This window comes from Pseudomonas sp. TE21394 (genome assembly GCF_054057835.1).
Genome location: NZ_JBSRZR010000001.1, coordinates 3,359,625 through 3,417,295, shown reverse-complemented (window position 1 = coordinate 3,417,295; position 57,671 = coordinate 3,359,625). Strand labels below are relative to the sequence as shown.

At 64.8% G+C, this 57,671-nt stretch carries 35 protein-coding genes (2 of these 35 cut by a window edge); 15 read left to right on the top strand and 20 right to left on the bottom strand.

From position 1 onward, the window contains the following. Both ACVWZT_RS15685 and ACVWZT_RS15680 read left to right on the top strand, forming a co-directional pair. Positions 1 to 255, top strand: the 3' portion of a protein-coding gene (locus ACVWZT_RS15685; protein WP_457470187.1) for an alpha/beta hydrolase. Its footprint begins 690 nt before the window's first position; 255 of the gene's 945 nt are visible here — the last part of the coding sequence; the start codon falls outside the window, past its left edge; its stop codon occupies positions 253 to 255. 34 nt (positions 256 to 289) lie between these two features. Next, positions 290 to 760 (top strand): MaoC family dehydratase, encoded by a 471-nt coding sequence (locus ACVWZT_RS15680; RefSeq protein ID WP_296232364.1) that lies wholly within the window; start codon positions 290 to 292, stop codon positions 758 to 760. A 126-nt stretch (positions 761 to 886) separates the two neighbouring features. Here the strand turns inward: ACVWZT_RS15680 and ACVWZT_RS15675 are convergent, their stop codons facing one another. The 6 genes from ACVWZT_RS15675 to ACVWZT_RS15650 all read right to left on the bottom strand — a co-directional run bounded on the left by ACVWZT_RS15675 (position 887) and on the right by ACVWZT_RS15650 (position 4,673). After that, positions 887 to 2,125 (bottom strand): RNA polymerase sigma factor, encoded by a 1,239-nt coding sequence (locus ACVWZT_RS15675; protein ID WP_457470186.1) that lies wholly within the window; start codon positions 2,123 to 2,125, stop codon positions 887 to 889. Next, positions 2,125 to 2,610 carry an SRPBCC family protein gene (locus tag ACVWZT_RS15670; RefSeq protein ID WP_296232361.1) on the bottom strand — a complete coding sequence of 162 codons (486 nt, stop codon included), beginning with the start codon at positions 2,608 to 2,610 and terminating at the stop codon, positions 2,125 to 2,127. The genes ACVWZT_RS15675 and ACVWZT_RS15670 overlap by 1 nt, the downstream gene beginning before the upstream one ends. Positions 2,611 to 2,629: 19 nt before the next feature. After that, complete coding sequence (locus tag ACVWZT_RS15665) at positions 2,630 to 2,974, bottom strand: YciI family protein (RefSeq protein WP_289131035.1); 345 nt, start codon at positions 2,972 to 2,974, stop codon at positions 2,630 to 2,632. A gap of 44 nt (positions 2,975 to 3,018) precedes the next feature. Further along, entirely contained in the window at positions 3,019 to 3,444 is a 426-nt protein-coding gene (locus ACVWZT_RS15660; protein ID WP_457470184.1) for a YybH family protein, read from the bottom strand. A 133-nt stretch (positions 3,445 to 3,577) separates the two neighbouring features. After that, positions 3,578 to 4,204, bottom strand: a complete 627-nt coding sequence (locus ACVWZT_RS15655; RefSeq protein WP_296232355.1) for a LysE family translocator — start codon at positions 4,202 to 4,204, stop codon at positions 3,578 to 3,580. Positions 4,205 to 4,415: 211 nt separating this feature from the next. Beyond that, positions 4,416 to 4,673 (bottom strand): DUF2790 domain-containing protein, encoded by a 258-nt coding sequence (locus tag ACVWZT_RS15650; RefSeq protein ID WP_296232354.1) that lies wholly within the window; start codon positions 4,671 to 4,673, stop codon positions 4,416 to 4,418. Between the two features lie 353 nt (positions 4,674 to 5,026). Between ACVWZT_RS15650 and ACVWZT_RS15645 the strand changes: the two genes are divergently transcribed. Next, the gene (locus tag ACVWZT_RS15645; protein WP_457472081.1) at positions 5,027 to 5,395 is read left to right on the top strand and encodes a GNAT family N-acetyltransferase; all 369 of its coding nucleotides are present in this window, start codon (positions 5,027 to 5,029) and stop codon (positions 5,393 to 5,395) included. Here the strand turns inward: ACVWZT_RS15645 and def are convergent. From def to ACVWZT_RS15630, 3 genes are all read right to left on the bottom strand, one after another. Continuing rightward, positions 5,350 to 5,886, bottom strand: coding sequence for a peptide deformylase (gene def, locus ACVWZT_RS15640; RefSeq protein WP_457470181.1), 537 nt, complete (start codon positions 5,884 to 5,886; stop codon positions 5,350 to 5,352). The two genes, ACVWZT_RS15645 and def, sit on opposite strands and share 46 nt — an antisense overlap. Beyond that, a complete protein-coding gene (locus ACVWZT_RS15635; protein WP_296232350.1) occupies positions 5,883 to 6,842 on the bottom strand; it encodes a YihY/virulence factor BrkB family protein in 960 nt (319 codons plus the stop codon). The genes def and ACVWZT_RS15635 overlap by 4 nt, the downstream gene beginning before the upstream one ends. 152 nt (positions 6,843 to 6,994) lie before the next feature. Further along, entirely contained in the window at positions 6,995 to 7,174 is a 180-nt protein-coding gene (locus ACVWZT_RS15630; RefSeq protein WP_296232348.1) for a CsbD family protein, read from the bottom strand. A gap of 198 nt (positions 7,175 to 7,372) precedes the next feature. On the opposite strand from ACVWZT_RS15630, the gene ACVWZT_RS15625 reads away from it, so the two are divergent. Continuing rightward, positions 7,373 to 7,753, top strand: coding sequence for a hypothetical protein (locus ACVWZT_RS15625; RefSeq protein ID WP_296232346.1), 381 nt, complete (start codon positions 7,373 to 7,375; stop codon positions 7,751 to 7,753). On the opposite strand, the gene ACVWZT_RS15620 is transcribed toward ACVWZT_RS15625, so the two are convergent. Next, entirely contained in the window at positions 7,754 to 8,590 is an 837-nt protein-coding gene (locus ACVWZT_RS15620; protein ID WP_296232344.1) for a CvfB family protein, read from the bottom strand. A 131-nt stretch (positions 8,591 to 8,721) separates the two neighbouring features. Here ACVWZT_RS15620 and ACVWZT_RS15615 point away from each other — a divergent pair, with 131 nt between their 5' ends. Then, positions 8,722 to 9,582 carry a DUF6279 family lipoprotein gene (locus ACVWZT_RS15615; protein WP_457470178.1) on the top strand — a complete coding sequence of 287 codons (861 nt, stop codon included), beginning with the start codon at positions 8,722 to 8,724 and terminating at the stop codon, positions 9,580 to 9,582. 111 nt (positions 9,583 to 9,693) lie between these two features. Here ACVWZT_RS15615 and aceK read toward each other — a convergent pair whose 3' ends face one another. Then, positions 9,694 to 11,409, bottom strand: coding sequence for a bifunctional isocitrate dehydrogenase kinase/phosphatase (gene aceK / locus ACVWZT_RS15610; RefSeq protein ID WP_457470176.1), 1,716 nt, complete (start codon positions 11,407 to 11,409; stop codon positions 9,694 to 9,696). A gap of 130 nt (positions 11,410 to 11,539) precedes the next feature. Between aceK and ACVWZT_RS15605 the strand changes: the two genes are divergently transcribed. Both ACVWZT_RS15605 and ACVWZT_RS15600 read left to right on the top strand, forming a co-directional pair. Next, the gene (locus ACVWZT_RS15605; RefSeq protein ID WP_457470174.1) at positions 11,540 to 12,415 is read left to right on the top strand and encodes a DMT family transporter; all 876 of its coding nucleotides are present in this window, start codon (positions 11,540 to 11,542) and stop codon (positions 12,413 to 12,415) included. Positions 12,416 to 12,428: 13 nt separating this feature from the next. After that, the gene (locus tag ACVWZT_RS15600) at positions 12,429 to 12,887 is read left to right on the top strand and encodes a DUF4265 domain-containing protein (protein ID WP_296232335.1); all 459 of its coding nucleotides are present in this window, start codon (positions 12,429 to 12,431) and stop codon (positions 12,885 to 12,887) included. 3 nt (positions 12,888 to 12,890) lie between these two features. Here the strand turns inward: ACVWZT_RS15600 and ACVWZT_RS15595 are convergent, their stop codons facing one another. Next, the gene (locus ACVWZT_RS15595) at positions 12,891 to 13,772 is read right to left on the bottom strand and encodes a DMT family transporter (protein WP_457470172.1); all 882 of its coding nucleotides are present in this window, start codon (positions 13,770 to 13,772) and stop codon (positions 12,891 to 12,893) included. A 116-nt stretch (positions 13,773 to 13,888) separates the two neighbouring features. After that, positions 13,889 to 14,053, bottom strand: a complete 165-nt coding sequence (locus ACVWZT_RS15590) for a hypothetical protein (RefSeq protein ID WP_296232331.1) — start codon at positions 14,051 to 14,053, stop codon at positions 13,889 to 13,891. A gap of 174 nt (positions 14,054 to 14,227) precedes the next feature. Here ACVWZT_RS15590 and pvdO point away from each other — a divergent pair, with 174 nt between their 5' ends. Further along, positions 14,228 to 15,088, top strand: coding sequence for a dihydropyoverdine dehydrogenase (gene pvdO / locus ACVWZT_RS15585; RefSeq protein ID WP_457470169.1), 861 nt, complete (start codon positions 14,228 to 14,230; stop codon positions 15,086 to 15,088). 126 nt (positions 15,089 to 15,214) lie between these two features. Continuing rightward, complete coding sequence (locus ACVWZT_RS15580) at positions 15,215 to 17,674, top strand: TonB-dependent siderophore receptor (RefSeq protein ID WP_457470167.1); 2,460 nt, start codon at positions 15,215 to 15,217, stop codon at positions 17,672 to 17,674. Positions 17,675 to 17,862: 188 nt separating this feature from the next. Here the strand turns inward: ACVWZT_RS15580 and ACVWZT_RS15575 are convergent, their stop codons facing one another. From ACVWZT_RS15575 to ACVWZT_RS15555, 5 genes are all read right to left on the bottom strand, one after another. Then, entirely contained in the window at positions 17,863 to 29,673 is an 11,811-nt protein-coding gene (locus tag ACVWZT_RS15575) for an amino acid adenylation domain-containing protein (protein WP_457470165.1), read from the bottom strand. 12 nt (positions 29,674 to 29,685) lie between these two features. Continuing rightward, positions 29,686 to 33,030, bottom strand: coding sequence for an amino acid adenylation domain-containing protein (locus ACVWZT_RS15570; protein ID WP_457470163.1), 3,345 nt, complete (start codon positions 33,028 to 33,030; stop codon positions 29,686 to 29,688). 1 nt (position 33,031) lies between these two features. Beyond that, positions 33,032 to 40,849 carry an amino acid adenylation domain-containing protein gene (locus ACVWZT_RS15565; RefSeq protein WP_457470161.1) on the bottom strand — a complete coding sequence of 2,606 codons (7,818 nt, stop codon included), beginning with the start codon at positions 40,847 to 40,849 and terminating at the stop codon, positions 33,032 to 33,034. A gap of 1 nt (position 40,850) precedes the next feature. Next, the gene (locus ACVWZT_RS15560) at positions 40,851 to 47,318 is read right to left on the bottom strand and encodes an amino acid adenylation domain-containing protein (RefSeq protein ID WP_457470159.1); all 6,468 of its coding nucleotides are present in this window, start codon (positions 47,316 to 47,318) and stop codon (positions 40,851 to 40,853) included. Between the two features lie 445 nt (positions 47,319 to 47,763). Next, positions 47,764 to 48,741 carry a TauD/TfdA family dioxygenase gene (locus ACVWZT_RS15555; protein ID WP_457470157.1) on the bottom strand — a complete coding sequence of 326 codons (978 nt, stop codon included), beginning with the start codon at positions 48,739 to 48,741 and terminating at the stop codon, positions 47,764 to 47,766. Positions 48,742 to 48,922: 181 nt separating this feature from the next. On the opposite strand from ACVWZT_RS15555, the gene azu reads away from it, so the two are divergent. The 3 genes from azu (at position 48,923) to ACVWZT_RS15540 (ending at position 52,361) form a co-directional block, all read left to right on the top strand. Further along, positions 48,923 to 49,372: an azurin gene (gene azu, locus ACVWZT_RS15550; protein WP_457470155.1), complete on the top strand. Its 450-nt coding sequence runs from the start codon at positions 48,923 to 48,925 to the stop codon at positions 49,370 to 49,372. 33 nt (positions 49,373 to 49,405) lie between these two features. Next, positions 49,406 to 51,058 (top strand): cyclic peptide export ABC transporter, encoded by a 1,653-nt coding sequence (locus ACVWZT_RS15545; RefSeq protein WP_457470153.1) that lies wholly within the window; start codon positions 49,406 to 49,408, stop codon positions 51,056 to 51,058. A gap of 145 nt (positions 51,059 to 51,203) precedes the next feature. Further along, entirely contained in the window at positions 51,204 to 52,361 is a 1,158-nt protein-coding gene (locus ACVWZT_RS15540) for an ATP-binding protein (RefSeq protein ID WP_457470151.1), read from the top strand. 49 nt (positions 52,362 to 52,410) lie between these two features. Here the strand turns inward: ACVWZT_RS15540 and ACVWZT_RS15535 are convergent, their stop codons facing one another. Next, on the bottom strand, positions 52,411 to 53,346 hold the full coding sequence (locus ACVWZT_RS15535; RefSeq protein WP_225778809.1) for an aspartyl/asparaginyl beta-hydroxylase domain-containing protein: 936 nt from the start codon (positions 53,344 to 53,346) through the stop codon (positions 52,411 to 52,413). 171 nt (positions 53,347 to 53,517) lie between these two features. Next, positions 53,518 to 54,492: a cysteine synthase A gene (gene cysK, locus ACVWZT_RS15530; RefSeq protein WP_457470148.1), complete on the bottom strand. Its 975-nt coding sequence runs from the start codon at positions 54,490 to 54,492 to the stop codon at positions 53,518 to 53,520. A 134-nt stretch (positions 54,493 to 54,626) separates the two neighbouring features. Here cysK and ACVWZT_RS15525 point away from each other — a divergent pair, with 134 nt between their 5' ends. From ACVWZT_RS15525 to ACVWZT_RS15515, 3 genes are all read left to right on the top strand, one after another. Further along, complete coding sequence (locus ACVWZT_RS15525; protein WP_457470146.1) at positions 54,627 to 55,706, top strand: DUF748 domain-containing protein; 1,080 nt, start codon at positions 54,627 to 54,629, stop codon at positions 55,704 to 55,706. A gap of 154 nt (positions 55,707 to 55,860) precedes the next feature. After that, positions 55,861 to 56,706, top strand: a complete 846-nt coding sequence (locus tag ACVWZT_RS15520) for an AAA family ATPase (RefSeq protein WP_225778812.1) — start codon at positions 55,861 to 55,863, stop codon at positions 56,704 to 56,706. Between the two features lie 13 nt (positions 56,707 to 56,719). Then, positions 56,720 to 57,671, top strand: partial view of a vWA domain-containing protein gene (locus ACVWZT_RS15515; protein ID WP_186687825.1) — the 5' portion only. It continues 227 nt past the right edge of the window; 952 of the gene's 1,179 nt are visible here — the first part of the coding sequence; its start codon is at positions 56,720 to 56,722; its stop codon lies beyond the right edge, outside the window.

The following is a 57,671-nucleotide window of genomic DNA, read 5'->3' as shown; positions in this document are numbered from 1 at the left end:
AACCTCGCGCAGATCGATCCGAACCTGCCGCTGCTGGTAATCGGGGGTGAATGTGATCCGGTCAGTGCCGGCAAGCGTCTCACCCGACTGGCCGACGCCCTGCGCGCGACCGGCAATCGACATGTACAGCTGCGCCTCTACCCCGAGGCGCGGCATGAAGTGCTCAACGAACTCAATCGAGACGAGGTCACTGCCGATATTCTCGCCTGGCTCGAACAGGCGCTGGCCCTTGGCCGGCCTGCCCGCAGCGAATGATAGGCGCCCTCGCCCGCCCTTTAAGGAAGCCCCGATGACCCAGGTCACCAATACGCCCTACGAAGCCCTCGAAGTCGGCCAGAAGGCCGAATACCAGAAGTCCGTTGAAGAACGTGATATCCAGCTGTTCGCCGCGATGTCCGGTGACCACAACCCGGTGCACCTGGATGCCGAATTCGCCGCCAAGAGCATGTTCCGCGAGCGCATTGCCCACGGCATGTTCAGTGGCGCGCTGATCAGCGCCGCTGTGGCCTGCACCCTGCCTGGCCCTGGCACCATCTACCTGGGCCAGAAAATGAGCTTTCAGAAGCCGGTGAAGATTGGTGACAGCCTGACCGTGCGCCTGGAAATTCTCGAGAAACTGCCCAAGTTCAAGGTGCGTATCGCCACCAATGTGTACAACCAGAACGATGAGCTGGTGGTCGAAGGTGAAGCCGAGATCCTGGCGCCGCGCAAACAGCAGACCGTCGAGCTGGTTTCGCCGCCGAATTTTGTCGCTAGCTGAAGTCTGATGTAGCCAGCACCGGCCTCTTCGCGGGTAAAACCGCTGCCACAGGATCGCATCAAGGCTGAATGCTGTGAGGTCCTTGTGGGAGCGGGTTTACCCGCGAAGAGGCCGGTACAGCAAACCTCATTCGATCGCCTGTAACCGCCGCTCGATATGCCTGCGCTCCGGCTCCTGCCGGGTCAGCGCCAGCGCCTGGCGCCAGGCCGCGCGCGCTTGCTCCACTTGCCCCAGCTGAAAATGCAGCTCGGCCCGCGCCGCATGTGCCAGGTGGTAATCCAGCAGTTCCCCGCGCGCCAGAATCCCTTCGATTTCGCGCAGGCCGACCTCCGGCCCGTCGCGCTTCGCCAGTGCCACAGCCCGGTTCAGGGCCACCACAGCCGACGGCCAGTGCCGCTGCAGCACGTCATACAGCCCGACGATCTCGGCCCAGTCGGTGGCCTCGGCCGTGGCCGCTTCGGCATGCACCGCCGCAATCGCCGCCTGTACGGTATAGGCGCCGAACCCCCGGCTTTGCAGGGCCTGGCGCACCAGTTCGCAGCCTTCGGCAATGCGCTGTTGGTCCCACAGGCTGCGGTCCTGCTGCTCCAGCACCACCAGGTTGCCCTGGCCATCGATACGTGCCCGCTGCCGGGACGCCTGCAGCAGCATCAGGGCCAACAGGCCGACCGCCTCCGGGTCGGGCAACAACTGCACCAGCAGCCGCGCCAGGCGAATGGCCTCGTCAGTCAGGTCCTGCTGCAACAGCGCCTCGCCCGACGATGCCGAATAACCTTCGTTGAACACCAGATAGATCACCCGCAGCACGCTGCCCAGGCGTTCGGGCAGCTCGTTCAGCTCTGGCACCTGATAGGGGATGCCGGCATCGCGGATCTTGGCCTTGGCACGCACGATGCGCTGGGCAATGGTCGCCGGGCTTTGCAGAAAGGCACGGGCGATCTGCTCGGTGGTCAGGTCGCAGACTTCGCGCAAGGTCAGTGGCACCTGGGCATCGGCCGACAACGCCGGGTGGCAGCAGGTAAAGATCAGCCGCAGGCGATCGTCCGCCAGCAGTTCTTCTTCGCCGGGGTCCTGGACCTGGCCTTCGAGCAACATGCTCAGGTCTGCCTGGGAACGGTCGAAACGGGCACGCCGGCGCAGCGCATCGATGGCCTTGAAGCGCCCGGTGGAGACCAGCCACGCCCGCGGGTTGGCCGGTATGCCGTCGCGCTGCCAGCGCTCGACCGCGATGAAAAAGGCATCGTGCATGGCCTCCTCGGCCAGGTCGAAATCCCCCAGCAGGCGGATCAGCGTCGCCAGGATGCGGCGCGATTCATGCCGGTAGACCGCCTCGACTTCGCCGCGCACCTGCGCCACGGCCAGCATCAGTCAGGCATCCGCTGGGTCACCACCTCCACCAGCCGGTCCAGGCTTTCTCCCCAGCCCTGGTGGAAGCCCATCTCCTCATGGGTACGGCAGTCGGTGGCGCTCCAGTGCCAGGCACGGGCGCTGTAGCGGGTCTTGCCCTGCTCCTCGTCAAAACTGACTACCACGGTCATGAAGGCTTTGTTCGAGGGCACCCAGCCCGGGCCGAAGGCATCGGTGAACACCAGCCGGCGCGGCGCGGCAATTTCCAGGAACACCCCCTGGTTCGGGTACTCGCTGCCGTCCGGTGCACGCATCAGCGTGCGGAACAGGCCGCCGGGCCACAGCTGCATTTCGCACTCCGGGGTGGTCATGCCGTGCGGGCCCCACCACTGCGTCAGCCACTCGGGTTCAGTCCAGGCGCGGAACACCTTGGCCGGTGGCGCGTCGATCAGGCGGCTGATGGACAACTCGTGTTGCGCTTGCGCAGGCAGTGCAAGGCTCATGCTGGCTTCTCCGTTGTTGTCAGGGTTGCAGTTCACGCACTGGCCGCACCTCGACACTGCCGACCCGGGCGGCGGGGATGCCCTTGGCGATGTTCAGCGCCTCGTTCAAGTCGCGGGCTTCCACCAGATAGAAGCCAGCCAGTTGCTCCTTGGTCTCGGCAAACGGGCCATCGGTCAGGCTCATCTGGCCGTTGCGCATGCGTACCGTGGTGGCAGTCTGCACCGACTTCAGCGCTTCGGCCGCCAGCATTCGCCCGGAGCCCTGGATGGACTCGGCGTACGCCAGGCATTCGGCATCTTCCGGGCTGTCGGGCAGGCTGTGCAGCAGCCCCTCGTCACAATACACCAGGCACAGGTATTTCATGGTCGTCTCCAGCGCATTGGCAACGTACGTTTGGCGATAACGGCTCAGGGTTTGAGATCGAACAGCGCTTTCTGGGTCTGCATGTCGAACGGTGCCGACCAGTGTTCGTGGATCACCTGCCACTGCCCGCCATGACGACGATAGCCCACGGTGGCGCGCATGAAGCCGCACTGGCTGTCGTTGTCCGCCGGGCCACAGCGGTTCAGCCAGTGGGCCAGGGCCAGGTCACCAGCAGCGTGCACGGTAAGTTCTGCGAGTTCGAAGACCATGGGGCCGGTACACAAGCCCATGCACATTTCCCAGTGCGCCTGGTAGTTGCCCTTGCCTTTGAATTGCAGCGCCTGGATGGCATCGAAGGCAACGATGTCGTCGGCATAAGGGGCAATGATGTTGGGGATGTCGCGGTCGCGCACGGCCTGCATCCAGCGCTCGATCAGTTGGCGAATCTCGGTTTCGGCTGCGGTGCTCATCGGGGGTTCCTCCGACAGGTCATGGATGGTGGCCGCCAGCGGCGTGCCTTCACTCATGGTCGAACGGGGCGCGGAGGAATCGACAAGGCCGCGCAGTATTTCTGACATTCGCACCGGCAGTGGCCCGAATTGCCTAAACGAACTCCCGATACCCCGACACGATCACATACACCGCGAAGTAGCAGAAGATCGCCGCCGACAGCAGGTATGACCAGGTCAACAGGCGGTCACCCAGCAAGCGCCCGCCATGGCTGGCAATGCCACACAAACCGATGCACCACACCAGCCCGGCCGCGAAGAATCCGCCGAGAAACAGCCCGGCCTCCAGCGGGCCGCCGCCGCCGGAACGGGAGATCAGCACGCCTCCCACCGCGGCGAACCACAGGATGGCGCTGGGCGACGACATGGCCAGAAAGATACCGCGCAGGAATTCGCGCCACCCGGACTCCAGCACTACCTCGGCCCGCGTTTCCATGTGCCCGCCGCGCCATGCGGCGAGCAGCATTTTCAGCGCGAACCACACCAGCAGCACCGAGCCACCCAGCCACAGCGCCCAGCGCACGGTTTCGAACTGCAACAGCACGCTCATTCCTGCCAGTGCGGCAATGGCATACAGCAGGTCGCCGACGCAAGTGCCGAGGCCCAGCCAGAAGCCCTGGAGGAAACCACGCTGCATGGCCAGGGTAATCATGGCGATATTGGCGATGCCAATATCCAGGCACAGGGAAAGACTGAGGAGAAAACCATTGGAGAAAGGCATGCAAGGCTCGGCTGCGGCTAAAGAAAGCGGCGTGGAGCGTGCCATGAGTGCGCAGCGGATGGGAAGAGCGCGGGTTCAGGCCATAGCGGCTTGCTCGAAGACCTGGTCCACCCTCGATACTCATTCAGGATTTTGCATTGCTCGAACAGCCATGCGCGGCTGGCCCCGGGGCACAGCGCCGCAGGGGCCACCGACATCAGGCAAGGCCTGATCAGCCCTGCTGGCAACCCTCACCCATGGCGCGGTACTGGATGGTATGCACCTGCCCCTGATGGTCCTCGTAGGTCATGGTCGCCGGGACCACTTCGCACACGTTGGGGATGGTCGACAGGTTGATCACCCGCTTGATATCCAGGTTCATGGAGTAGTCGTATTGCTTGGCCACGGGCTCGCCGCCAACGGGTTTGGCCTCGTCGGCGAAGGCGAACGAGGACATACCGACCAGTGCAAGAATCAGTAATGGTTTCATGTGAGTCTGCCTTTCAAGCGTTCAAGCTGATCGATCGACTTCAATTGCCGTAACGGCGCGGAGAAGTTGCCATCTAGGTTGGAGATGGCACGAAGTACCGATCCCGCTTCGTACTGCCAGGGGGGATGAGTGAAAGTCTACTCCCGGCCTTGAATAGTTGAAGCCCACAGTCGGATATTCACCCTTGCCGGATTTGCAACAATCTGCGACAAAGGGGCCGCGAAGCGTCAGGCCAGCGCTTTCGGCCAACTTTCAGGGCAGGACTCGTCATTTCACAACTTCTGCAGTTTTCGCAACTGGCGGCTGCCGAGCGCCGGCTGTTGGACCATTTCTACCGCCAGCACGGCTCGCGCATGCGTGCGGTGAGTGAAGGGCAACTGTGGGTGGCACGGGCGCCGGGCATCATCGCCGGGTTGAGCCTGAGCGCGGTGGGCGACGGTTGCTGGCTGACCGGGTTGTTCGTCGACCCACAGCGGCGCAGCCAGGGGGTAGCCGGACGATTGGTCGAGGCAGCGCTGGGGCGAGCCGCCGGGCCGACCTGGCTGTTCTGCCATCCGGACCTTGCAGCCTTCTATCGGCGGCTGGGGTTCGACCCGCCCGGGTACTTGCCGGAGGCCCTGGCCGGCCGCCTGCAGCGCTACCAGCGCAGCAAACGCCTGGTAGCGCTGCAGCGGGGTCAGTCGTCGCTGGCGTCCAGCCCCGGAAACAGCACCTCGGTGTAGCCGAACCGGGAGAAGTCCTGGATGCGTGACGGGTATAGCCGGCCGATCAGGTGATCACACTCGTGTTGCACCACCCGGGCATGGAAGCCTTCGGCAAAGCGGTTGATCGGGTTGCCCTGGGGATCGAGGCCGGTATAGCAGATGTGCCTGAAGCGCGGCACCACGCCGCGCAAGCCAGGTACCGAAAGGCAACCTTCCCAACCGTCCTCCAGTTCGGTGGAGGTTGGCGTGATCACCGGGTTGAGCAAAATGGTCTGCGGCACCGGTTCGGCATCCGGATAACGCTCGCTGCGCTCGAAGCCGAAGATCACCAGTTGCAGGTCAATGCCGACTTGCGGTGCCGCCAGGCCCACGCCGCCCACGTGATGCATGGTTTCGAACATGTCGTCGATCAGCTGTTGCAGCTCGGCGCTGCCGAACAGCTGTTGCGGTACCGGCTGAGCGATGCGCAGCAGGCGCTCGTCGCCCATCTTGAGAATGTCGCGGATCATCGGGGGTTCGGCTCGGAAGTTTGCTGGTCGCTCGGTATCGGGTGTTCATGGCCGAGCACGCTGATGGTGGCGTGGGGTCTGTGCTCGGCAGCTTCTTTTTCGCCCGGGTTCTTGCCCTCGCTGGACATATGCTCGATCACGGCGTTCATTTCCGCGCCCAGCAGCAACACGGCAGCGGAAATGTAGAAATACAGCAACAGCACGATGATTGCACCAATGCTGCCGTACATGGCGTTGTAGTCGGCAAAGGTCTTCACGTAATAGGCAAAGCCCAGCGACGCCACGATCCATACCACCACTGCCAGTACCGAGCCTGGCGTGATGAAGCGAAACTCTTGTTTCACATCCGGCATCACGTAGTAGATCACCGCCACTGCGACCATCAGCAGAATGACGATCACCGGCCAGCGCAACACGGTCCACAAGGTGACAATGAACTCCTGCATGCCTACCTGCGCGGCGATCCATTCCATGACCTGCGGGCCCAGCACCATCAGCGCCGCAGCCACCAGCAGCATGCCGGCCAAGCCTACCGTGTAGAAAACGGACAGCGGTATGCGCTTCCAGGCCGGGCGCCCCTCCGGCACATCGTAGGCGGCGTTCATCGCGCTCATCATCAGGCGCACACCGGCCGAGGCGGTCCACAGGGCAATCACGATACCGACCGACAACAACCCGCCCTTGGACTGTTGCAACTGGTCGATTACCGGGTTCACCTGCTCGAGTGCCTGAGGTGGCAGCACCAGTTCCGACTGCAGGCGCAGCCAGGAGAAGAAGTCCGGCAGGTGCAGGAAGCCGATCAGCGCTATGAGGAACAGCAGGAAAGGGAACAGCGAAAACAGCGCCTGGTAAGCCAGTGCCGAGGCGTAGGTGGACATCTCGTCGTCAAGGAACTCCTTGACGGTACGTACCAGCACGCGGTGCAGGGGCAGGCCGCGCAGGTCGGGGAAAATCATAGCGTCTCCTTTCGCCGCTTGATCGGTTCAATGAACAAGTCTAATAGACCCTGTCGGCGCTGTGCTGCTCCGGGCAATACCGCAAGAATTTTCCTACTCTCAGTCACAGCCTCTTCGCGGGTGAGCGCGAAGAGGCCGCTTCGAATTTCACATCAAGGCTTTTTCACCGCATCCTTCACATTGCCCTTGATCTGTTGGCCCTCACCTTTCAGTTCCTGCGCCTCGCCCTCGGCCCGCAGCCTGTCATTGTTGGTGGCTTTGCCAACCCCCTGCTTGACGTTACCGATCGCTTCGTTGGCCAACCCCTTTGCTTTGTCTTTGGTTCCGCTCATGGCAAAAACTCCTGTAACTGGAGACACGTGGACCGTGTCGACAGTCGGTGGACCTTGGCCCTTCGCCAGGAGTTTCACCGGATCGTCCACCTATGAGCCAAGCGGCATCATGGCAGGCTGGCGGACGGCAAACCTTGCCGCGCCCGGTGCCACCCCTCACAATGCAGGCCTTCATAGCGTCAACCCGCAGGAACCTGCATGAAACTCGATAAACCCGCCGCCATCGCCAGGCGCAACCAAGCACTGGCCCGGCCGGTGCTGACCAGCGCCAATACCCTGTTCGCCATTCTCGACCGCAAGCGCAACCTGTGGTGGTTCGAGGTGCCGGTAGCGCTGCTGCGCAAGGGCCAGCCCGACTGGGTCAACCTGCTGCTGCACACCCCGGAAAGCGACGAGCTGCAGCACCTGAAGGTGCCGACCAGCTTCTTGCGCGCCCACCAGGAGCAGATGGAAGTGCGCAACCCTGGCAAGCGCCGCTCGACCATCAGCCTGGCGCTCAGTGCCGACCGCGATTCGCTGCTGCGCGACACCCGCCCGGGTGGCGAGCAGCTGGACTTCCGTACCTTCGTGCAGGCCTGATCAGGCCTTCTCGATCCGATCGTCATGGATGACGATACGGCCCTGCTTGAACAGGCCGCCAATGGCCTTCTTGAAGTTGCCCTTGCTGACATTGAACAGCTTGCTGATCAGCGCCGGGTCGCTCTTGTCACATACCCCCAGCACCCCGCCTTCGGCCTCCAGGCGCGCCATGATCTGCTCCTGCAGGTTGTCGGCCAGGGCCGCGCCCACCGGTTGCAGGCTGAGGGCGATCTTGCCGTCGTGACGCACTTCCTTGATGAAACCCTTTTCGTGCATGCCCGCACGCAGGAACTTGAACACCTCGTTCTTGTGGATCAGGCCCCAGTGGCGGTTGTTGATGATCGCCTTGAAGCCCATCGGCGTTTCGCCGGCCACCAGCAGCTCGACCGGCTGGCCGACCTGGTAGTCCGCCGGGGTGCGGTCGAGGTAGCGGTCCAGGCGCGAGGTGGCGGTGATGCGGCGGGTGCGCTTGTCGAGGTAGACGTGAACCACGCAGTAATCGCCGACCTTCAACGGCCGCGCCTCTTCCGAATACGGCATCAGCAGGTCCTTGGACAGGCCCCAGTCGAGGAAGATGCCGGCCCCGTTGATGTCCTTGACCTTGAGGCTGGCGAATTCGCCGACCTGCACCTTGGGCTTTTCGGTGGTGGCGATCAGCTGGTCTTCGCTGTCCAGGTAGATGAACACGTTCAGCCAGTCATCGACTTCGGTTTCGGCGTTTTTCGGGATGTAGCGCGCGGGCAGCAGGATCTCGCCGTCGGCACCGCCATCCAGGTACAGGCCGAAGTCCACGTGTTTCACGATTTGCAAACTGTTGTAACGCCCAAGCAGAGCCATTTCCGATGATCCTCAAGACAAGGCGGCTATTCTACACCTGAAGCCAGCGTGCCGCCCGACCGCTGATGCAGTGGAACCGTCAGCCGGCCCCTTGCGTCTACCGTCTGGCAAGCCTCAGCAAGGAACAGCCCATGCCGCTACGCCTGTCCAGAGCCCTGCTCATCGCCATCGGTTTCGTCATGGCCGTGGCCGCCTGCAGCCGCATCGACCTGGCCTACCGCAACCTCGACCGCCTGGTGCCATGGTCGCTGGACGACTACCTGGACATGAACCGCGAGCAGAAGGCCATGCTCGACGACCGCCTGCGTGAACATCTGGCCTGGCATTGCCAGACCCAGTTGCCCGGCTACCTCGACTGGCTGGACCGGATACGCGACATGGTGGCCGACGACCAGGTGACTGACCAGGCCCTGCAGCAACGCACCCGCGAAGCGCGCGAGGCGATTGGCCGGGTGGCCGAGGAAATCACCCCGTCGGCCACTGAACTGCTGCGCGGCATGAGTGATGCCCAGGTGGCGGAAATGCGCGAGGCCTTCCGCGACGACATCGCCGAACGGCAGAAACAGTATGTCGATACGCCGCTGTCGAAACAGATTGCGCGCCGTGCCGAACGCATGGAAAAACGCCTCACGCCCTGGTTTGGCGAGCTGACCCCGGTGCAAAAGCAACGCGTGCAGGCCTGGTCCGAGGCGCTGGGCGACCAGAACCGCGCATGGATCGCCAACCGCGCGCACTGGCAGCAGCAATTGCTGCTGGCAATGAACCAGCGTAACGACGCCAGCTTCGAACCGCGCCTGGCAACCTTGCTGCAACGCAAGGAAAGCTTGTGGACCCCAGAGTATCGCGCAGCATTTCAGAATGCCGAGCGGCAGGCCCGTAGCCTGCTGGTGGACCTGGTGCAACAGAGTACCCCGCAGCAGCGGCGGTTCCTGCTGGAGCGGCTGGGCCAGGTGCGCACGAAGTTCACTGAGTTGAAGTGCTTGAAGGGGTGACGGTGAAAAGCAGGCCCGGCCTCTTCGCGGGTAAACCCGCTCCCACAGGGACCTCACTGGTTTCGAATCCTGTGCCGTACCCGCGAAGAGGCCGGGCCTGATGAAGCACAGTCACCGCCCCTTGCGCCGATACGGAAACACATCGATCACCTTGCCGTCGCGTATCGCCGCCTGCAGCCCCTTCCAGTAATCCGCGTCGTACAGCTCCCCATGCAAGCGGCTGAACAACCGGCGCTGGCCGATATCGGCAAACAGAAACGGCGGAAACTCTTCGGGGAATACATCGTGTGGCCCGATCGAATACCACGGCTCGCCCGACATCTCGTCTTCCGGATAACGCGGCGGCGGAATGTGGCGGAAATTCACCTCGGTCAGAAAGCTGATTTCGTCATAGTCGTAGAACACCACCCGGCCATGCCGGGTAACACCGAAGTTCTTCAGCAGCATGTCGCCAGGGAAGATATTCGCCGCCGCCAGTTGCTTGATGGCCAGGCCGTAATCCTCCAGCGCCTCCAGCACCTGGGCCTCGCTGGCCTGCTCCAGGTAAAGATTCAGCGGCGTCATGCGCCGCTCGGTCCAGCAGTGGCGAATCAGCACCGTGTCGCCTTCCAGCGCCACGGTCGAGGGTGCCACTTCCAGCAGCTCGGCCAGGCACTCCGGCTCGAACTTGCTGCGCGGGAAGCGAAAATCGGCGAACTCCTGGGTATCGGCCATACGCCCCACCCGGTCGACACTTTTCACCAACCGGTACTTGTCGATCACCGTGGCGCGATCGACCGTCTTCGATGGCGAAAAACGGTCCTTGATGATCTTGAACACGGTGTTGAAGCCCGGCAGGGTGAACACGCTCATGACCATGCCCCGTACCCCGGGGGCCATGACGAAACGGTCGTCGCTGCTGGCCAGGTGGTTGATCAGCGCCCGGTAGAACTCCGACTTGCCGTGCTTGTAGAACCCGATCGAGGTGTACAGCTCGGCAATGTGCTTGCCCGGCAGAATGCGCTTGAGGAAGTTGACGAACTCCGCCGGCACCGGCACATCGACCATGAAGTACGAGCGGGTGAAGGAAAAGATGATCGACACCTCGGCCTCATCGGTGATCAGCGCATCGGCCTCGATGCCGTGCCCCTCGCGGTGCAGCAGCGGAATCACCAGCGGCCACTGCTCGTCGCTGTTGTATAACCGGCCGACCAGGTATGCCCCCTTGTTGCGGTACAGCACTGGCACGAACAGCTCCAGGGCCAGGGCCGGGTCCTTGCATACCCAGTCCGGCAGGCAGTCGCGCAACTGCTCCTCCAGGCGCGCCAGGTCGCCCTCCAGGTCGCCATACGGCACATCGAACGGGTAAGCGGCAAATACCGCCCGCAGCAAGCCTTTCAAACCATCGTCAGGCCGATAGGTGCGGGTTTGCGCAGCACGTTCGCGACCGCGCATCGAGGGCCGGGTGGTGTGGATGAACATGCAGCCGTCGCTGATCAGGTCGTGGCTGAACAGGCTGCAGAACAGCGAGTTGTACCAGGTCTCGGCCAGCTCGTCGTCCAGGCGCGGGTCGATCAGGTGGATATAGGCGTCCTTCACCAGCGGCCATTGCGCCACGTCCAGCAGCACCTCCTGGGCAAACCCTTCTCGCAGCCAGCCATTGACCTCGGCGACCTTTTCTTCGTAGAGGTTGATGCGGGCAGCAGCGGCACGCTGGATTTCCTGCCACAGCGCCTGCTCGAAGCGCTTGCGGGCGCCAAGAGTGATGCGTCGGAAGTGGTCGCGGTAGTCGTCGAAACCGGCGAGGATCATCCGGGCGATTGCGACGGCGGGCCAGGGTTGGGGCATGTCGGAGGCCTCGATGCGGGATGAGATAGAGAGCTTAGTCGGCCAGCCAAGGTTTACACCGCAAGAAAGCACAAGAATCCCCCCGCCCCGTGGCGTACACTCGCGCCCTGCCCTGCCCCCGGAGACCGTCGTGAGCCCCATCGCCCTAGCCCGCCTGCTGACCCTTGCCGCCGTCTGGGGGGCGAGTTTCCTGTTCATGCGCATCATCGCCCCGGAGCTTGGCACGGTGCCGACCGCGTTTTTTCGCGTGTCCATCGCCTGCCTGGGTCTGGTCGCGCTGCTCGCCGCCGGCCGGGTGCGCTGGGATTTCCAGGGCAAGCTTGGCGCCTGCCTGGTGCTGGGCATGATCAACTCCGGCATTCCGGCCACCTTCTATTCCGTGGCCGCCCAGGTGTTACCGGCCGGCTATTCGGCCATCTTCAACGCCACCACGCCGCTGATGGGCGTGCTGGTCGGCACGCTGTTCTTCCGCGAGCCGATGACCCTGGCCAAGCTGTGCGGCATCTTCCTCGGCCTGTTCGGCGTCGGCATCCTCAGCGGCGCAGGCCCGGTGGCCCTCGACCTGGCCTTGCTGCAGGGCGCCCTGGCGTGCCTGGCAGCCACCACCTGCTACGGCTTTGCCGGTTTTCTCGCCCGCCGCTGGGTCAACGGCCTGGACAGCCGCCTGTCGGCCCTGGGCAGCATGCTCGGCGCCACCCTGATGCTCAGCCCGCTGTTCGCCTGGAGCGCACTCAGCCAGCCCCCGGCCAGCTGGGGCGGCTGGCAGGTGTGGCTGTCGCTGCTGGGCCTGGGCTTGCTGTGTACGGCATTCGCCTACATCCTGTACTTCCGCCTGCTGGAAGAAATCGGTCCGGTCAAGGCCAGCACCGTGACCTTCCTGATTCCCGTGTTCGGCGTCTTGTGGGGGGCGTGGCTGCTGGACGAACCGCTGTCGATGGCGCACCTGTACGGCGGCCTGCTGATCGGTGCAGCGTTGTGGCTGGTACTGCGCCCGACGCGCAGGTGAAGCGGAGCAGACCGTGAACAGCGCATACAAGAAGGTCCTGTTCCGCCTGGAACAGGACGCCAACGGCTACCCACCGGCCTCGGTCGAGGGGCTATGGGCCAAGGCCGTGGAAGGTGGCTATGCCGTCGACAACATTCCCTTCCACGTCTACGGCATTGCCCCGGGCGACGTGATCGCCACCCGTGAAGAAGCCGGCGAAACCTGGTTTGCCGAACTGCGCCACAGCGGCGGCAGTTCGGTGTTCCGGGTTATCGTCAGGCCCCCGGAAACCCTGGACCAGGTACGCGCGGCACTGCAAGACTTCGGCTGCAACTGCGAGACCGAGCAGGCGGTGAAGATGCTGGCGCTCGAGGTCCCACCGCAGCGTTCGCTCGATACCCTGCTCTACTACCTGCTCACCCAGCGCGACGCCGGCCTGCTGGACTTCGAGGAGGGCGTGCTGCGCCACGCCATCGCCGAAGAATTCCGCTAGGGCCTAGGCCTCGGCCAGGCGCGCGGCAGGCTTGCGAAACACGAACAGCAGGCCCACCACGATCAGCCCCATGCCCAGCAAGCCAAGCGGTGCCAGGCGGTTGCCGAAGATCAGCAGGTCCATCACCGCGGTCACGGCCGGCACCAGATAGAACAGGCTGGTGACATTGACCAGGTTGCCCTTGGCAATCAGCCGGTACAGCAACAAGGTCGCCAGCAGCGAGACCACCAGGCCCATCCACAGCAGCGCACCGACGAAACCGGCGCTCCACTGCACATGCAATGGCTGTAGCGGCGCGAACAGTGCGCACATGGCAAAGCCGGCCAGGTACTGCAGCGGCAGGGTGCCCATCGGGTTGTCGGTGATGCGCTTCTGCAGGATCGAGCCGAAGGTCATGCAGGCCAGCGCCAGCAGGGCGAATAGCATACCGGCCAGCGATACCCCACCCAGGTTGATGCCCTGGTAGACCACCATGACCAGGCCCGCCAGCCCCAACCCCAGGCCGAACAGACGGCTCCACGAGCGCTGGCGCTCCATCAGCACCACGGTCAGGATCGGTTGTACCCCCATCACCGTGGCCATGATGCCCGGGGTGACCTGGGTATCGAGCGCCAGCAGGTAGAAGATCTGGTAGGCGCCGAGCAGCACGCAGCCGGTGCCCAGGGCCCGCAGCACGGCACCGCGACCGCGCGGCCAGCGCAGCCGCAGCAGCGGCCCGATCAGCAGCACGCCGGCCAGGGCCAGCGCCGAGCGTAGCAGCAGGAAGGCGAACGGGCTGGCCTGCGCCAGGCCCAGCTTGGAAACGATCGCCCCGCTGCTCCACAGCAGGACGAACAGGCAGGTGGTGGCCGCCGAGGCCACCGAGGTTTTGCTAAAGACAGACATGGATTGCCACCTGATATAAGGCAAATAAGCCAGACGGACGACGAACGCTTCAGCGTGGGAAGTCGCCGACCGTGTTCAGTAGGTTGCGTGTGCGAAGGGCTGCGGCCAGAAGCCGATCAGCCCAGCACGACCACGCAGCGAGGCGGAGCTACGCCGCCCACGACGCCACTGACAGGTGGTGGTGGATAGAGACTGTTCATGACCGGCTGCTGGCTGCCACGCACGACCATGCCCGCGACTGGCGCGATGGCAAAGCAGGTGGTGGCAGGGCTGGCTGGCATGAGCGGGTCTTCGGGAAGAGGACAATGGGCTGGACTATAGCCCGGCGTCTCCTGGCTGGCAACTACCCCGCCGCCCACGATCCCGTTGCAGGAGCGACACTGGTTAATTTTTCACCGCCCCGGCTCGTCTGAATGCGAAACGCAGCCCGCATTCACCCGTTCCGAGGACCGCCGATGAACGTCTCCACCTGGCTCTGCCGGCCAGCCCAGATCACCTGCCTGCTGCTGGTCAGCGCCCATGCCCACGCCGCCACACCCGGCGACGTGTTCAAAGACTGCAAGGACTGCCCGGAAATGGTCGTGCTGCCCGCCGGCAGCTACCAGATGGGCGCCCCCGACGGCGAAGTCGGTCGCCAGCCCGACGAGGGGCCGCTGCATACCGTGACCTTTGCCAAACCCTTCGCCATGAGCCGCTACCAGGTTACCGCCGGCGAACTGGACGCCTACATCAAGGCCACCGGCACCGCGATCAAGAGCGGCGACGACCGCCCCGGCCGCTGGTGCGAAGCCAGCAAACCCAGCTACCCGCAAGGCCCACGCCAACCGGCGGTATGCGTGGACTACGACGAAGTGCAGGGCTACGCCCGCTGGCTGGCGAAAACCACCGGCAAAGCGTACCGCATGGTCAGCGAAGCCGAACGTGAATACGCCGCCCGCGCCGGCTCTACCGGCCCGTTCCCGTTCCCCTTCGACGAACCGGGCAAGTACGAGATCAGCAAGCACGCCAATACCTATGGCCCCAAGGACGGTTACACCTATACCGCTCCGGTGGGCAGCTACCCGGCCAATGCCTTCGGCCTGTACGACATGCACGGCAATGTCTACGAATGGGTCGCCGACTGTTACCACGACAGCTACGAAGGCGCCCCCGCCGACGGCAGCGCCTGGGTTCAGGACCCCAAGTGCATCCGCGCGCACATGCGCGGCAACGACTGGGGCGAGCCGCCGATCTTCTCCCGCTCGGCCAACCGCAATGACCGCCTCAAGACCACCCGCGGCGACTTCCTCGGTTTTCGCGTAGCACGTGATTTGTGAAGTTGTGACGCGGTTGGCGCAGCAGCGCCTGAAAAGATCGCCAATAAGAATCGTTCCGGTTTTTGCCAGGTGCTGCGTCCTATTGCTGACATAGATAAAACCCCTCTGCCAACGAGACCGCAATAGATGTCCAAGACCTTGCCCGGCCCGCTCGACCCGCTTGCCAAAGCGTTACTGATCCGTCACTCGTTTCGTTCCCGGGATGCGTTGACACGCGTCGGCCTGGGCCTGGCCATGTCCACCGCCATGGCCGCCCAGGTGCAGGCGCAGGAATGGACCTTGGACATTCCCGCGCAGTCGATGAACTCGGCATTGCAGACGCTGGCCAGACAGACCGATACCCAGTTGCTGTACAGCCCGGAGGACATCGGCGGTTTGCGTTCCAGGGCCCTCGATGGCCGACACGACCTCGCTTCGTCACTGGGCATCCTGCTGGGTGGCAGCGGGCTGCGTTACCAGATCGACGGCAACACCGTGACCGTCACCGCAGGCTCAAGCGCAAAGGACGGCCAGGTCGAACTTTCGGCGACCAACGTCAATAGTACGGGCCTGGGGGCCACTACCGAAGGTACAGGGTCGTACACCACCGGGGTGACCAACACCGCCACCAAGATGAACCTGTCGATCCGCGAAACGCCGCAGACCATCAGCGTGATCACCCGCCAGCGCATGGACGACCAACACCTGGCGACCATGACCGAAGTGCTCAACCAGACGCCAGGCATCACCATGTCCCAGGACGGCGGTGAGCGTTTCAACATCTACTCGCGTGGCAGTGCGATCAACACCTACCAGATCGATGGCGTGACCACCACCCAGGAAAACCAGACCCGCAACATGCCCAGCACCTTGCTGGACATGGCGCTCTACGATCATGTCGAGATCATCCGTGGTGCCACCGGCCTGATGACCGGGGCGGGTGACCCGAGCGGCGTGGTGAACCTGATCCGCAAGCGGCCAACCCGCGAGTTCAAGTCGCACATCCAGGCCGGGCTAGGCTCGTGGGACTACTACCGCGCCGAAGCGGACGTTTCCGGGCCGCTGACGGAAAACGGCAACGTTCGCGGCCGCTTCGTTGCAGCCAAGCAAGACAACGACACCTTCATGGACTGGTACAGCCAGAAACGCGACCTGGTCTATGGGGTGGTCGAAGCAGACCTGACCGACACCACCGTCGGCCGTTTCAGCATCGACCATCAGAAGTACCGGGCCGATGGTGCCCCGGGCGTCCCGGTGCTGTTCAGCAATGGCCAACCCACCGATTTCTCCCGCTCGAAAAGCGCCGGCGCACGCTGGATGTACGACGAAATCGAAACCACCAACTACACCTTCGGCCTGGAACAGGCACTGGCCAATGACTGGCAGTTCAAGATCGCCGCCAACTACATGGACGTCGACCGCGATACCGATTCCGCCTACCTGCGTACCACCACCAACGTGGCCTATATCAACCAGGCCACCGGTGCGATACCGATCATCCCGGCCAAGGCCAAGGCGACCCAGACGCAGAAAGGCGTCGATGTGACGTTCCAGGGCCCGTTTGAACTGCTCGGGCAAAGCCATGAGCTGATCGTCGGCTACAACTTCCAGGAGTACGAGAACCAGCACGACGAAGCCGATGCGCCGTCTACCACGATCGATTATTACAACTGGGACAACCAGATGGCCCGGCCAGCGGACGACAGCTACGTCCCGTTCCTGGATTACAACGTCGCTATCCGTCAGAGCGGTTACTACCTGGCCGGTCGCTTCAACGTCACTGACGAGCTGCACTTCATCCTGGGCGCCCGGGTGTCGAAATACAGCTACGACTATAACCTCAGCATCCTGCCCGCCCGCGCCCCGACCACCAAGATGCGCGAGAACGGCGTGGTCACGCCCTATGCCGGGATCGTCTACGACCTGACCCCGGAGCAGTCGGTCTACGTCAGCTATACCGACATCTTCAAACCGCAGTCTGCCCAGGATGTGTCCGGCAAGACCTTGGAACCTGTGGTGGGCAAGAACTACGAGCTGGGTTGGAAAGGTGAATTCTATGATGGCCGCTTGAATGCCAACGCAGCACTCTATCTGATCCAGCGCGACAACCTTGCCGAAGAAGATGGCGATAATCTGACACCTGGTCGGACCCAGGCTTACCGCGCTGTCGACGGTGCGGAAACCAAAGGTATCGACCTGGAACTGTCCGGTGAGATATTGCCCGGCTGGAACCTGCAGACCGGCTATAGCCACTCGCGTACCGAGGACGCCGATGGCAACCGCCTGACCACGCAATTGCCCATGGACACCTTCCGCCTCTGGACCACCTACCGTCTTCAGGGTGACTGGAACAAGCTGACCATTGGCGGCGGTGCCAGCTGGAACTCCAGTTCGTCGCTCACCTACGCCCGCCTGGGTGCACGGGTCACGCAGGACGACTATACCGTCGCCAGCCTGATGGCGCGCTACCAGATCAACGACAACCTGTCGGCCACCGTCAACGTCAACAACCTGTTCGATGAGAAATACTACGCAGGCATGGCTGGCAGCTACGCCCACTACGGCGCCCCGCGCAACACCATGCTGAACCTGCGCTACGACTTCTGACCTGACAACAATCCCGCCACACTTGCCGCAAGCCGGCTGATACAACGGCGCTTCCCACACGGGAGCGCCGTTTTTCATTGCCTGCCCATTCCCGCACGAGCCGCTGTCATGAAAAAGCCCGTTGCCACCCCAAGGGGTAGGCAACGGGCCCTTATGCAGGCAGCCGCCCCGCAACGGGGCGGCCAGTTTCAGCCGCCGACCAGGTCCCGCCGTTGCAGCAAGGCGATCAGACCGTCGAGTACCTCGGGATGCCTGAGAATGTCGTAATGCCCGGCATCTACAGCGACATGCCGGGCAGGCCCGGCAAGCCGCTCGGCGAAGTTGCCGGTACCCGCCCACCAGCACACAGCCTCTGCAACAGTAACCGGCAACGCGGCCATCTGCTGCGACAGTGCCTTGAGCTTCATCGCGACGACAAAAGTGTGTGCCAGCTCCGCGCTGCCGATCTCGGCATAAGCTGACTGCCCGGCCTGGGTCGTGCGCACCGCGTCGATGATCTGCGCCAACCCGTCGCTGTCGCAATCGGCCGCTATCGCAGGCACAACCAGACGCTCTCTGTCGGCGCCAAGCATCACCCCCAGGAAGCCGTGCAGATCGTCACGCCAATCAGCGTCAGGTGCCACCTGGCCCGGCTGAGGGATAAAGCTGTCCACCAGGCTCAGCATCGAAACCTGCTGCCCTTGGCTTTCCAGTTCATGGGCCACCAGCACCGCAAGCGCGCCACCAAGCGACCACCCGAGCAATTGATAAGGCCCCTGCGGCTGTTTCTGGCGGATGTACTGGGCATAGTCGATCGCCATTGCCTGAAGGGAATCATCCTCCCAGGCATGATCCAGCAGCATGCGACACTGAATGCCGTAGACCGCACGGCGGCCGTCCAGGCGGCGCGCCAAGGGTTCGTAGTCGAACACCGTACCGAAGCCGGCGTGCAGGCAGAACAACGGCGTCGCCCCATCCACACGGTTATTGAGCAGCAGCAGCGGATCCAGGCTGGCCTCGTTGTCGGCGTAACCAGACAACTCGGCAATGGTCGGCCTGGCCATGACATCGCGCAGTTTCAGTTCGATGGGCAACGCCGCGCAGGCGCGGACCTGGGACAGCATCTTGAGCACCCGCAGCGAATCGCCGCCCAGCTCGAAGAAGTTGTCTTCGACCCCCACGCTGGGCACGTCCAGCACTTGCTGCCAGATGTCCGCCAACGCCCGCTCGATCGCATTGCGCGGTGCAACCTGCACCCGCTGGCCAACGAATTCAGGCGCCGGCAGCGCCTTGCGGTCGACCTTGCCGTTTGGCGTGAGCGGCAATGCCGGCATCAGCACCAGTTGCGCAGGCACCATGTAATCCGGCAATTCGGCAGCCAGGGCCTCACGCAATGCCTGGGCGCAGCCGTGCTTGTCGCGGGTAACCACGTAGCCGATCAGCTGTTTGCCTGTGGCTGTTTCGCGTGCGACCACCACGGCATCCCGCACCTCGCTCAGGTCACGCAGGCGCGCTTCAATTTCGCCCGGCTCGATGCGGAAACCGCGCACCTTCAACTGGTTGTCCATGCGCCCGATGAAGTCGATCACGCCATCGCTGCGGCGCCGCACCCGGTCACCGGTGCGATACAGGCGCAAGCCGTGGCCAGAGGGGTCGGCGACGAAACGCTCGGCAGTCAGGGATGGCCGCCGGTGATACCCGCGCGCCACCCCTTCGCCGCCGATGTACAGTTCGCCCGCGACACCGTCAGGCAACGGATTGAGATGCTGGTCGAGTACGTACAGCGTGCGCTCACCGACACGCGTGCCGATCGGTGCGAACACCGCCTCGCATGTCTGCTCGCGGGAGACCTTCCACAATAGCGGCGTGACCACTGTCTCGGTCGGGCCATAGCCGTTGGTCAGCCACTGCGGCCGCAAGCTGCGCTTGACCTGCTCGAACAGGGCATTGGGTACCGCGTCCCCGCCAAAGCAGTACACCCGCACCGGGGGCGAGGCCCGGTCCTGGCCTTCGGCGAATTCTGCCAGCTGCTGAAGGTAGGCCGGTGGGAAGCAGGCAATGTCGATGCGCTGCTCGTGCAGCACCTGCCAGGTTTCTTCTGCCGTCCACAGACGGTTTTCACGCACCACCAGACAACCACCGGATGACAAGGTCGACAGCCAGCGTTCCTGGGCACCATCGAAGGCGAATGACATGAACAACAGTTCGCGGGTGGTTCGATCCATGTCATAGAGCGAGGCAATTGCCTGGCAGTGCATGCGAATCTGCTCGTGGCTGACCGCTACCCCTTTGGGCTGGCCCGTAGAGCCAGAGGTATAGATGAGGTAGGCCAGGTTGTCCCGCTGCAGGTTCACTTGCGGCGGCGTCAGCGGCAACCCGTCGGGTACCTGTGTGTCCAGCTCGACACAGCACTGCACCTGGGCGAAACGCGGCCTGAGCTCGCGGGTTGTGATCAACACGTGCATGCCTGCGTCATCGACGATCCATTGCAGGCGCTCCTGGGGGTAATCGATGTCCAGCGGGACATAGGCCGCACCGGTCTTCATCACGGCAAGGAACGCCACGATGACATCGACCGAACGCTCCAGGGCGATGCCGACGGTGGCCTCTGGCCGCGCGCCCATGGCGATGAGCCGATGCGCCAGGCGATTGGCCTGTTGTTCCAGCTCGCGATAAGTCAATTGCTGCCCTGCGCAGACCACCGCGACGGCATCGGGGCAATCCATGGCATGCTGGGCAATCTGCTCGGCCAGCAGCGGCTCGCGCTGCGCGCTACCGGCCAGGCGGTTACGCGTGGCTGCCTGTTGCAACTGCGCCGGGGCCAACATGTCCAGGCTACCGAGCGTAGCCTGCGGGTCATCCAGCAGCGCATTCAACAAACGCTCGAAGCTGCCACGCAATGCCTCGGTGGCAGCCTCGCTGAAGCAGCTGCGCAGGTACATGAACTCCACCACCAGGGTGTTGCCCAGCTCCACGCACAAGTCCATGGCGTAGTTGGTAACGCCCCGTGCACTGACATCACCGAACTGCAGGGAATCGCTACTGTTTTCCGCCAGGCGCTCATCGACCGGGAAATTCTCGAACACGACGATACTGTCGAACAACGCCTGGCCCGGGCGCCCGGCCCAGCGCTGGACATTGGCAAGGGCTGCATGCTCATGGTCGCGCATCTCGACGTTGTACGCCTGCAGCTGCTGCAACCACGTCTCGACCCGTTGCCACGGCTCGGGCCTCTGCACCACCGGCAAGGTATTGATGAACAACCCCAGCATTTCATCGGCGCCCGCAAGGCTCGGTGGACGCCCTGCCACCGTCGCGCCGAAGCACACCGTGGATTGCCCGGTGTAGCGTTGCAACACCAGCAACCAGGCCGCCTGGATCAGGGTGTTCGGGGTCACCCGCAGCCTTTGCGCCTGCTCACGCAGGCGTCGGGTTCTGGGCCTGTCCCAGCGCAGGTACAGCGCGGCATGGCCGTCCAGCTCAGGCGCCGGGCGAGGCATTACGGTGCCAGCCAGCAAGGTCGGGGTTTCCAGGCCGCCGAGGGTTGCCTTCCAGAACCGTTCGAGTTTTTCCTGGGGTTGCGCGCCAAGCCAGCGGATGTAGTTGCCGAAATGCACCACCGGGCGGTCCGGCGCCTGCCCGTGATAGGTCTGCAGCACCTCGCCCAGCAGGCGCGAATCGCTCCAGCCGTCCATCAGGATGTGATGCCGCGTCCAGATCAGCTGCACGTCCCCATCTTCCAGGCGCACCAGTGTCAGGCGCATGAGCGGCGCACTCGTCAACTGGAAGCCTCGGGCAGCTTCTTCTGCCGCCAATGCCTTGAGCGCCTCCGGCGCGCAGTCTCGCTGCCGCCAATCGAGCACCTGCAACGGCAGGGCGACTTCGCGCAGTACCAGTTGCATCGGCTCGTGCAGTTGCGGGTCGGACCAGAATGCCGTGCGCAGAATGTCATGCCGGGCAATCACCTGCCGCCAGGCATCGGCGAAGCGGTCAATGTCCAGCCCTGCCACCGAGACCGCGGTCTGGTTGATGTAAAGGCCGGCTTCTGGCCCTTGCAGGGTATGGAACAGCATGCCCTGCTGCATTGGCGAAAGCGGATAGAGGTCAGCGATCTGCTCCACCGGGACTGGCAGTAGCTGCCGTTGTGCCTGGGTCAGCGCCGCCAACGCATCCGCTGCCGACGCTGCAGGCGGCTCGCCATCCTGCGCGCTACGGTGTTGCCGCGCGACCAAGGCCAGGCGCTGTACGGTCTGATGCTCGAACAGCTCCCTGGGGGTAAACTCCAGCCCGGCCTTGCGCGCTCGGCTGACCAGTTGCAAGGATACGATCGAATCACCACCCAGCTCGAAGAAGTTGTCGGTCAGGCCGACCCTTTCCAGCTTCAGCACCTGCGCCCAGATCGCCGCGATCTGTTGCTCCAGCGCGCTCTGCGGGGCCACGTACTCGCCCTGCAACTGGCTGGCATCCACCTGCGGCAGGGCCTTGCGGTCGAGCTTGCCGTTCGGCGTCAGCGGCAACTGGTCGAGCAACAGCAGGTGCGCCGGCACCATGTAGTCCGGCAAGCCAGCCTTGAGCGCGGCACGCAGGCTGTCGCGCAACGCGCCCTGCGCTTGCGTGCTGTCGGCAGGCACCACGTAGGCCACCAGTTGCTTGCCGCCCGGCCCGTCCTGGGCCAGTACCACCGCTTCCTGCACGCTCGCCAGCTCCAGCAGGCGCGCTTCGATCTCGCCCAGTTCGATGCGCAGGCCGCGGATCTTCACCTGGTGGTCGATACGCCCGGCGTAGTCGATCACCCCGTCGGCGCGGTAGCGCGCCAGGTCGCCGCTGCGGTACAGGCGGCCGCCGTCGCTGCTGAACGGGTCTGGCACGAAGCGTTCGGCGGTCAGCGCCGGGCGCTGGTGATAACCACGGGCCAGGCCCACACCGCCAAGGTACAGCTCACCGGCACTGCCGCGTACTGCCGGTTGCAGGCTGCCATCGAGGATATGGGTCTTGAGGTTGTCGATCGGCTGGCCGATCGGCACGCTGATATTTTCGTCCGGCTGGCAGGTCCAGTGGGTGACGTCGATGGCCGCTTCGGTCGGCCCGTACAGGTTGTACAGGCGCGCCGCCGGCAAACGTTGCAGGGTCTGCCGGGCCAGTTCGGCCGGCAGTGCTTCGCCGCTGCACACCACACGCCTGAGGCTGACGCAGCGCTGCACCGCTTCGTGGGTCATGAACGCCTGCAGCATCGACGGCACGAAGTGCAGCGTGCTGATGCCGTAGTGCTCGATGGTGTCCACCAGCAGTTGCGGGTCGCGGTGCGCCCCCGGCTGGGCCACGACCAGGCGCGCGCCGGTCATCAGCGGCCAGAAGAACTCCCACACCGACACGTCGAAGCTGAACGGGGTTTTCTGCAGCACGCTGTCGCCGGCGTCCAGGGCGTAGGCCTTCTGCATCCACCACAGGCGGTTGACCAGCGCCCGATGGCTGTTGCCGGCACCTTTCGGGCGACCGGTGGAGCCAGAGGTGTAGATCACGTAGGCGAGGTTCAGCGGCGCTACATCGCTGTCCGGGTTGGCATCGCTGTAGCCGCTCAGGTCTTCCGTATCCAGCTCCAGGCAACGCAGCCCGGCCGGGATCGGCAGGCTGTCGCGCAGGTGCGACTGGCTCAGCAGCAAGGCGATGCCGCTGTCGTCGAACATGTAGCGCAGGCGTTCCTGCGGGTACTCCGGGTCCAGCGGCACGTAGGCACCCCCGGCCTTGAGAATGCCCAGCAGGCCGATGACCATCTCCAGGCTGCGCTCCATGGCGATGCCGACCAGCACGTCAGGGCCCACGCCTTGCTCGCGCAGGCGGTGCGCCAGCTGGTTGGCACGGCGGTTGAGCTGGGCATAGCTCAGGGTCTGCTCGCCGAACACCAGCGCCGGCGCGTCCGGGGTGGCGCGCACCTGGGCCTCGATCAGCTGGTGGATACTGCTATCACTCGGGAACAGTGCATCCGTGGCGTTCCAGTCCTGGAGCAGTTGGCGCTGCTCATCGGGGCCCTGCATCGGCAGCTCGGCCAGTGCCCGGCCGGCATCTACCAGCATGGCACTGATGAGGTTGCCCAGGTGCTGCGCCACCTGCTCGACCGCCTGGCCAGACCACTGGCTGCGATTGTGGCTGTACTGGATCGACAAAGTTGCCCCCGGGCTCACCAACAGCGTCAACGGGTAGTTGGTCTGCTCGCGATTGGCCACCTCGCCAAAGCGCAGGCCATCGGGCGCGCCCTGTTGCAGCGCTTCGGCCACCGGGTAGTTCTCGAACACCAGCAAGCTGTCGAACAATGCGTCACCGCCCTGCCCGGCCCAGCGTTGCACGTCATACAATGGAGAATGCTCGAACTCGCGCGCCGCCAGGTTGCTCGCCTGAACCTGGGCCAGCCACTGCGCGACGGTCTGTTCCGCACGTGGCGTGCCGACCACCGGCAGGGTGTTGATGAACAGGCCGATCTGCTCTTGCATCCCTGGCAGATCAGCCGGCCGCCCAGCCACCGTAGCGCCGAAGCAGACACTGGGCTGGCCGCTATAGCGGTGCAGCAACAGCAGCCAGCAGGCCTGCAGCAAGGTATTGACCGTGACCCGATTAGCCTTGGCGAAGGCCTCGATCTGCCGGGTTTGCTGGCGGTCGAAGCGCTGCTGGTACTCACCTTGCCCAGATGCCGAACCGCCCAGGCCAAGGCCAGGGATGCTTTGCGCCAGGCAGGTCGGTGCCTCCAGGTCTGCCAGTTGGCCCTTCCAGAATGTTTCAGCGGCGCCCGCATCCTGACGCTGCAACCAGGCGATGTAATCGCGGTAATGCGTTGCCTGCACCGGTATCGGTTGCCCGGCATAACGCTGCAACACCTCCCCCAGCAAGCGCGAGGTACTCCAGCCATCCATCAGGATATGGTGGTTGGTATAGATCAGATGGTGGCGATGCCTGTCGGTACGCACCAGCACCAGGCGCAGCAATGGTGCCTGGGCCAGGTCGAAGCCGCGCTGACGCTCCTCATCAGCCAGCTGCTGCAACGCGGCCTCCAGTTGCTCGGTGTCGCGCCAGTCCAGTTCCGTGAACGGCGAGCCCACGCTGCGGTGCACGATCTGCACCGCTCGCTCCAGCTCTGCCTGCCACACGAAACCGGTGCGCAATATGTCGTGGGCCAACAGTACATCCAGCCAGGCCTGCTTGAAACGCTGTGGGTCAAGGTGGTCGACATCGACCCGCATCTGGTTGATGTAGTTACCGCTGCCTTCTTCGTACAGGCTGTGGAACAACATGCCTTGCTGCATCGGCGACAACGGATAGACATCGGCAATTTGCGCGGCAGCCACCGGCAGGTTGTCCAGCTGCGCCTGGGTCAGCCCGGCCAGCGGGAAGTCCGAAGGGGTTACCCCGCGCTCATGCGCCTGGCAGCAGTGCTCGATCAGTGACTTGAGCTCATCTGCGTAGGCATCGGCCAGACGCTGGACGGTGGACGGCTGGAAACGCTCGCTGCTGAAAGTCCAGTTCAGCTTCAGCTCTCCGGCAAAGACCTGGCCATTGATGGCCAGCTGGCTGCTCAACGGTGCAGCGTCATCATGGCTCTGGCCAGCGCTTTCCTGCGCCGGCGTCAACAGCCCTGTTGCCGCATCGAAACTGCTGTCGAACTGGCCCAGGTAGTTGAAGACGATCTCGCCTGCCGGTAGTCGGCCAAGCACCTGACGAGCCTCGCTTCCTCCAAGGTAACGCAATACGCCATAACCCATCCCTTTGTCGGGAACGGCGCGCAACTGTTCCTTGATGGTCTTGATCGAGCCCGCCCATTGCGCCTGTGGGCTGAGCTTGAGCGGGTACAGGCTGGTGAACCAGCCAACCGTGCGGGTCAGGTCAATGCCGTCGAACAAGTCTTCGCGGCCATGCCCCTCCAGGCGCACCAGCACCTCTGCGCGACCGGTCCAGCGCGCGATCACCCGTGCCAGCGCGGTCAACAGCAGGTCGTTGATCTGGGTGCGATAGGCCGCCGGCGCTTCATGCAACAGCTTGTGCGTCCAGTGTGCGTCCAGGCGCGTCGCGACCGAGGCCGCGCAACGCTGCAGATTGGCACCTTGCGGGTTGTCACAGGGCAAAGCATCGTCAACGCCTTGCAGCTGCTCGTGCCAGTAAGCCAGTTCATGCTGCAGCGCGGGCGTTGTCGCATAGCTCTGCAACTGCTCTGCCCAGGCCTTGAACGCGCTGGTCTTGGCGGGCAACACTGGGGTCTGGCCGGCGGCCAGGGCATGGTAAGCCTGCTGCAAGTCTTCGAGCAGCACCCGCCATGACACACCATCCACCACCAGGTGGTGGATGACCAACAGCAACCGCTGGCTACCATCGGGCAGTTCGCCCAACACTGCCCGCAGCAGAGGCCCTTGCTCCAGGTTCAGGCTGCGCTGGGCTTGGTTGCCGACCTGCTCCAGTGCTTCGGTATGTTCAACCTGGCGACGCCACAACAGTTCATGCTGCGCGGTGCCGAACACTGCCTGCCAGGCACCTTCGGCCTGGCTGAAGCGCAGGCGCAGGGCGTCGTGATGGTCGACCACGCAGCGCAACGCCGCCTGCAGGTGGTGTTCATCCAGCACCTCGCGGGTGTGTAGCATCAGCGACTGGTTCCAGTGATGCCGCTCGACGACGTCCGATGCGAAGAACCACTGCTGGATCGGAGTCAGCGGCATGCTGCCCTCGACCCGCCCCTGGTCGATTGCGGTGCCGGTTTCTCGCCGGGCGATCGCAGCCAGCCCCTGTACTGTCTGGTGCTGGAACAGCTCCTTGGGGGTGAAGCGGATACCCAGCTGGCGGGCACGGCTGACAACCTGCAACGACATGATCGAATCGCCGCCCAGTTCGAAGAAGTTGTCGGCAAGGCCGACTTGCTCCAGCTTCAGCACGTTGGCCCAGATGGCTGCGATCTGCTGCTCCAGTTCGGTTTGCGGCGCAATGTACTCACCCTGCAGCACGCTGGCGTCTGGTGCCGGCAAGGCCTTGCGGTCGAGCTTGCCGTTGCCGGTAAGGGGCAGCACTTCCAGGAACAGCAGATGCGCGGGCAACATGTGCTCAGGCAGGCTGGCCTTCAGTTCGGTACGCAGGTTGTCACGCAGTTGCGCCTGCTGTTCGATACTGTTCAGCACACCAGCATCGGCAGGCACCACATAGCCCACCAGTTGCTTGCCACTGGCGCCATCCAGCGCCAGCAGCGCAACCTGGCGCACGGCAGGCTGGGCGAGCAGGCGCGCTTCGATCTCGCCCAGCTCGATACGGAACCCGCGAATCTTCACCTGGTGGTCGATACGCCCGATGTATTCGATGACTCCGTCGGTACGGTAACGGGCCAGGTCGCCCGAGCGGTACAGGCGTCCACCGTGGTCATCGAAAGGGTTGGGTACGAAGCGCTCGGCAGTCAAGCCGGGGCGGCCGTGATAACCCCGCGCCAGGCCCGCCTGGCCAATCAGCATTTCCCCCGTGCAACCCGGCAGGATCGGGTTCAGGTTTGCGTCGAGCAAGTACCATGACAGGTCGGGGATGACCTCGCCGATCGGGCTGCTGGCGCCGTTGTGCAAGTCTTCCAGGGTGATCGGCCGGTACGTCACGTGTACGGTGGTTTCAGTGATGCCATACATGTTGACCAGGCGCGGCGGGTGGTCGCCAAACACGTCCATCCAGGGTTTCAGGCTGCTGACCTCCAGGGCCTCGCCACCAAACAGCACATGCCGCAGGGCCAGTTGCTGCCCCGCCTTCGCCGCCTCGCAGGCAACCGCAACAAGCGGCTTGAACGCCGAAGGAGTCTGGTTGAGCACGGTAACCTGCTCGCGTACCAGCAAGGCGTGGAAGTCTTCGCTGGAACGCGCCACGTCCGTGGGCACGATGACCGCCTTGCCGCCATGCAGCAGCGCGCCGTACAGCTCCCATACCGAAAAGTCGAAGGCATAGGAGTGAAACACCGTCCATACGTCACTGGCATCGAAATGGAACCAGTGCCGGGTGGCAGCAAACAGGCGCACCACGTTCCGATGCGGCAGCAGCGTACCTTTGGGCTTACCGGTGGAGCCCGAGGTGTAGATCACATAAGCCAGGTTGTCCGCATTCACCCGGCAGGCAGGGTTGACCTCGCTGTAGCCGCCGAGGCCGGTATCGCCGTCCAGCTCCAGCACATGCACGCCAGCCGGTATTGGCAGGGTGTCACGCAGGTGCTGCTGGGTCAGCAACAGGCGGATACCGCTGTCCTCGAACAGATAGGCGAGGCGGTCCTGTGGATACGCCGGGTCCAGCGGTACGTAGGCAGCACCTGCCTTGAGAATGCCGAGCAGGCCGACAACCATCTCCAGGCTGCGCTCGACGGCCAGGCCCACCAGTACATCCGGCCCTGCGCCCAGCTCCAGCAGCCTGTGCGCCAGCTGGTTGGCCCGGCGGTTGAGTTCGGCGTAGCTCAGGGTCTGCTCGCGGCAGACCAATGCTGTCGCATCCGGTGCAGCTTCAACCTGGGCCTCGATCAGTCGATGAAGCGGCTGTTCGGCGGGGAACTGCATCGATGACGGGTTCCAGGCCTGTACGGTCTGGTCCTGTTGCGCCTGGCTGACCAGCGGCAGGTCGGCCACGCGCTGACCGGGCTGGTGCACGATCGCCTCAAGCAGGTTCACCCAGTGCCGTGCCATCCGTTCGATGGTTGCGGCATCGAACAGGTCGGTCGCGTAGCTCAGGGCGGCGCCGAGGCTATGCTCGTATTCGAAGGTATCCAGGGTCAGGTCGAACCTGGCCGTGTCGTGGGCCCAGGTCAGCCCCTCCACCTGTAGCCCTGGCACGCTGCGCTGTCTGCCCTTGGCCTGCACCTGGTGGTTGTACAGCACCTGGAACAATGGGCTGTGGCTCAGGCTGCGCTCGGGCTGAAGGGCCTCCACCAGCTGCTCGAACGGCAAGTCCTGATGGCTCTGCGCTCCCAGCACTCGCTGTTTGACCTGCTGGAGCAGGTCGCTGAAGGTCAGTTGCAGGTCGAACTCGGCGCGCAATACCTGGGTGTTGACGAAAAAGCCGATCAGCCGTTCGGTTTCCACCCGGTTACGGTTGGCCACCGGTACCCCGACGCGGATATCCGCCTGCCCCGAATAGCGGTGCAGCAAAGCCTGGAAACTGGCCAGCAACACCATGAACAGCGTCGCCCCCTGACGCTGGGCCAGCTGCCTGAGCGAATGCACCAGGGCTTCCGGCAGGCGAACCTCATGCCGGGCGCCTCGGTGGCTGCTGGACGCAGCACGCGGACGATCGGTGGGTAGCTCCAGTACTGGCTGATCATCGCCAAGCTGGGCCTTCCAGTACGCCAGCTGCCGCTCCTGCTCACCCGCTTCCATCCACTGACGCTGCCAGATCGCGTAGTCGGCATACTGGATCGGCAGCGCCGGCAGCTGCGGCGCCTGGCCTTGGCTATAACCGGCATACAGCTGCATCAGCTCATCGATCATCAGCGGCATCGACCAGCCATCGGAGACGATGTGATGCAGCGTCAGCACCAGTACATGCTCGTCCTGCCCAAGGCGCAGCAAGCTGACCCGCAGCAGTGGCCCGTGCTGCAGGTCGAACGGGCGGCGTGCCTCGGCCTCCACGAACTCGCGCACACGTTGTTCATCGGCGCCGGCCAGCGTCTGGATCGCCAACGCCACGCTGTGCTCGGGGTGAATGACCTGGACAGCGCCCTGCCCTTCATCGCTGAAGGTGGTGCGCAAGATTTCGTGGCGAACCACCAGCGCGTCGAAGCTGCGTTGCAATGCCTCGACATCCAGGGGGCCTTGCAGGCGCAAGGCCGCCGGGATGTTGTACAGCGGCGCGGCAGGCTCGAGTTGCCAGAGAAACCACTGCCGCTGCTGGGCATAGGAAAGGGGGACAGGGGTTGCAGGCTCGCGCCTGAAGATCGGGGTGAGCCCATACAGGTTCACCCCCTGCTGCTTGAGCAAGGCTGCCAGGGCCTGGCGCTCTTTGGTGGACAGTAGCTTTACAGACTCAAGCAGCTCTTGCACAGTTAAAATCTCCTAAGAAACCAGCTTTTCAATTTCCTCCGTAGTTAGACGTTTCAGGGCCTCCAGGGATTTAGCCAGCTGATTCTGAACAGGGTCCGCCTGTGGCGTGAGCTGCTCAAGCTGCGTGCAGTAGCCGCCCAGATCAGGGGTTTCGAACAGCGCTTTCAGGCTGACCGCCAAGCCCAGCTGCTCTTGCACGCGGCTGGTCACCTGGGTGGCGATCAGGGAGTGACCACCCAGCAGGAAGAAGTTGTCGCCCAGGCCAACCCGGTCAACTTTCAGCACATCCGCCCAGATCGCGGCCACCTGCTGCTGCAAGGGCGTGCGCGGTGGCACGTGGGCCTCCTCCGCCAGGGCAAGGTCCGGGCGCGGCAACGCCTTGCGGTCCAGCTTGCCATTCGGCGTCAGTGGCAGCTTGCTCAGCAGCACCAGGTAAGAAGGCACCATGTACTCCGGCAGTTGCCTGCGCAACGCACTGCGCAGTTGGTCGCGCAGGGCTGCCTGCGCAGCGGCATCGGCCATCACCCCAGGCTCGTCAGGGACTGCATACGCCACCAGGTGCTGGCCACCGGGGCCATCAACGGCCATGACCACGGCTTCGCGCACCGCCTGCTGTTGCAGGCGCACCTCGATCTCGCCCAGTTCGATACGGAAGCCGCGAACCTTCACCTGGTGGTCTACCCGGCCGACATACTCCAGCACCCCGTCCGGCCGGTAGCGGGCCAGGTCACCGGTCCGGTAGATGCGCCCGCCGTGGGCATCGAAGGGGTTGGGGATGAAGCGCTCGGCGCTGAGACCCGGGCGCTTCAGGTAACCGCGGGCCAAGCCGGCACCGGCCAGGTACAACTCACCGACGGCCCCTACCGGCACCGGTTGCAGGGCACCGCTGAGCACGTAGGCAGCACTGTTGTGCAAAGGTCGGCCGATGTTCGCCTTGCCACCGGCCAACCTCAGCGTGCAGGTGGAATAGGTGGTGTCCTCGGACGGGCCATACAGGTCGTACACCGCGCGCACGTGCGCCAGGCGGTAGAGGTCATCGACAAGCGCCTGCTTCAGCGCTTCGCCGCACAGGTTGATGGTGTTGACCGACGCTGGAATATTGCCGGTTTCGCTCAGTTGCCTGATTGCCGATGGCACGGTGTTCACCAGCCGCACCCGGTCCTTCGCCGCCAGGTTCGGCAGCTCGAGGGCATTGGCGGCCAACACTGCATAACCACCCGCCGACAGGGTGACGAACAGCTCCCACACCGACAGGTCGAAGCAGATCGACGTGGAGAACAGCACGCCACACAGGTCTGCCTGGTCGTATACCGATAACGACCAGCCGACCAGTGCCGCCACACTGCGGTGCTCGACCTGCACGCCCTTGGGTTTGCCCGTCGAGCCTGATGTGTAGATGCAGTAGATGAGGTTGCGCGGGCTGCTCATGCAGGCCAGGTCGGTATCCGGGTAGGCGTCCAGCGGCAACTGGTCCAGCAGCAGCGTGCGCGAGCGGAACTGCTCCGGCATTCGCTCACTCAGGCTGGTCTGCGACAGCACCAGGATCGCCTGGCTGTCCTCGAGCATGTACTCCAGGCGGTCCTGCGGATATTCCGGGTCCAGTGGCACATAGGCGCCACCCGCCTTGAGGATGGCCAGCAGGCCGACGACCATCTCCAGGTTGCGCTGCATGGCAATGCCCACCAGCACGTCCGGGCCCACACCCTGCTCGCGAAGCCTGTGCGCCAGCTGGTTGGCCCGGCAGTTGAGCTCGGCATAGCTCAGCGTCTGCTCGCCGGAGATCAGTGCCGGGGCATCCGGGGTTCGCGCTACCTGCGCCTCGAACAGCTGGTGAATGCAGCTGGCATCCGGGTAGCTGGCCTGAGTCGCGTTCCATCCTGCGATGATCTGCTGGTGCTCGCTGTCGTCCAGCAAGGCAAGTTCTGCAATTCGCTGGTTGGGCTGCTCGACGACGGCGTGCAGCAGGTTCTGCCAGTGTCGGGCCAGAGTGCGGGCAGTCGCAGCATCGAACAGGTCGGTGGCGTAGACCAGCGCAGCACCGATACCGGTCTCGTGCTCGAAGGTTTCCAAGGTCAGGTCGAACTTGGCGGTGTGGTTGTCCCACGCCACGGCGCTCACCTCCAGCCCCGGCAGCGTGTGGTGCTCGCCCCTGGCCTGGGTCTGATGGTTGTACATCACCTGGAACAATGGGCTGTGATTCAGGCTGCGCTCCGGCTGCAGGGCTTCTACCAATTGTTCGAAGGGCAGGTCCTGATGGGCCTGCGCCTCGACCACCCGCTGGCGGACCTGGCCGAGGAAGTCGGCAAAGGTCAGCTGCAGATCGAACTCGGCCCGCAGTACCTGGGTATTGACGAACAGCCCGACCAGGCGCTCGGTTTCCACGCGATTGCGGTTGGCCACCGGCACACCGACGCGGATATCTGCCTGCCCTGAATAGCGGTGCAGCAGAACCTGGAAGCTGGCCAGCAGCAGCATGAACAGCGTCACCCCTCGTTGCTGGGCGAAGCGCTTGAGCGCACGCGCCTGGTCTGCCGGCAGGTCGATGGCCAGGCGTGCCCCCCTGAGGCTGCTGACCGTTGGCCGCGGGCGGTCCAGCGGCATCTCCAGCAGCGGATCCTCGCCGCCCAGCTGGCGGGTCCAGTAGGCCAGCTGGCGCGCCTGCTCCCCGGCTTCCATCCAGCTCCGCTGCCAGATGGCGTAGTCGGCGTATTGAATGGGTAGCGTGGGCAGCTGTGCCTCGCGGCCCTGGCTGCAGGCTTCATACAGGCGCACCAGCTCTTCCACCATCAATGGCATGGACCAGCCGTCGGCGATGATGTGGTGGACGGTCAACACCAGCACGTGCTCGTGCGCATCGAGCGCCAGCAGCCTGACCCTCAGCAGTGGCCCATGCTCCAGGTCGAAGCCTTGGCGCGCCTCTCGCTCCACCTGCTCGCGCAAGGCCTCCTCGCCCGGTGTATCCAGCGTTTCAGGGGTCACCGGCAACACCAGGCGTGGGTGTACCACCTGCTGCACCCGCTCCCCTTGCTGATGGAAGGTGGTACGCAGCGCATCGTGCCTGGCCAGCAGGCCGTCGAAGGCATGCTGAAGGGCTACAAGGTCCAGCTTGCCCTTGAAGCGCAGGGCCGAGGATATGTTGTATACCGCGCTGTCCGGGTCCAGTTTCCAGAGGAACCACTGGCGTTGCTGGGCATAGGAAAGCGGCAACTGCTCGAAGTCGCCACACACCTGCGCAATGGGCAATTGCGCCAGGCTGCTGCCCTTGGACGCCAACTTTTCAAGAAACAGCTTGCGCTGCTCCAGCGGCAGCCGAATGAAGCGGTGAACCAGGTCGGTATTGCGGGTATCGGTGCTCATCTCAAACTGCCTCAAGCTCATTCATGAATTCGTGGAACTCGTCCAGATCTGCTGTGCGGTCACGGGTTGCGGCGCTGACGGCGGTGGCGTAATCGCGAAGGTTGTCGGTCTGGAAAAGCAGCGCCAGTGGTGTGTCCGCCCCCAGTTCCATCTGCAAGCGCGCGACCGCTTGCGTGGCTAGCAGGGAATGCCCGCCAAGTTGGAAAAAGTTGTCCGCCAGGCCAACCCTCTCCAACTTCAGCACCTGCGCCCAGATCGCCGCGATCTGTTGCTCCAGCGCGCTCTGCGGGGCCACGTACTCGCCCTGCAACTGGCTGGCATCCACCTGCGGCAGGGCCTTGCGGTCGAGCTTGCCGTTCGGCGTCAGCGGCAACTGGTCGAGCAGCAGCAGGTGCGCCGGCACCATGTAGTCCGGCAAGCCAGCCTTGAGCGCGGCACGCAGGCTGTCGCGCAACGCGCCCTGCGCTTGCGTGCTGTCGGCAGGCACCACGTAGGCCACCAGTTGCTTGCCGCCCGGCCCGTCCTGGGCCAGCACCACCGCTTCCTGCACGCTCGCCAGCTCCAGCAGGCGCGCTTCGATCTCGCCCAGTTCGATGCGCAGGCCGCGGATCTTCACCTGGTGGTCGATACGCCCGGCGTAGTCGATCACCCCGTCGGCGCGGTAGCGCGCCAGGTCGCCGCTGCGGTACAGGCGGCCGCCGTCGCTGCTGAACGGGTCTGGCACGAAGCGTTCGGCGGTCAGCGCCGGGCGCTGGTGATAACCGCGGGCCAGGCCCACACCGCCGAGGTACAGCTCACCGGCACTGCCGCGTACTGCCGGTTGCAGGCTGCCATCGAGGATATGGGTCTTGAGGTTGTCGATCGGCTGGCCGATCGGCACGCTGATATTTTCGTCCGGCTGGCAGGTCCAGTGGGTGACGTCGATGGCCGCTTCGGTCGGCCCGTACAGGTTGTACAGGCGCGCCGCCGGCAAACGTTGCAGGGTCTGCCGGGCCAGTTCGGCCGGCAGTGCTTCGCCGCTGCACACCACACGCCTGAGGCTGACGCAGCGCTGCACCGCTTCGTGGGTCATGAACGCCTGCAGCATCGACGGCACGAAGTGCAGCGTGCTGATGCCGTAGTGCTCGATGGTGTCCACCAGCAGTTGCGGGTCGCGGTGCGCCCCCGGCTGGGCCACGACCAGGCGCGCGCCGGTCATCAGCGGCCAGAAGAACTCCCACACCGACACGTCGAAGCTGAACGGGGTTTTCTGCAGCACGCTGTCGCCGGCGTCCAGGGCGTAGGCCTTCTGCATCCACCACAGGCGGTTGACCAGCGCCCGATGGCTGTTGCCCGCGCCTTTCGGGCGACCGGTGGAGCCAGAGGTGTAGATCACGTAGGCGAGGTTCAGCGGCGCTACATCGGTGTCCGGGTTGGCATCGCTGTAGCCGCTCAGGTCTTCCGTATCCAGCTCTAGGCAACGCAGCCCGGCCGGGATCGGCAGGCTGTCGCGCAGGTGCGACTGGCTCAGCAGCAAGGCGATGCCGCTGTCGTCGAACATGTAGCGCAGGCGTTCCTGCGGGTACTCCGGGTCCAGCGGCACGTAGGCACCGCCGGCCTTGAGAATGCCCAGCAGGCCGATGACCATCTCCAGGCTGCGCTCCATGGCGATGCCGACCAGCACGTCAGGGCCCACGCCTTGCTCGCGCAGGCGGCGCGCGAGCTGGTTGGCACGGCGGTTGAGCTGGGCATAGCTCAGGGTCTGCTCGCCGAACACCAGCGCCGGCGCGTCCGGGGTGGCGAACACCTGGGCCTCGATCAACTGGTGAATGCTGCGCTCGTCCGGGTAGGCGGCCTGGGTGTCGTTCCAGCCTTCGACCAACCGTTGCCGCTCCGGCTGGTCCAGCAGCGGCAGCTCACCGATAACGGCATCCGCACTCTCGATCAGCGCCCGCAGCAAGGTAGCAAAGTAACCCGCCAGGCGGCCGACGTGCTCATCGCTCCACAGCGCACGGTCGTGGCTGTAGCGCATCGACAGCATCGCGCCCAGCTCGACCACCAGGGTCAGCGGGTAGTTGGTCTGCTCCTGCACCGCGACGTCGCCGAAACGCAGGCCAGCGGGCGCACCCTGTTGCAGTGCCTCGGCCACCGGGTAGTTCTCGAACACCAGAATACTGTCGAACAAGGCGTCACCGCCCTGCCCGGCCCAGTGCTGCAGGTCGTACAGTGGCGTGTGCTCGAACTCGCGTAGAGCCAGGTTGTCAGCCTGTACCTGGCCGATCCACTCGGCCACGCGCTGCTCGGTACGCGGGGCACCAATGACTGGCAAAGTGTTGATGAACAGGCCGATCTGCTCCTCTACCCCCGGCAGGTCCGCCGGGCGCCCAGCGACCGTGGCGCCGAAGCACACGCTGGCCTGGCCGGTGCAACGCTGCAACAGCAGCAGCCAGGCCGATTGCACCAGGGTGTTGACGGTGACCCGGTTGGCCCGGGCGAAAGCTTCGATGCGTGCGGTCTGCTCGCGGTCGAAAGCCAGGCGGTGCTCGCCGTAGCCGCTTGCGCCGCTGCTGCCGCCAATGGCCTGGGCCAGGCGGGTCGGCGCGTCCAGCGCCGCCAGGCGAGCCTTCCAGAAGGTTTCGGCAAGCGCCGCGTCCTGGCCTTGCAGCCAGGCGATATGGTCGCGGTAAGGCCTGGCCTGCGCTTGCGGCAGCTGGCCGGCGTAGCGCTGCAGCACCTCCCCGAGCACGCGCGAGGTGCTCCAGCCGTCCATGAGAATGTGGTGGTTGGTGTAAATCAGGTGATGGCTACTGTCGCTGGTGCGCACCAGTACCAGGCGCAGCAGCGGCGCGCTGGCCAGGTCGAAACCGCGCTGGCGTTCAGCCTCGGCCAAGGCCTGCAAGGCCTGCTCCAGCGCTGGCTGGCCACGCCAGTCGTGCTCGCTGCACGACAACGTGACAGTCCTGTGTACCACCTGCACGGCCTGCTCCAGCGCGCCCTGCAGGACGAAACTGCTGCGCAGGATGTCATGCGCCTCCAGGGTGGCCTGCCAGGCCTGCCGGAACCGCTGCACATCCAGCCCCTGCACATCCACCCGCAGTTGATTGATGTAGTTACCGGCCTGCGCGTCGTAGAGGGTATGGAACAGCATGCCCTGCTGCATCGGTGACAGCGGGTACACATCGGCGATCTGCTGCGCCGGCAGCGGCAGGCTGTCCAGCTGCGCCTGGGTCAGTGCGGCCAACGGGAAGTCCGCTGGGGTCACCCCCTGGTGCCGGGCATCGCAACAGTACTCGACCAGCTCCGCCAGGGCCTGCTCGTAGGCCTGGGCCAGCTTTTCGACGGTGGCCGGGTGGTACATGTCGGCGCTGTAGGTCCATTCCAGGAACAGCTCGCCGGCGTATACCTGGCCGGTGATGCTCAGCCAGTTGCCCAGCGGTGCACCGGCGCACTGGTTGCGGCCTGCGCTTTCCCCGCTTGGGGTGAACAGGGCGCCGGCTTCGCCATCGAAGCTGGAATCGAACTGGCCGAGGTAGTTGAAGGTGACCCGCGCCTGGGCGGCACGCGCCAGCTGGTCACGTACATCGGCGTCGCCGAGGTAGCGCAGCAGGCCATGGCCGATGCCTTTGTCCGGCACCGCGCGCAGTTGCTCCTTGATCGTCTTGATCGACTGGCCCAGGTCGTGGCCGGGCGTGAGGCGCACCGGGTACAGGCTGGTGAACCAGCCCACGGTGCGGCTGAGGTCGAGGTCGTCGAACAGGTCTTCGCGGCCATGGCCCTCCAGCTGGACCAGCACGTTGTCCTGCGCACTCCACTGGCACAGGGTGCGCGCCAGCGCGGTCAGCAGCAGATCGTTGACCTGCGTGCGGTAGGCGGCCGGGGCCTGCCTCAGCAGCTTGGCGGTGCGCTCGGCATCCAGCCGGGTGGTGGCGGTCCGGGCGTGGCTGTTGGCCAGGCTGCCCTGCGGGTTGTCCCGCGGCAGTTCGGCGTGGGCGCCGGCCAAGGCCTGCAGCCAGTAGTCGCGCTGTGCCTGCAGCGCCGGGCTGCCGGCATGGCTGGCCAGGCGTTCGGCCCAGGCCTGCACCGACGAGGTCTTGGCCGGCAGGTTCACCGCCTGGCCGGCCAGCAGCTGCTGGTAGGCGCTTTGCAGGTCTTCGAGCAGCACGCGCCATGACACGCCATCGACCACCAGGTGATGGACCACCAGCAGCAGGCGCTGTTGGCCATCGGCAAAGTCGAACAGTTCGCCACGCAGCAGCGGCCCGTGCTCCAGGTTCAGGCAGGCCTGAACCTGGTTGCCGGCAGCGTCCAGTTCACTCAGGCCATTGAGGTTGCGCTGTTGCAGCAGGGGTGCATTGTCCAGTGGCTGGAAGCGCGCCTGCCATTGGTCGGCGCTGCGAGTGAAGCGCAGGCGCAGGGCGTCGTGCTGGGCTACCACGGCGCGCAGCGCGGCCTCCAGGTGATTCACTTGTACCGGGCTGGTCGGTTTGAGCAGTACCGACTGGTTCCAGTGCGCCGGTTGGGCGATCTGCATTTCGAAGAACCGCGCCTGGGCTGGCAACAACGCGACCTCGCCGCTGATGGTGGCGCCCACGGCTGCCGCAGCAGGCGTTGGCTTGACCTCGCTGCGCTTGGCCACCTGCGCCAGTTGGGCGACGGTCTGTTGTTCGAACAGTTGCTTGGGGGTGATCCGGATACCCTGACGCTTGGCCCGGGCGATGATCTGCAGGCTGAGGATCGAGTCGCCGCCCAGTTCGAAGAAATTGTCACTACTACCGACCCGCTCCAGCTTGAGCACATCGGCCCACACCGCCGCCAGTGCTTCCTCGATATCCCCCTGCGGCGCTACATAGCCACGGCTGACTGCACCGGGTACCGGCAACGCACGCTTGTCGAGCTTGCCGTTGGCGGTCAGCGGCAGGCGTTCCAGCAATACCATCTGCGCCGGCACCATGTAGTCAGGCAAGCGGGCCAGCAGCAGCGCCTGCAACTGCTCGACGGTCACCCCAGCTGCGGCGACCACGTAGGCCACCAGCTGCAGGCGCTCGGCGTCACCCTCCAACGGCAAGGCCAGTACCACGGCCTCGCTGACAGCGGGCAGGCCGGCCAGCACCCGGCCGATTTCACCGGGCTCCACGCGGTAACCGCGGATCTTCACCTGGTCATCGGCACGGCCGATGAACTCGATCAGGCCATCGCCCGCAAGCCGTGCACGATCGCCGGTACGGTACAGACGGGCTCCGCCCTCGGTCGGAACGAAGCGCTCGGCGGTCAGCGCTGGCTGGCCCAGATACCCTTGGGCAACGCCCTGCCCGCCCAGGTACAGCTCACCGGTCACCTGCACCGGCAGCGGGTTGAGATAACCGTCCAGCAGCTGGGCGCAGGCGTTGCCCAGCGGGCGTCCGACCGGCACAGTGCGGCAGCCTGGCAATGGCTGGCCGGGCTCGAAGGTGAGCACGCCGACGGTGGTTTCGGTCGGGCCGTAGTGGTTGATGACCCGGCAACCCGGGCGCAGTGCGCGAACCTTTTCCAGCAGGCCCCAGCTGCACGCCTCGCCCCCGAGGATCAATGCCGCGGCCGGCAGCACGTCGGCAGCGCGGTCCGCTTGCAGCAAGCCTTGCAGATGGCTCGGCACCAGTTTCAGTACACCAACCTGATGCTGCGCCATGTAGCTGGCGAAACCGTCCGGGTCGAACGCCAGTTCCTGCGGCAGCAGGTGCAGCAGGCGGCCCGAGGCCAGGGCACCGAACAGTACGGTGTGGCCCAGGTCGGCGGCGGTGGTGGAGACCATCGCCATGCTCGCTTCAGCGGGCAATTGCAGGCGCTCGAGCAGCGCCTGGATATAGCTGGCCAGAGCCCCATGGCTGACCACCACGGCTTTGGGCTGGCCGGTCGAACCGGAGGTGTAGATCAGGTAGGCTGGCTGTTCGGTGGCGATCGCCAGTTCTACCGGGCGGTCGCTGCAGGCTGCCCATTGGGTATGGTCGCAAGCGACAACTTGCACGCCTTCCAGGCCGGTGAAGCGCTGGTCACCTGGTTCGTGCAACAGCACGGCAGCGCCACTGTCGGCCAGCAATTGCTGCAAGCGCTCCTGGGGCTGCTGGGGGTCCAGCGGCAGATAGGCGGCGCCGGTCTTGAGCACCGCCAGCAAGGCACCGACCCACTCGATGGAGCGCGGCAGGCACAAGGCAACGATACTGCCGACACCGACACCGCGCTGGCGCAGGTAATCGGCCAGGCGATTGGACGCCGCCTCCAGCCCGGCCTGGGTCATGAACCGTTCACCGGCGCGCACGCCACCATGAGCCAGGCCGCGCGCCATGGCCTGGCGCCACAGGGCTAGCACATCGCCGTGTGGGTAAACCTGCGTGGGCGCCGGTGTCAGCGCCGGCAGTTCCGGGCAATCGACAATTGCCCGCTGCAGGTCGCCGGTCAGCTCATCCAGCACCCGCCGCAGCGAACCGGCCATGCGTTCGATGGTGGCCCGTTCGAACAGCTCGGTGGCATAGGTGAAGTAGCCTTCGATGCCGTCGGCCTTGTCGGAAAAGTCGAATGCCAGGTCAAAGCGGGCATCGCCGTCGTCCCGTGCGAAGCCTTCCACCTCCAGCGTACCCAGGCGCTTGCGTCCCGCGTCGCGGGCGGCCACGTGCTGGTTGATCTTGAACTGGAACAGCGGGTTGTGGGCCAGGTTGCGCTCCGGCAGCAAGGCATCGACCAGGTGCTCGAACGGCAGTTCCTGATGCGACTGGGCCGCGCCGATCACCGCCTTCACCTGGTCGAGCAGCGCGGCGAAGGTGGCGCGCTCATCCACCTGCACGCGCAGCACCTGGGTATTGATGAAGAAGCCGATCAGGCCCTCCAGTTCCTTGCGGTTGCGCCCGGCGTTGGGCGCGCCGATGCGGATGTCGGCCTGGCCACTGTAGCGCGACAGCACCACCGCCATGGCCGCCAGCACCAGCACGAACACGGTGTAGCCGCCTTTGCGCGCCTGGCTGCGCAGGGCTTCGGCCTGCGCGCCGGTGATATCCACGCGCAGCACCGCGCCGCGCTGGCTGGGCGTGGCCGGGCGTTCGAAATCCAGCGGCAGGCTCAGCACCGGCTGCTCGTCGCCCAGTTGCCTCTGCCAGTAGGCCAGTTGGCGCTGTGCTTCACCGGCTTCGAGCCAGGCGCGCTGCCAGATGGCGTAGTCGGCGTACTGGATCGGCAAGTCTGGCAGTTGTGCCTGGCGCCCCTCGGCCAGGGCGCTGTACAGCTGGATGAACTCCTGCACCAGCACATCGCTGGACCACCCGTCGGCGATGATGTGGTGCATGCTCAGCGCCAGCACATGGTGTTCAGCCTCCACGCGCAGCAGGGTCACCCGCAGCAGCGGGCCGGCCTGCAGGTCGAAGGGCTGCTTGAGGGCAGCGTCCACGGCCTCGCTCAGCGACGCTTCGTCTGGAGTCTCGGCGAATTCCACCCACTCGATCGGCAGTGGGCAGTGGTCGAGGATGTCCTGGTAGAACTCACCCTCCTGCGCGGCAAAGCGCGTGCGCAGGGACTCGTGGCGCTGCACCAGCGCATCCAGCGCCTGTTGCAGCAGCGCCCGGTCCAGTGCGCCTTTCAGACGTATGGCCAGCGGCACGTTGTAGGCCGGGCTGGCGGGCTCCAGCTGCCAGAGGAACAACAGGCGCTGCTGGGCGTATGACAGCGGAATGCGCGCCAGGCCCTGGCGCGCCGGCACGATGGGCAGCAGGCGGAAGCTCTGCCCGCTGGCCTGCATCTGCGCCAGGACCTGCTGGCGTTGCTCCACGGAAAGGCCAACGAAACGTTGGGCGATGCGTTGTGCTGCAGTGAATTCCATGTCAGGCCTCGGAGAATGCGTTCATCATGTGTTCGATATCGCTCAGGCCGTCGTCAGTCAGCGACAGGCCCTGCTCGTCCAGTGCCTGGGCGAACGCGCGCAACTCGGGGTGGGTGAAGATCAGCTGCAGGGGCATGTCCAGCCCAAGCTCCACGTTGATCCGTGATACCACCTGGGCAGCCAGCAACGAGTGGCCGCCCAGTTCGAAGAAGTTGTCGTTCAGGCCAACCCGGTCAACGTTCAGCAATTGCGCCCAGAGGCTTGCCAGTTGCTGTTGCCGCTCGGTCTGCGGCGCCTCGTAGGCGTGCTGCGACTGGCCCAGGTCAGGCATGGGCAGCGCCTTGCGGTCGAGCTTGCCGCTGGCGGTCAACGGCATGTCCGCCAGGGTCACCAGGCACGCCGGGATCATGTAGTGCGGCAGGCTGGCCCTGAGGTGCTGCTGCAACGCCAGGCGCAGGTCAGCGTCGTGGCCATCGGCCGGCACGGCATAGGCGCACAGTTGCTTGCCGCTGGGCAGGTCGATGGCCACCACGGTGGCTTCGCGCACGCCCGGGTGCGACCGCAGGCACTGCTCGATCTCGCCCAGTTCGATACGGAAACCGCGCACCTTCACCTGGTGATCAACCCGGCCGCGATAGGCCAGTTGGCCGTTTTCGTCGTAGTAGCCAAGGTCGCCGGTGCGGTACAGGCGGCCACCGCCTAGCGGGTCGAACGGGTCGGGGATAAAGCGCTCGGCGGTGAGCGACGGCCGTTGGTGGTAACCACGCGCCAGGCAGCCGGCACCGCCAATGAACAGCTCGCCAGGCACGCCGGTCGGGGTCGGTGCCAGGCACTCGTCCAGGGCATACAGGGTGCGGCCCGGTAACGCGCGGCCAATGGGCACACCGCCCTGGCCGATCTGCGCCGCAGTCATCTGCGAACAGTCGTAGGTGGTGGCGACCACGGTGGCTTCGGTCGGGCCATAGGTATTCAGCAGGCGCACCGCTGGCGGGCCATCGGCCAGCCAGGCACGCAAGGCGTCTTCCGGTACCGCCTCGCCACCGACATGAATCTGTTTCAGCCGGCCATAGGCCTCGGGGTTGCGCCGCTCCAGGGCCAGCACACGCCAGTAGGCAGCCGGCAGGTCGGCCACGGTCACGCCATGGCGGTTGATCTCATCCAGCAAGGTGGCCGTGTCCCATACCCGCGCGTCGCGCAGGACCACGCAGGCACCCTGGGCCAACGGCGGGAAGAACTGCTCGATGAACCCGTCGAAGCTGAAGGTGGCGAACTGCAGCACGCGGTCGTCCGGGCCCAGGCGCGAATACTGCGCAGCCACCTGGCAGAACAGCGACAGCGCGTGATGCTCGATAGCCACGCCCTTGGGCATGCCGGTGGAGCCTGAGGTATAGATCAGGTAGGCCAGGTTGTGCGGCGCAGCCAGGCTAGCCAGTGGCTCGGCGGGCCAGGCCTGCAGCCACTCGCTACCGGGCTCCAGCAGCACGCAGGGCAGTTGCCTGCCCGCTTGCAGGCGCTCACGCGAGGGCGCATCGGCCAGCAGCAGGCCGATGCCGCTGTCTTCGATCATCCAGGCCAGGCGCTCTTGCGGGTAATCCGGGTCCAGCGGCACGTAGGCGCCTCCGGCCTTGTGGATGGCGATCAATGCCAAGGCCATGCCCAGGCCACGCTCGACGGCCACGCCCACCAGGCGCTCCGGCCCTACACCCATGGCGCGCAGGCAGTGCGCCAGCTGGTTGCTGCGGCGGTCCAGTTCGGCGTAGGTCAGTTGCTGATCGCCGCAGACCAGCGCTGGCGCATCGGGCCGCGCCCGCGCCTGGCGCTGCAGCAGCTGGTGCGCGCACAGGCCGGTCGCCGCCTGGTGTGCCGGGTTCCAGCCGTAGACCAGTTGCTGGCGCTCGGCAGCGCCGAGCAAGCCCAGTTCACCGATGCAGCGCCGTGGCTCGGCGCAGATGGCCTCCAGCAGCGCCAGCCAGTGCCCGGCCATGCGTTCGATGCGCGCTGCATCGAACAGGTCGGTCGAGTAGTTGAACGATGCCGTCACCCCGTCGGATCGCTCCAGGGTGTTGAGCGAGATATCGTATTGCGCGCCCGGTTCCTGCAAGTCCTCTTCCTTGACCTGCAACCCGTGCAACGCATCGCTGGCGACCTGCTCGCCGAGGTCGCGCAGGTGGTTGTAGAGCACCTGGAAGAACGGGTTCACGCCCTGCTCACGGTCCGGGTACAACGCCTCGGCCACCTCGAGGAAGGGCACGTCCTTGTTGGCCTGGGCCTGCAAGGTGGTTTCCCTGACCGCCGCCAGCAGCTGCACGAACGGCTGGCTGCCATCGACGTCGATGCGGGCCACCACCACGTTGATGAAGAAGCCGATCAGGCCCTCCAGCTCCACACGGTTGCGATTGGTGACCGGCACGCCGATGTTGAGCGTGCCCTTGCGGCTGTAGCGCGCCAGCACGATGGCGTAGGCCGCCAGGAAGACATGGAACAGCGTGGCATTGGCGGCCAGGGCCAATGCCCGCAAACGCTCGCTGAGGGCCTGCGGCAGGCGCACGTCGAAGCGGCTGCCACGGTAGCTCCTGGCCTGCGGCCGAACGCGGTCGGCCGGCAGTTCGAGCACCTCGAAGTCGTCTTCCAGACGGGCCTTCCAGTAGGCGATCTGCGCCTGCATCTGCCCTTCGGCCAGCCACTTGCGCTGCCAGGCGGCAAAGTCGGCGTACTGCACCGGCAACGGTTCGGGGCTGTAAACCTGGCCGCTGGCGGCGGCGTTGTAGGCGGCGGCGAACTCGCGCACCAGCAGGCTCATCGACCAGCCGTCGGAGACGATATGGTGCAGGGTCAGCGACAGCAGGTGCTCCTGCTCATGCACCTTGAACAGACGTGCACGCAGCAGCGGACCGTGCGCCAGGTCGAACGGCACGAAGGCCTCGGCCTCCAACTTGCGCATCTGCGCGGCGTGGCCTTGGCCGCCGAGGTCTTCGAAACCAATCACCACCGGGGCTGCTGGCAGGATGCGCTGCCAGGGCAGGCCTTCGGTTTCCACGAACACTGTACGCAGCGATTCGTGGCGGGCCACTAGCGTGTCCAGCGCTGCCTGCAGCGCCGCACGGTCGAGGTTGCCCTGCATGCGCACCGCCATCGGCGTGTTGTAGGCCAGGCTGTGCGGGTTGAGTTTCCAGAACAGCCACTGACGGTGCTGCGAGCGGGACACCGGCAGGGGTTGCTGGCGGTCGAGGATTTCGATGGCCAGGCCGGCGCCCTGTTCAGCCTCGGCCACTGCCTGGGCGAAGCGCTGCAGGTCGACGGTGTCGAACAAGCTGCGCAGGGGAATATCCCGCCCCAACTGCTGACGTACCCGCGACACGGCCTGGGTGGCCAGCAGCGAATGGCCGCCGAGGGCGAAGAAGTTGTCGCTCAGACCCACCTGCGGCACGTGCAGCACCTCGGCCCAGATCTGCGCCAGCTGTATCTGCAGCGGGGTCTGCGGGGCCTGGTAGGCCTTCTGACTGGCGACCGGCTCCGGCAGCGCCTTGACGTCAACCTTGCCATTGGCGGTGACCGGCAGGTGCTCCAGCACCATCAGGTGGCTCGGCACCATGTGTTCGGGCAACAGGCCTGTGAGGGTGGCACGGATCGCGTCCTGCCAGGCCAGGCTGTCTGTCGGTTGCTGGCTGGGCACCAGCCAGGCGACCAGCTGCAGTTGCGGCGCCTGGCCATGGACGCGGACCAGGGCGTTGGCGACACCATCAAGTGCGCGCAGCTGGTTTTCGATTTCGCCCAGCTCCACGCGGTAGCCACGAATCTTCACCTGGCCGTCCACGCGCCCGGCAAAGTGCAGCCCGCGGTCTTGGCGCACCCAGTCACCGCTGCGGTACAGGCGCTGGCCATGGCTGCCGTTCGGGTCGGGGACGAAACGTTCGGCGGTGAGCGCGGGGCGGTTCAGGTAACCCCGGGCCAGGCCGGCACCACCAATGTACAGCTCGCCCTTGGCCTTGGCCGGCAGCGTCTGCAGGCAAGGGTCGAGCAGCGCAACACGAGTGTTGGCCAGCGGTTGACCGAGGCTGGCTTGCCCGTTCAGTTCGGCTACCAGTACGCCGACGGTGGTCTCGGTCGGGCCGTAGTGGTTGAACACCCTGAGCGTCGGCGCCAGCTCACGGACCTTGGCCAGCAGGCCCGGGCCGCTGGCTTCGCCGCCAAGCACCAGGCACTGCGCCGGCAAGGCCGAACGGCCAGCCGCCAGCATCGCCTCCAGGTGCGACGGCACGATCTTCAGCGCATCCACCTGGTGCTCGGCCAGATAGGCCGCGAAGCCTTCGGCATCCAGTACCTGCTCGCGTGACAGCAAATGCAGGGTATGGCCGCCGCACAGGGCACCGAACAGCATGGTGTGGCCAAGGTCCGCGGCCGGGGTCGAGACCTGCGCCATGCTGCGGATACGCTCGACCGGCAGACGCGCGGTGATGCCCTCGACATAGTTGGCCAGGGCCGCGTGGCTGATCGCCACGCCCTTGGGCTGGCCAGTGGTACCGGAGGTGTAGATGACATAGGCGAGGTTGCCCGGGGCCGGGGCGACACGGGTAGCGCTGCCGCTTGCCGATTGCGTCCAGTCCAGGTGCTGCACAACGTCGGGGAGTTCCGCCTGCCAGTCACCTGGCGCCAGCAGCAGCTGCGCGCCGCTGTCGCTGAGCAGGTAGGCCAGGCGCTCGGCGGGTTGCCCGGGCTCCAGTGGCAGATAGGCGCCACCGGCCTTGAGCACACCGAGGATACTGGCGAGCATGCCGACGCTGCGGTCAGCCAGTACGCCGACCAGCGTGTCCGGCCCGACCCCGGCTTCGACCAAGCGGTTGGCGACGGCCTCGGCGCGGCTGTCGAGTTCGGCGAAGCTGGCCTGCTCGCCCGCGGCCATTACCGCCCGGCGTTCGGGGTGACGGCTGGCGGCGGCGGCAAAGCGCTGGTGGACCAGCAGGGTTTCGCCAGCCCGCACAGGCCCGTCAATGGCAGCGGCCAGGCCGGGCAATGGCAGCTCGCCGACGGCGCCAACCGTTTCGTCGGCCAGGGCCTGCAGCAGGGCCAGCCACTGTTCGCCGAGGGTGGCGATGGTGGCCGCATCGAACACATCGGTGGCATAGGTGAACGCGGCATGGAGTTGCCCCGCTCGCTCGTACGTATCCAGCGCCAGGTCGAAGCGAGCGCTGTGCCTGGCCAGCGCGATCGGCGCCAGGCTCAGGCCGCTGCGGGTTTCGATGGCCTGCACATCGGCCACCTGCGCCTGGTGGTTGAACAGCACGCGGAACAGCGGGCTGTCGCTGCTGCGCGGCAGGTCCAGGGCCTCCACCAGCTGTTCGAACGGCAGGTCCTGGTGGCTTTGTGCGCCTACCGCAGTTTCGCGCACGCGCTGCAGCAGGCCGGCAATGTCCAGCAATGGGTCGATCTCGGTGTGCAGCACCTGGGTATTGATGAAGCAGCCGATAAGCCCCTGGCTTTCCGCTCGGTTGCGGTTGGCGATGGGCACGCCGACGCGGATCGCCGATTGGCCGCTGTAGCGCTGCAGCAGCAGCTTGAAGGCGGCCAGCAGGGTCATGAACAGGGTGACGTTGTGCTTGCGTGCCAGGCCGCGCAGGCGGTCGGCGACATCGGCGGCGATGACGAACGCGTGGCGCGCACCACGATAACTGGGTCGGCCCTGGCGGGTGCGGTCCAGAGGCAGCTCCAGCGGCGCATGGTCGTCGCCCAGGTGCGCCTGCCAATAGGCCAGCTGGCGTTCCTGCTCGCCGGCCTGCAGCCAGCTGCGCTGCCACAGGGCGTAGTCGCGGTACTGGATCGGCAGCGGCTGCAGGCCGGCATCGGTGCCGGCCACGGCGGCGTCGTAGAGGCGCAGGAATTCATCGATCAGCACATTCATCGACCAGCCATCGGCGACGATGTGGTGCAGGGTCAGCAGCAGGACGTGTTCCTGCGCGGCCAGTTGCAGCAGGCGCACGCGCAGCAGCGGACCGCTGGCAAGGTCGAACGGGGCCAGGGCTTCGGCTTCGGCGATGGTCTCGATGGCGGCCTGGCGGGCGCCCTCGTCCAGCTCGGCCAGGGCATCCTGGCGCAGCTGCAACGGGGCAGCGAAGTTGTCCACCTGCTGGCGGACGTCATCGCCGTCGGCGACGAAGCGGGTGCGCAGCGTTTCGTGGCGGGCCACCAGGGCATCGAAGGCCTGCTGCAGGGCGGCCAGCTGCAGTGGGCCGTGCAGGCGTACGGCCAGCGGCAGGTTGTACGCCGCGCCCTGTGGGTCAAGCTGCCAGAGGAACCACATGCGCCGCTGGGCATACGACAGCTGGTCACGCTCGGCTACCTCGACACCTGGCGCGATCGGCAGTACCGAGAAATCCATGCCCTCGCCTTGTATCGCCTTGAGGAACAGGCGGCGCTTCTCAGGAGCGAGCGCTATGAAGCGGCGGGCGAGCTGGAGGGTTTGATCAGCATTCATGTCGAGCGGTGTCCTGGCAGTCGAGCGGTAACTGTCAGACGAAGGCATGCGGGGCTGATTTAGGGGCGGCGGGTCATCGTCTTGAGGGAGGTGGCGCCAGGAAGACCGAGCGCCGCCCGCACGGCGCTTCGCGGGACAAGCCCGCTCCCACATTTGTTGCAACGTGCCGAACCTGTCAGGCCATGGTTGCCAGCCTTGGTGGGTTGACTGGATTTCTAAGTTGGCATTGCTGCCGCATCTCCTGTCTCAAGCCATGCACCCAGGCTGACAACGCCTCTCCCACAGGCATGGCCACGTTGCAACAAATGTGGGAGCGGGCTTGTCCCGCGAAGCGCCGCGCGGGCGGCGCTCGATCTCACAGGCGCCACACCTCTCAAGCCAGGCACATGGCAGGCACCACACCTCTCAAGCCAGGCACATGGCAGCCCTCACTCCCAAATCAGCCCTACACCTCGCTAGACCCCTGCGCCATTGCCACCACCACCTTGCGCTTACCGGTAAACGGCGACCGCGCATGGGCCGCGAGCATGTTGTCCAGCATCAGCACATCGTTCGCCAGCCAGGGGAAGCTGATGGTGCATTCATCCAGCACCCCGCGCACCTCATCGAGCAACGCATCCTCGATAGCGGTGCCGTCGGCGTAATACACATTTCGCGGCAGGTCTTCCTCCTCGACGATGTCCATCAACGACTCACGCACCTCTGGCTGCAGGTTCGACACATGGAACAGGTGCGCCTGGTTGAACCACACGTCCTCCCCGGTCAGCGGATGCCGCGCCACCACCTGGCAGCGCTGGCGGGTGCGCAATTCGCCGTCGTCCTTCCAGATGCACTCGATGGCATGCGCCCGGCAATAGGCCTCGACCTGGCGCGGGTCTTCCGTGTTGAACACCTGCGACCACTCCACATCCAGGCCGTTGCCGTAGTTGCGCACGTACATCAGCCCCTTCTCCACCAGCCGCTCACGAATCCGCGCCGGCATGCGCCGGTACACCTCGCGGCTGTCGGCAATCGGCGTCTCGCCTCCAGTCTCGGCGGGGATCACGCTGTAGAACCAGATCTTCATCGGCCATTCCAGGGTATACGCCTGCTCGTTGTGCAGGGGAATGCGCTGGTGCGCCGGGTATTCGGTGGAGGTGTACACGCCCTGGGTCACGTTGCTGCGCGGGGTAGAGCCGAACTCGTAGTTGAGCAGCGGGTGGCCAAAGGCCGCGGCGAACTGGCGGAAGGCTTCGGCGCCCGCCACCTCGAAGCCGCGGAACAGGATGCCGCCGGCCTGCAGCAGGTGGCGGTCCACCAGCGGCTGCAGCTCGGCAAACGCTTCCAGCAGGTCGATGCCCGGCTCCGGCGCGCGCACCAGTAACGGCAGGTTGCCGCGCACGGCGTCCAGGGGTTCGATCGCGAAGCTCAGCAGTTCACTCATGTCCGGTCACCTCAAGCCAGGGCCGCGTTGGCGGCGAAATCGGGATGTGCGCCATGGCAGCGCCTGACTAGATGAACGAGCGGCCCTGCGCGAAATTCACCAGCCCCGCAGCCGCAGGTAAAGCCAGGGCGCGCCGGTTCGTCTGAACGATGTGCCCCCTTTTATCGCCCAGGAACCGTACATGACTCGCCAGCTCCTGCTCCTCACCCTGCTCGCCGCTGCCCCGACCGCCTGGTCGGCGCAACGATGCGCCGTGGAAATCCATGGCACCGACCAGATGACATTCGACAAGCCCGCCATCAGCGTGCCGGCGGCCTGCAGTGCGTTCACGGTCACCCTCACCCATCCTGGCGCCATGCCTAAGAACGTGATGGGCCACAACTGGGTGCTGAGCACCCAGGCCGACATGCAGGGGGTACTCGACGATGGCCAGAAGGCCGGCGAGGTGCACGACTACATCCAGCCCGGCGACACCCGGGTGCTCGCCCACACCCGCCTGATCGGCGGCGGCGAGCAGGACAGCGTCACCTTCGATACCAAGCTGCTGAAAGCCGGTACCGCCTACAGCTTCTACTGCTCGTTCCCGTTCCACAGCACCCTGATGAAGGGCACCCTGACCCTCGGCAGCTGACCGAGCCCCACTCCACCAGCGAGATCACGCTTCATGAAAACCTCTTCTCCCGGGGCCATCCGCGAACTGCTGGGCCTGCTCCAACCCTACCGCATGGCAGTACTCGTCTCGGTGCTGCTGGGCATGCTCGGCGGCCTGGCGGTGACCGCCCTGCTGGCCACCGTCAACCAGGGCCTGCATGCACCGGGCGGCATGAGCCAGGGCCTGCTCCTGGCCTTCGCCGGCCTGTGCCTGCTGGCCCTGGTCAGCAGCGTAGCCGCTGACAGCGGCACCAACTACGTCGGCCAGAAGGTCATCGCCCGGCTGCGCAAGGACCTCGGGGCCAAGGTGCTGTCGGCACCCATCGAGCAGATCGAGCGCTACCGCAGCCACCGCCTGATCCCGGTGCTGACCCGCGACGTCGACACCATCAGCGACTTCGCCTTTGCCTTCGCCCCGCTGGCCATCTCGCTCACCACCGTGTCCGGCTGCCTGGCCTACCTGGCGTGGCTGTCGTGGCCGATATTCCTCATTACCCTGGCGGCGATCGGCATCGGTAGCGGCGTGCAGTACATCGCCCGGCAAAAAGGCGTGGCCGGCTTCAACGCCGCGCGCGATGCCGAAGACAACCTGCAGAAGCACTACTCGGCCATCGCCGAAGGCGCCAAGGAGCTGCGCATCGACCGCCGTCGCCGCCACGCCATGCTGACCCGCAACATCCAGGGCACCGCCGACTTCATCGCCAGCACGCATATCCGCGCCATCAACATTTTCGTCGTGGCCAAGAGCCTGGGTTCGATGCTGTTCTTCGTGGTCATCGGCCTGACCCTGGCCTTGCAGTCGCTGTGGCCCAGCAACGACCCGGCGGTGATGAGCGGCTTCGTGCTGGTGCTGCTGTACATGAAAGGCCCACTGGAAACCTTGATCAGCAACCTGCCGATCCTCGGCCGTGCCCAGGTGGCGTTCCGTCGCATTGCCGACCTGGCCGAGCGCTTCTCGTCGCCCGAGCCACACCTGCTGCTGGAGCCACCGGCCAAACGCACCGCCCCGGCCAGCGCCCACCTGGCGCTGCACAACGTCGAGTACAGCTACCCAGCGCTGGACGGCCACGAACCGTTCCGCGTCGGGCCGGTGAACCTGAGCATCGAGCCGGGCGAGATCCTGTTCATCGTCGGCGAGAACGGCTGCGGCAAAACTACCTTGATCAAGCTGCTGCTGGGCCTGTACACCCCGCAGCGCGGCGAGGTGCGCCTGAATGGCAAGGCCGTCGACCCAGAGGGGCTGGACGACTATCGCCAGCTGTTCACCACGGTGTTCGCCGACTACTACCTGTTCGACGACCTGCCCGAGCACGAACACAGCCTGCCCGGCGATGCCACGCGCTACCTGGAACGGCTGGAAATCGCCCACAAGGTGAGCGTGCGCGATGGCACCTTCAGCACCACCGACCTGTCGACCGGGCAGCGCAAGCGCCTGGCGCTGGTCAACGCCTGGCTGGACGGGCGACCGGTGCTGGTGTTCGACGAATGGGCAGCGGACCAGGACCCGACCTTCCGACGGGTGTTCTACACCGAACTGTTGCCAGACCTGAAACGCATGGGCAAGACCATTATCGTGATCTCGCACGACGACCGCTATTTCGATACGGCGGACAAACTGGTGCAGCTCAGCCGGGGGAAGGTAGTCACTGCCCTGGAGCCGGCGTGAGAGGTGGCATGGGCGGTTTGCCAGCGCTTTCTATAATCACCCTATAATCACTCTATAATTCGCTATAAACTGCTCCTCCCAGGCAACCTATAATCCATCTATAGTCGGTCTATAATCGGCTATAGATTCGCATGGAGGTGCAGCAATGCGTGAAACCGTCTACCACCGCCCGGCGCTCGCATCCCGCCTGTCGCAGTTGATCCTGCATGTCGCCGTGGGCAGCGCGGCAAGCTCCGGCGTCTTTCTCGCTGCGCCACGGCGCACCGGCAAATCCACCTTCGCCCGTGAGGACCTGCGCCCCGCCCTCGAAGCTGCAGGGGCGATCGTGCTGTATGCCGACCTGTGGAAAGACCTGACCAAGGATCCAGGCCAGGTCATCGTCGAAACGGTGCGTGACGCGGTGGGTCGTAACGAAGGCTTCATCACGCGCCTGGCGAAGGCGTCCGGCATGGAAAAGGTCACGGTTGGCGGGCTGAATTTCAGCCTGGACAAGATCGGCCTCGGCCAGGACATCGACCTGACCAGCGCCCTGGTGGCACTCTCCGATGAGTCGCACAAGATCATTGTCCTGATCATCGACGAAGCCCAGCACGCCATCACCACGGAAGCCGGCACAGCCGCCCTGTTCGCCCTCAAGGCCGCCCGGGACGAGCTCAACAGCTCGAAGCACCATGGCCTGCGCATCGTTTGCACAGGTTCGAACCGGGACAAGCTGGCGATGCTGCGCAACAGCAAGGACCAGGCATTCTTCGGCGCCTCGATGGTGCAATTCCCGACGTTGGATCAGGACTTCATCGACTGGCTTTGTGCCAACATCGACCTGCCCTGCACGCTTGACCCAACCGAGGTATTCCAGCTGTTCAGGGAAAGCGGCTACCGCCCGGAACTGTTGGGCGCCGCAGCGGATGAAATCCGCTTCGACTTCAGCATCGAGCCCCAGGCGATTCCGGCGCGGTTCAGCGAACTGGTCCGGGCCCAGGCCGATGACTTGAACGCAAGCCTGAAAAAGGTGATCCACAGCCTCACCCCGATCCAGTCCGCAGTGTTGCGTGTAATGTGCGTCAAAGGTAACGACTATGCACCGTTCGAGGCCCCTACCCTGGCCTTGTATGCCAAGGCGATGGAGCTGGCAGGCATGGCCGCAAATGAAGTGAAGGCCGAGGTGCCGGGGGTACAGCAGGCACTCATCGCCCTGCAGGAAAAGCACCTGGTATGGAAAGCCTCACGCGGGGTATATGCGGTAGACGAACAGGTGATCGTCGATATCGTGCGGGCCGATGGCCTGCTGCAGGGTCTTGCCTGAGCAGCCTGGAACTGCACAGGGGGCTGCACGACAGCCCCCCAGGCGGGAATCAGAACAACCAGCGATACAGCAGATAGGCCACCAGCACCGCCAGCACCGGCCGTAGCACGCGGTAGGCCTTGGGGTTGGCGCGCTTGAACTGCTTCACCTGGGCACTGATACGGTTGCTGAAGCGCTTGCTCCAGGCATAGGCCTGGTTGATCCCGCCTACGCGCTCGTCGTCGGTGTTCTGCGGTGCGGTAGCACGGCCGAGGAAGGCGCTGACCTTGCGGTTGATGCGGGTCATCAGAGGGCTGCTCAGCGGGCGTTCGATGTCGCAGAACAGGATCACCCGGGTAACGTCGGTCTCGTTCTTCACCCAATGCACGTAGGTTTCGTCGAACATCACATCCTCGCCATCACGCCAGGCGTATTCCTCGCCATCGACATAGATGCGGCAGGCGTCGGAGTTGGGCGTGGACAGCCCCAGGTGGTAGCGCAAGGAACCGGCGAACGGATCGCGGTGCGGGTTCAGGTGGCTGCCACCCGGCAGCAGGGCAAACATCGCGCCCTTGACGTTGGGGATGCTGCTGACCAGCTCGACGGTACGCGGGCAGAGGGTTTCAGCCGAGGGCAGCGGCTTGTCGTACCACTTCAGGTAGAAGCGCTTCCAGCCTTTCTTGAAGAACGAACCGAAACCGGCATCGTTGTCCTTTTCGGCGGCGCGGATATAGCCTTCGTCGAACAGGCGCATGGCCTCTTCGCGGATTTCCTGCCAGTTGTCCTTGAGCACATCCAGCTCGGGGAAGCGCTGGCGATCCAGGTAAGGCTTGGACGGCACGCCGGAAAACAGGTACATCAGGCTGTTATAGGGGGCGAACAGCGCCGAATGGTTGACGAACTGGCGCAACACCGGCAAGCGAGCCTTGCCGCGCAGGTGCACGAACAGCACGCTGCCGAAAAACACCAGCAGGACACCCGCCTTGGCTGCAAAGGAAAAGGTCATGCTTTCACTCCTTGAGGAAGAGACAGCGCCGTGGGCCTGCACTCCTGTAAATCATCCTGCCATCATAAACCGCTGCCGCCGCTGTAAAAATAACCCCGGCGGCAACTCATTGATGAAAATTTTGCAATGAACCCGGCCAACGAACGTTGCGCCGGGTCAGCGACAGGCCATTTATTGCTGGTTTTCCTGCTCGCTGAACATGTCGCTGAACAGCATGCTCGACAGGTAGCGCTCGCCAGAGTCCGGCAAAATCACGACGATGGTCTTGCCCTGCATATCCGGCTTTTCGGCCAGGCGCACGGCCGCCGCCATCGCCGCACCACAGGAAATACCGCAGAGAATGCCTTCTTCCTGCATCAGGCGGATAGCCATGGCCTTGGATTCCTCATCGGTCACCGTCATCACCTGGTCGACCATCGACAGGTCAAGGTTCTTCGGCACGAAGCCGGCGCCGATGCCCTGGATCTTGTGCGGGCTGGGCTTGAGTTCCTCGCCGGCCAGGGTCTGGGTAATCAGCGGGGATGCCAGTGGTTCCACGGCCACGGACGTGATCGCCTTGCCCTGGGTCTGCTTGATGTAGCGCGACACGCCAGTGATGGTGCCGCCGGTGCCGACGCCGGCCACCAGCACGTCCACCGCGCCATCGGTGTCGTTCCAGATTTCCGGGCCGGTGGTCTTCTCGTGGATCGCCGGGTTGGCCGGGTTTTCGAATTGGCCAGGCAGGAAATACTGGGCCGGGTCGGAGGCGACGATTTCGTTAGCCTTCTCGATGGCGCCCTTCATGCCCTTGGCCGGGTCGGTCAGCACCAACTCGGCGCCCAGCGCCTTCAGCACCTTGCGCCGCTCCAGGCTCATCGAGGCGGGCATGGTCAGCATCAGCTTGTAGCCACGGGCAGCGGCGACGAAGGCCAGGCCGATGCCGGTATTGCCCGAGGTGGGCTCGACGATGGTCATGCCCGGCTTGAGCTTGCCGCTGCTTTCGGCGTCCCAGACCATGTTCGCACCGATGCGGCATTTGACCGAGTAACCCGGGTTGCGCCCTTCGATCTTGGCCAGGATGGTCACGCCGCGCGGGGCGATGCGGTTGATCTGCACCAACGGCGTGTTGCCGATGGAATGGGCGTTGTCGGCAAAGATACGGCTCATGGCAGGGGTCCTTGGCATGAAAACGAGCGGGGAAAGACTTCAAGGGTAAGCCCGAGCCGGTAGCCCGTAAAGCCTGTTCGAACTCAGCGAGTGGCGTTGCGGTCAACCGCACATGCTGCCTTGGAGACACTCCGATGAGAGCCCGTTATCGCTGGCCGTTGTTCGGCCTGGCCAGCCTGATCGCGCTGTTGCTGGCGCTGCACCTGGCCCTGCCCTACCTGGTGCGCGACTACCTCAACGACAAACTGGCCGACATGGGCGACTACCGTGGCCAGGTGACCGACGTCGACCTGGCCTGGTGGCGTGGTGCCTACCAGATCAACGGGTTGAAGATCGTCAAGACCACCGGCAAGGTACCGGTGCCGTTTCTCGACGCCCCGCTGATCGACCTGTCGGTGAGCTGGCACGCCCTGTGGTATGACCGCGCAGTGGTGGCTGAAGTGGTGTTCGACCGGCCCGAACTGAACTTCGTCGACGGCGGCAACAAGCAGAACTCACAGACCGGCCAGGGCACCGACTGGCGCCAGCAACTGGAGAAACTGCTGCCGATCACCCTCAATGAGGTACGCATCGACGAAGGCGTGCTGACCTTCCGCAACTTCAACTCGAAGCCGCCGGTCAACCTCAAGGCCACCCAGCTGAACGCCAGTATCCGCAACCTCACCAACATCCGCGACGAACAAGGCCGACGCGACGCCAGTTTCGATGGCACGGCGCTGATGGTGGACGATGCCAAGGTGGAAAGCCGCGCCACGTTCGACCCGTTCAGCAATTTCGACGATTTCGAATTCCGCCTGCGCGCCACCGGCATCGAGCTGCGCAAGCTCAATGATTTCGCCAGTGCCTACGGCAAGTTCGACTTCAATGCCGGGCACGGTGACGTGGTGATAGAGGCCGAGGCCACCAACGGCCGCCTGAACGGCTACATCAAGCCGCTGTTGCGCGACGTGGATGTGTTCGACTGGCAGCAGGATGTCGAAGAAAAGGACAAAGGCTTCTTCCGCTCGGTCTGGGAGGCGTTGGTGGGCGCGACCGAGACGGTATTGAAAAACCAGCCGAAGAACCAGTTCGCGACCCGCGTGGAATTGAGTGGCAGCGTACGCAAGCAGGACATCAGCGCGTTCGAGGCGTTCCTGCAGATCCTGCGCAACGGGTTTATCCAGGCATTCAATGCGCGCTATGAGCGTGACGCGCCAGATTCTGACCGAGGCTGAAGTGACGGAGCATTCAGGGACTGAATACCCGGTCTGCGTTTCCAGCCGGCAAACCCCGCGTTATAGTCGGTGACAGATCAAGAACAGTTGTCGGGCCATTCGCGGGCGTGCCGGCGAAGAGGCCCCTACAGGCTTACAAAAGAGGACATGCCCCATGAAGTTCGAAGGCACCCGCGACTACGTCGCCACAGACGACCTGAAACTGGCGGTAAACGCGGCCATCACCCTCGAACGCCCCTTGCTGGTCAAGGGCGAACCCGGCACCGGCAAGACCATGCTCGCCGAGCAGCTGGCCGCCTCGTTCGGCGCACGGCTGATCACCTGGCACATCAAGTCCACCACCAAGGCCCACCAGGGCTTGTACGAGTACGATGCGGTCAGCCGCCTGCGCGACTCGCAGCTGGGCGTGGACAAGGTCCACGACGTGCGCAACTACCTGAAAAAAGGCAAGCTCTGGGAAGCTTTCGAGGCCGAAGAGCGGGTGATCCTGCTGATCGATGAAATCGACAAGGCCGACATCGAGTTCCCCAATGACCTGCTGCAGGAACTCGACAAGATGGAATTCTACGTCTACGAAATCGACGAGACCATCAAGGCCAGGCAACGCCCGATCATCATCATCACCTCCAACAACGAGAAGGAACTGCCAGACGCCTTCCTGCGCCGTTGCTTCTTCCATTACATCGCCTTTCCCGACCGCACCACCCTGCAGCAGATCGTCGATGTGCACTACCCCAACATCAGCCAGGCCCTGGTCAGCGAAGCGCTGGATGTGTTCTTCGACGTACGCAAGGTACCAGGCCTGAAGAAAAAGCCGTCCACCTCCGAGCTGGTCGACTGGCTCAAGCTGCTGATGGCCGACAACATTGGCGAAGCGGTACTGCGCGAACGCGACCCGACCAAGGCCATCCCGCCGCTGGCCGGGGCCCTGGTGAAGAATGAGCAGGACGTACAGCTGCTCGAACGCCTGGCCTTCATGAGCCGGCGCGGCAACCGCTGACGGGAGCCGGGCCATGCTGCTCAACCTGTTCAATGAAATGCGCGCGGCCAAGGTGCCGGTGTCGGTGCGCGAACTGCTCGACCTGCACCAGGCCCTGCAGAAGCACGTGGTGTTCGCCGACATGGACGCGTTCTACTACCTCGCCCGCGCCATCCTGGTAAAGGACGAACGCCATTTCGACAAGTTCGACCGGGCGTTCGCGGCCTATTTCAAGGGCCTGGAAAACCTCGACCGGCACATCGAGGCGCTGATCCCCGACGACTGGCTGCGCAAGGAGTTCGAGCGCTCGCTGAGCGACGAAGAGCGCGCGCAGATCCAGTCGCTCGGTGGTCTGGACAAGCTGATCGAGGAATTCAAGAAGCGCCTCGAAGAACAGAAGGAACGCCATGCTGGCGGCAACAAGTGGATTGGCACCGGCGGTACCAGCCCGTTCGGTTCGGGCGGTTTCAACCCCGAGGGCATCCGCGTGGGCGAGGCCGGCAAGCGCCAGGGCAAGGCGGTGAAGGTGTGGGACCAGCGCGAGTACAAGAACCTTGACGACCAGGTCGAGCTGGGTACGCGCAACATCAAGCTGGCGTTGCGCCGGCTGCGCAAGTTCGCCCGCGAAGGCGCCGCCGAGGAGCTGGACATCGACGGCACCATCGACCACACCGCACGCGATGCCGGGCTGCTGAACATCCAGATGCGCCCCGAGCGGCGCAACACGGTCAAGCTGCTGTTGCTGTTCGACATCGGTGGTTCGATGGATGCCCACATCAAGGTCTGCGAAGAGCTGTTTTCGGCATGCAAGACCGAGTTCAAGCACCTGGAGTACTACTACTTCCACAACTTCGTGTACGAGTCGGTGTGGAAGAACAACCTGCGCCGCACGTCGGAGCGGTATTCCACCTTCGACCTGCTGCACAAGTACGGCGATGACTACAAGGTGGTGTTCGTCGGCGACGCGGCCATGGCGCCCTACGAAA

Excerpts from the sequence above, each read along its gene's own strand:
- ACVWZT_RS15570 (WP_457470163.1), bottom strand. The coding sequence starts at position 33,030 with ATGAGCACCGATACCCGCAATACCGACCTGGTTCACCGCTTCATTCGG.
- ACVWZT_RS15525 (WP_457470146.1), top strand. The coding sequence starts at position 54,627 with ATGAGAGCCCGTTATCGCTGGCCGTTGTTCGGCCTGGCCAGCCTGATC.
- ACVWZT_RS15670 (WP_296232361.1), bottom strand. The coding sequence starts at position 2,610 with ATGAGCCTTGCACTGCCTGCGCAAGCGCAACACGAGTTGTCCATCAGC.
- ACVWZT_RS15620 (WP_296232344.1), bottom strand. The coding sequence starts at position 8,590 with ATGGCTCTGCTTGGGCGTTACAACAGTTTGCAAATCGTGAAACACGTG.
- ACVWZT_RS15535 (WP_225778809.1), bottom strand. The coding sequence starts at position 53,346 with ATGACCTTTTCCTTTGCAGCCAAGGCGGGTGTCCTGCTGGTGTTTTTC.
- ACVWZT_RS15555 (WP_457470157.1), bottom strand. The coding sequence starts at position 48,741 with ATGAGTGAACTGCTGAGCTTCGCGATCGAACCCCTGGACGCCGTGCGC.
- ACVWZT_RS15595 (WP_457470172.1), bottom strand. The coding sequence starts at position 13,772 with ATGTCTGTCTTTAGCAAAACCTCGGTGGCCTCGGCGGCCACCACCTGC.
- ACVWZT_RS15645 (WP_457472081.1), top strand. The coding sequence starts at position 5,027 with ATGCGTGCGGTGAGTGAAGGGCAACTGTGGGTGGCACGGGCGCCGGGC.
- pvdO (WP_457470169.1), top strand. The coding sequence starts at position 14,228 with ATGAACGTCTCCACCTGGCTCTGCCGGCCAGCCCAGATCACCTGCCTG.
- cysK (WP_457470148.1), bottom strand. The coding sequence starts at position 54,492 with ATGAGCCGTATCTTTGCCGACAACGCCCATTCCATCGGCAACACGCCG.
- ACVWZT_RS15560 (WP_457470159.1), bottom strand. The coding sequence starts at position 47,318 with ATGAATGCTGATCAAACCCTCCAGCTCGCCCGCCGCTTCATAGCGCTC.
- azu (WP_457470155.1), top strand. The coding sequence starts at position 48,923 with ATGACTCGCCAGCTCCTGCTCCTCACCCTGCTCGCCGCTGCCCCGACC.
- ACVWZT_RS15680 (WP_296232364.1), top strand. The coding sequence starts at position 290 with ATGACCCAGGTCACCAATACGCCCTACGAAGCCCTCGAAGTCGGCCAG.
- def (WP_457470181.1), bottom strand. The coding sequence starts at position 5,886 with ATGATCCGCGACATTCTCAAGATGGGCGACGAGCGCCTGCTGCGCATC.
- ACVWZT_RS15655 (WP_296232355.1), bottom strand. The coding sequence starts at position 4,204 with ATGCCTTTCTCCAATGGTTTTCTCCTCAGTCTTTCCCTGTGCCTGGAT.
- ACVWZT_RS15590 (WP_296232331.1), bottom strand. The coding sequence starts at position 14,053 with ATGCCAGCCAGCCCTGCCACCACCTGCTTTGCCATCGCGCCAGTCGCG.
- ACVWZT_RS15615 (WP_457470178.1), top strand. The coding sequence starts at position 8,722 with ATGCCGCTACGCCTGTCCAGAGCCCTGCTCATCGCCATCGGTTTCGTC.
- ACVWZT_RS15540 (WP_457470151.1), top strand. The coding sequence starts at position 51,204 with ATGCGTGAAACCGTCTACCACCGCCCGGCGCTCGCATCCCGCCTGTCG.
- ACVWZT_RS15660 (WP_457470184.1), bottom strand. The coding sequence starts at position 3,444 with ATGAGCACCGCAGCCGAAACCGAGATTCGCCAACTGATCGAGCGCTGG.
- ACVWZT_RS15565 (WP_457470161.1), bottom strand. The coding sequence starts at position 40,849 with ATGGAATTCACTGCAGCACAACGCATCGCCCAACGTTTCGTTGGCCTT.
- aceK (WP_457470176.1), bottom strand. The coding sequence starts at position 11,409 with ATGCCCCAACCCTGGCCCGCCGTCGCAATCGCCCGGATGATCCTCGCC.
- ACVWZT_RS15665 (WP_289131035.1), bottom strand. The coding sequence starts at position 2,974 with ATGAAATACCTGTGCCTGGTGTATTGTGACGAGGGGCTGCTGCACAGC.
- ACVWZT_RS15635 (WP_296232350.1), bottom strand. The coding sequence starts at position 6,842 with ATGATTTTCCCCGACCTGCGCGGCCTGCCCCTGCACCGCGTGCTGGTA.
- ACVWZT_RS15545 (WP_457470153.1), top strand. The coding sequence starts at position 49,406 with ATGAAAACCTCTTCTCCCGGGGCCATCCGCGAACTGCTGGGCCTGCTC.
- ACVWZT_RS15650 (WP_296232354.1), bottom strand. The coding sequence starts at position 4,673 with ATGAAACCATTACTGATTCTTGCACTGGTCGGTATGTCCTCGTTCGCC.
- ACVWZT_RS15625 (WP_296232346.1), top strand. The coding sequence starts at position 7,373 with ATGAAACTCGATAAACCCGCCGCCATCGCCAGGCGCAACCAAGCACTG.
- ACVWZT_RS15580 (WP_457470167.1), top strand. The coding sequence starts at position 15,215 with ATGTCCAAGACCTTGCCCGGCCCGCTCGACCCGCTTGCCAAAGCGTTA.
- ACVWZT_RS15520 (WP_225778812.1), top strand. The coding sequence starts at position 55,861 with ATGAAGTTCGAAGGCACCCGCGACTACGTCGCCACAGACGACCTGAAA.
- ACVWZT_RS15675 (WP_457470186.1), bottom strand. The coding sequence starts at position 2,125 with ATGCTGGCCGTGGCGCAGGTGCGCGGCGAAGTCGAGGCGGTCTACCGG.
- ACVWZT_RS15630 (WP_296232348.1), bottom strand. The coding sequence starts at position 7,174 with ATGAGCGGAACCAAAGACAAAGCAAAGGGGTTGGCCAACGAAGCGATC.